The sequence below is a fragment of the Streptomyces sp. NPDC048664 genome (assembly GCF_040650555.1).
Classification (GTDB): Bacteria; Actinomycetota; Actinomycetes; order Streptomycetales; family Streptomycetaceae; genus Streptomyces.
This window is the reverse complement of sequence record NZ_JBEZHK010000028.1, coordinates 57,672-110,826: the sequence shown is the minus strand read 5'-3', so window position 1 is coordinate 110,826 and position 53,155 is coordinate 57,672. Positions and strand designations below refer to the sequence as shown.

Here is a 53,155-nt window from a genome sequence, read left to right as displayed (position 1 = left end):
CGCTCCCTCCGCCTCCCCCGCGCTGGGCGGGGGCCCCCCCCCCCCCCCCCCCCCCCCCCCCGACTCATGCCGTCAGCCGATGCCTCGCCATCCCTCGGGGTCCACGCCGCCGGGCACTACGGAGCCCTCGTCGTACGGCTGACGAGTGAAGACGAAGGACCCCAGGTCCAGATGGCTCACGGATCCGTCGAGGCGTCGTACGGCCCGTAGAGACTCTCCCGCGTAGTAGCCCTCAAGGCCTGTCCATGTCCCGTCACCGTTCGTCCTGAACCGGGAGCGCCGCCCGTTGCCCGACAAGGGCTCCAGTGAGACCAGGCCGTCCGCCGTGAGGCGCAGGGCGAAGCCGCTGGTCCCCCAGAACCACTGCCCCACCAACTCCATCACCGACGGCTCGACTTCACGCACGGGACGCCAGGGCTCGGGGATCCGCGGCTCGGCCTCGGCGACGATCCGGACGAGATCGGCGGCCACCGTGAACGGCAACGGGCCGGAGGTGCAGTTGGCCAGGACGACGGCCGCCGCATCGTCCTCGACGCTGAAGGTGAGGCAGGCGAGAAAGCCCGGCAGCGATCCTGTGTGCCCCACCAGGAGCCGTCCGTGCGAGCGCCGTGTCTCCAACCCCAGGCCGTACGCGTATCCCGTCGCCACATCGGCGGGTTCGGGAGGAGCCGCCGGAGTTCGCATCTCCCGCAGGGACGCAGCGCTCAGCACACGGTCGTCGCCCCGGACCAGGAAGGCCGCGAACCGCGCCAGATCCCCTGTGGTGGACCAGAGCTGACCCGCCGAAGCCATCCGGCCGAGGTCCTCCGCCGGTTCGGACAGCAGGACATCGGCCCAGGGGTGGACCGCCCAGCCCTGCGCGTACGGCGCCTGCGGATGCACACCCGTGCGCCCCAGCCCCAGAGGTTCGAGCACCTCCCGGTGCAGGACCTCCTCCCACGAGGCTCCGCGCTTCTCCTCCACGAGCGCGCCCAACAGGCTGTATCCGGGATTGGAGTAGTGGAACCGCCGGCCGACCGGATGCACCAGCGGCTGCTCGCCCAGCACGTCCTGGAGCCGAGGACGCAGCGAACCCGGCGTCCGCTCCCACCAGGGCCCGGGGGACTCGGCAGCCAACCCTCCCGTGTGGGAGAGCAGTTCGGCGATGGTCGCCTCCCCGGCCCCGGTGCCGGGAAGGTGCTGCTCCAACCGGTCCCCGAGATCCACCAGCCCCTCGTCACGCAACCGCAGCACGAGGACCGCGGTGAAGGTCTTGGTGATCGAGCCGATCCGGTACTGCACGTCCTGGTCCGGAGCGACGCCCTCCCCGCCACCGCGCGAGCCGTGCCACACCGCTTGTCCACCGCGGACGACCACCGCCGCCACCGACGGCGCCCGCCCGTGGGACTGCGCGACGGCGATGCGGTGCAGCAGGGCCCGGCGCGTTGCGGGGAGCAGTTCTTCTCGCGATGTCGTCATGCCGACAGTGTGGGCCCCGGGAGTCTCAGGTCTGGGCCATGTCCACGAAGCGGGAGTAGTGGCCCTGGAAGGCGACCGTGATGGTGGCCGTGGGGCCGTTACGGTGCTTGCCGACGATGATGTCCGCCTCGCCCGCGCGCGGCGACTCCTTCTCGTACGCGTCCTCGCGATGCAGCAGGATCACCATGTCGGCGTCCTGCTCGATCGAGCCGGACTCACGCAGGTCGGAGACCATGGGCTTCTTGTCGGTGCGCTGCTCGGGGCCTCGGTTGAGCTGCGAGAGGGCGATCACCGGCAGCTCCAGCTCCTTGGCCAGCAGCTTCAGGTTTCGCGACATGTCCGAGACCTCCTGCTGCCGGCTCTCGGAACGCTTCGAGCCGGACTGCATGAGCTGCAGATAGTCGATGATGACCAGCTTCAGATCATTGCGCTGCTTCAGGCGCCGGCACTTGGCGCGGATCTCCATCATCGACAGGTTCGGCGAGTCGTCGATGTAGAGAGGGGCAGCGGACACATCCGGCATCCGGCGCGCGAGCCGGGTCCAGTCCTCGTCCGTCATCGTGCCGGACCGCATGTGGTGCAGGGCCACGCGGGCCTCGGCGGACAGCAGACGCATGGCGATCTCGTTGCGGCCCATTTCCAGGGAGAAGATGACGCTCGGCAGGTTGTTCTTGATGGACGCCGCCCGGGCGAAGTCCAGGGCGAGCGTCGACTTACCCATGGCGGGTCGAGCCGCGATGATGATCATCTGGCCGGGGTGCAGGCCGTTGGTGAGCTGGTCGAGATCGGTGAAGCCGGTCGGCACTCCCGTCATCTCGCCCGACCGCGAACCGATCGCCTCGATCTCGTCGAGAGCACCCTCCATGATCTCGCTGAGGGGCAGATAGTCCTCCGCCGTGCGCTGTTCGGTGACCGCGAAGATCTCCGCCTGGGCGGTGTTGACGATCTCGTCGATGTCGCCGTCGGCCGCGTACCCCATCTGCGTGATGCGCGTCCCGGCCTCGACCAGACGGCGCAGGACCGCGCGCTCGTGCACGATCTGGGCGTAGTACTCGGCGTTCGCCGCGGTCGGGACCGTCTGCACCAGAGTGTGCAGGTAGGAGGCGCCGCCGACCTTGGTGATCTCACCGCGCTTGGTCAGCTCGGCGCCGACGGTGATGGGGTCGGCCGGCTCGCCCTTCGCATAGAGGTCGAGGATCGCCTGGTAGATCGTCTCGTGTGCGGGCCGATAGAAGTCGTGGCCCTTGAGCACCTCGACGACATCGGCGATCGCGTCCTTGGACAGGAGCATGCCGCCGAGAACGGACTGCTCGGCGTCCAGATCCTGGGGAGGGACACGCTCGAAGGCGGCTCCCCCGCCGTCCCAGCCGCCACCGTCCTGGCCCCGGTCGTGCTGCTCGTCACGGCCTCGACCGCCCTCGCGGCCCTGGCGGGAAGCGGGCACACGATCGCCGGGACCGCTGTCGGCCCACGGATCGTCCAAGGGCTCGGAAATGCTCACCGGGCCGCCTCCTCCCGTCCGCCCGCGCGGACCTCGCCGCCCCCTCATTTCTAGGGCACGGCACTGACAACTCATGCGGCCCGGCTCCGGTTCGGACCCGTCGGTTTCGCGCGTTTTCCAGGGGCGGAGGGCAGAGCGGGCGCCGGACCACGGTAGGCCCCTCAGGGGCGTCAGCCAATCTGGTTATCCACAGGCCATGTGGACGAGCACCCCTATGCTGTGGACAACTCCCCGAAACCTGTGCACGACACGGTGGACAGCCCTGTGAACAAGCCCTCAGCCTCTCCGGGGAAACGCTCCTGACCAGCACCTTTACCATCCACTGGCTGTGCAGAAGAAAAACTTTTCCCCTCGGGTCAAGATCCCCTCGAAGGGTGCACAGCCCCACACCGGAACCCGACGAAAGTAAGGGTCGTAGAGGCTTTGCATCTCTTACCTGTGGACGGTTACATTGTTGGCCATGACACAGGCTCCCGCGAGGCCCCTCGCCCCCCGCCGCCGGTACGACCGGGAGATCGTGGCACTCGCCGTGCCCGCCTTCGCCGCACTCGTCGCGGAGCCGCTGTTCGTGATGGCCGACAGCGCCATCGTCGGCCATCTCGGCACCTCGCAGTTGGCAGGCCTCGGCGTCTCCTCGGCGTTGCTCACCACCGCCGTGAGCGTCTTCGTCTTCCTCGCCTACGCCACCACGGCCGCGGTCGCCCGACGGGTCGGAGCGGGCGATCTCCGAGCAGCCCTCCGCCAGGGCATGGACGGCATCTGGCTGGCCCTGATCCTCGGGGCGGCCGTGATCGCCGTGGCCCTGCCCACGGCCCCCGGCATCGTCCATCTCTTCGGCGTCTCGGAGACCGCCGCCCCGTATGCGACGACATATCTGCGAATCTCGGTGCTGGGCATACCCGCCATGCTGGTCGTGCTCGCCTCCACCGGTGTGCTGCGCGGGCTGCAGGACACGAGAACTCCTCTGTACGTGGCCGTCTCCGGTTTCATCGCGAACGCCGCCCTCAACGCGGGCCTGGTCTACGGCGCCGGCCTCGGGATCGCCGGATCCGCCTGGGGCACCGTCATCGCCCAGTGCGGCATGGCCGCCGTCTATCTGTACGTGGTCGTCCGGGGAGCCCGCCGCCACGACGCCTCTCTGCGACCCGACCTCGCGGGCATCCGTGCCTGCGCGCGAGCAGGTGTTCCTCTGCTGGTCCGCACGTTGTCCCTGAGAGCGATGCTGATGATCGCCACCGCCGTGGCCGCACGGCTCGGCGACGCGGAGATCGCCGCCCACCAGATCGTCCTCTCGCTGTGGAGTCTGCTCTCGTTCGCGCTTGATGCCATCGCCATCGCGGGGCAGGCCATCATCGGACGTTGTCTGGGTGCGGACGACCCGCAGGGCGCCCGGGACGCATGCCGTCGGATGCTGTGGTGGGGCGGCGTCGTCGGGGTGGCCCTCGGCCTTCTGGTCTGGGCGAGCCGTCCCCTGTTCCTCCCCCTGTTCAGCAGTGATACCGCCGTCCACCATGCGGCGCTGCCGGCCTTGGTGCTCGTCGCCGTCGCGCAGCCCGTCTGCGGGGCGGTCTTCGTGCTGGACGGTGTACTGATGGGTGCCGGAGACGGCGCCTATCTCGCCCGGGCGATGCTGCTGACCCTGGCGATCTACGCACCGGTGGCCCTGCTCATCCCCACGACGGGTGGCGGGCTCACCGCCGTGTGGGCGGCGATGACGCTGATGATGGCCGTGCGGCTGCTCACCCTGTGGCTGCGGGCCCGTTCGGGACGATGGCTCGTGACGGGAGCGACGCGCTGAGCAGCGCCCCGGGACGGCCACGTTTCACGTGAAACGCGAATGGGGCCGCACCCCGGAGGATGCGGCCCCACCTATCGCTTCAGAGAGCACGCTCTCAGCCGGCGACAACCTCGACGCTGACCTTGGCGGCCACCTCGGGGTGCAGACGCACGGACGTCTCGTGAGCGCCCAGGGTCTTGATCGGCGCGCCCAGCTCGATACGGCGCTTGTCGACCTCGGGGCCACCGGAAGCCTTGATCGCCGAAGCGACGTCGGCCGGGGTGACGGAGCCGAAGAGACGGCCGGCGTCGCCGGAACGGACCACGAGGCGGACCTTGACGCCCTCGAGCTGAGCCTTGACCTGGTTGGCCTGCTCGATGGTCTGGATCTCGTGGATCTTGCGAGCACGACGGATCTGCTCGACGTCCTTCGCGCCACCCTTGGTCCAGCGGATAGCGAACTTCCGCGGGATCAGGTAGTTGCGAGCGTAACCGTCCTTGACGTCGACGACCTCGCCGGCGGCACCGAGGCCAGAGACCTCGTGGGTGAGGATGATCTTCATTTGTCGGTCACCCTTCCCTTATCGCGCGGTGGACGTGTAGGGCAGCAGCGCCATCTCACGGCTGTTCTTGACGGCCGTGGCGACGTCACGCTGGTGCTGCGTGCAGTTGCCGGTCACGCGGCGGGCACGGATCTTGCCGCGGTCGGAAATGAACTTCCGCAGCATGTTCGTGTCCTTGTAGTCCACGTACGTGACCTTGTCCTTGCAGAATGCGCAGACCTTCTTCTTCGGCTTGCGCACAGGCGGCTTCGCCATGGTGTATCTCCTGTGTGATCAAGAAGTTTGGGGTACGGCCCCGCCCTTGACCCGGCCAGGTCCGAGGACCTGGCCGAAGGCCTAGAAGGGGGGCTCGTCCGAGTAGCCGCCGCCACCGCCGGAGCCACCGCCCCAGCCGCCACCGCCGCCGCCCTGCTGGCCGCCGGCGGGAGAGCCGGACGCCCACGGGTCGTCGGCGGGAGCGCCGCCGCCCTGCTGGCCGCCACCGGAGCCACCGCCCCAGCCGCCGCCACCCTGGCCGCCACCGCCGCCGTAGCCACCCTGGCCACCGCGACCTGCGGCCGCCTTGGTGACCTTGGCCGTGGCACTGCGCAGGCTCGCGCCGACCTCGTCGACATCGAGCTCGTAGACCGTGCGCTTGACGCCCTCACGGTCCTCATAGGACCGCTGCTTCAGCCGGCCCTGCACGATGACGCGCATGCCTCGCTGAAGCGACTCGGCGACGTTCTCCGCCGCCTGGCGCCAGACCGAGCAGGTCAGGAACAGGCTCTCGCCGTCCTTCCACTCGTTCGTCTGACGGTCGAAGGTGCGGGGAGTGGACGCGACGCGGAACTTCGCGACCGCCGCACCGGACGGGGTGAAGCGCAGCTCGGGGTCGTCGACAAGATTGCCGACGACCGTGATGACGGTCTCGCCTGCCATGGGGAACCTCTCGGCGGGTTTGCTGCTGGCTGCTTGCTGCTACTCGGATCCCGGGATCAGCTGAGCGGAGCTCAGTGGGTCTCGGGACGGAGGACCTTGGTCCGGAGGACCGACTCGTTCAGGTTCATCTGGCGGTCGAGCTCCTTGACGACCGCAGGCTCGGCCTGCAGGTCGATGACCGAGTAGACGCCCTCGGGCTTCTTCTTGATCTCGTACGAGAGACGACGACGGCCCCAGGTGTCGACCTTCTCGACCTTTCCGCCGCCATCACGGACGACAGAAAGGAAGTTCTCGATCAGCGGGGAGACAGCACGCTCCTCGAGATCGGGGTCGAGGATGACCATCACCTCGTAGTGACGCATGTGGAACCCACCTCCTCTGGACTCAGCGGCCACGGTCGTTCCGTGGCAGGAGGGTTGTGATGCGTACGCAACGGTATCGGCCGCCACCGACAATCGGAGCCGGTCGGCGGTTGACCCGGCTCAGCCTGGGCAGACACCGGTGCAGACGGTACAGAGTACCCGCACAGGTGCTTCCGGTTGAAATCCGGCCGCGGAGCCCCACAATCTGTACACATCGGGTGTGTATGGCGCTACGATGCGCCGCCTTCCGCAGGAGGTGCCCTATGGCACAGGTATTGCGACCCAACACCACCGGTTCCTTGTTCGCCACGGACGGCAAGGCCCATCCCCTCCAGGACACACTTCTCGTGGTGACCCTGGTCCTCGGGATCACGGCCTTCATCACGGGCTTCTTCGACAGCCTGCATCTGCTCAGCTCCTGGACCGGCCTGGTGGGGATCTTCACCGGCGCATACGGGCAGTTCATCTCCATCACCACCCGTGAGCGCTTCGGTCTGATCCTGGGCCTCGGTGCCTCGGCCGTCGGCTTCTTCCTCGGCATGGCCCACGGCGGTCTGTTCGGCGGGCTCATCGGTTCCTGACCCGCCGGGCGCCGGTCGGCCCGCGGGGCCGTCGGGCGACCCGAGGGGCCCGCGGGGTCCATACGGCCATTCGAGGCGCTCACAGGGCGCAGTAGGCTTCGCGCGAGAGCCGGAGCCCCTGAACCCATGGGGACACCCCAGCCCGAGGAGCGCCCCGAATGAGCCTGACCCTGAGGACGATCAGCCGCGAGCAGCATCTGGCGTACATCCAGAGCCTGCCGGTGGCGAGCCACATGCAGGTTCCGGCCTGGGCCGACGTCAAGGCCGAGTGGCGTTCGGAGAGCCTCGGCTGGTTCGACAGGACGGGCGAGCTGGTGGGCGTGGGACTGGTGCTCTACCGCCAGCTGCCCAAGGTCAAGCGCTACCTCGCCTACCTGCCCGAAGGTCCGGTCATCAACTGGTTCGCGCCGAACCTGGAGGACTGGATCAAGCCGATGCTGGCCCACCTCAAGCAGCAGGGCGCCTTCTCCGTGAAGATGGGCCCGCCGGTCATCATCCGGCGCTGGGAGGCGGGCTCCATCAAGCAGGGCATCCAGAACCCGGATGTGAAGCGCCTGCGCGACATCGAGGCCGACTTCATCGAGCCGCGCGCCTTCGAGGTGGCCGACAAGCTCCGCCGCATGGGCTGGCAGCAGGGGGAGGACGGCGGCGCCGGATTCGGTGACGTGCAGCCCCGCTACGTCTTCCAGGTGCCGCTGGCGGGCCGCTCCCTGGAAGAGGTCCACAAGAACCTCAACCAGCTGTGGCGCCGCAACATCAAGAAGGCCGAGAAAGCCGGCGTCGAGGTGGTCCAGGGCGGCTACCACGACCTCGAGGAATGGCAGCGGCTGTACGAGATCACGGCGGTGCGCGACCACTTCCGGCCCCGCCCGCTGTCGTACTTCCAGCGCATGTGGACGGCCCTCAACACCGAGGACCCCAACCGCATGCGGCTCTACTTCGCCCGGCACAACGGGGTGAACCTGTCGGCGGCGACGATGCTGGTCGTCGGCGGCCATGTCTGGTACTCCTACGGCGCCTCGGACAACATCGGGCGGGAGGTGCGGCCCTCGAACGCCATGCAGTGGCGGATGCTGCGCGACGCCTACGCCCTCGGAGCCACCGTCTACGACCTGCGCGGCATCTCCGACTCGCTGGACGAGACCGACCACCTCTTCGGACTGATCCAGTTCAAGGTGGGCACGGGCGGCCAGGCCGCCGAGTACCTCGGCGAGTGGGACTTCCCGCTCAACAAGCTGCTCCACAAGGCCCTCGACATCTACATGTCGCGTCGCTGACACAGGCGCCGCGACACCATTCCCTCACGGGCCTCTGAGCCATCTCTCAGGCCTTTGACACACGGCAGCAACGAGAAAGGTTCCGGGACCGGCCATGGCGCTCACGCTCTACGTCGACACCGTGCGCTGGCGGGCACACCACAAGCACGTGCAGGAGCAGTTCCCGGGGCTCGTCCCCGTCTGCAAGGGCAACGGCTACGGCTTCGGCCATGAACGCCTCGCGGAGGAGGCGACACGGCTGGGCTCGGATGTGCTGGCCGTCGGCACGACGTACGAAGCGGCGCGGATCAAGGACTGGTTCGGCGGCGACCTGCTGGTGCTGACACCCTTCCGGCGCGGCGAGGAGCCCGTGCCGCTGCCCGACCGCGTCATCCGCTCGGTGTCGTCGGTGGACGGCGTGTACGGGCTCGTGGGCGCGCGGGTGGTCGTCGAGGTGATGTCCTCGATGAAGCGGCACGGTGTCAGCGAGCAGGATCTGCCGCATCTGCACGCGGCCATCGAGAACGTCCGGCTCGAGGGCTTCGCCCTTCATCTGCCGCTCGACCGCACCGACGGCTCCGACGCCGTCGAGGAGGTCATCGGCTGGATGGACCGGCTGCGCGCCGCCCGGCTGCCGCTGCACACCATGTTCGTCAGCCACCTCAAGGCCGAGGAACTGGTCCGACTGCAGCAGCAGTTCCCACAGACACGCTTCCGCGCCCGTATCGGCACCCGGCTGTGGCTGGGCGACCACGAGGCGACCGAGTACCGCGGGGCGGTCCTGGACGTCACCCGCGTCGCCAAGGGCGAGCGCTTCGGCTACCGGCAGCAGAAGGCGGCCTCCGACGGCTTCCTGGTCGTCGTGGCGGGCGGAACGTCCCATGGCGTGGGTCTGGAGGCCCCCAAGGCCCTGCACGGCGTCATGCCTCGTGCCAAGGGCGTCGCCCGGGCCGGCCTCGCCACGGTGAACCGGAATCTCTCGCCCTTCGTCTGGGAGGGCAAGCAGCGCTGGTTCGCCGAGCCCCCGCACATGCAGGTCTCGATCCTGTTCGTCCCGGCGGACTCCACGGAGCCCAAGGTCGGCGACGAACTGGTGGCTCATCTTCGGCACACCACCACCCAGTTCGACCGGATCCTGGACCGCTGAGCGGGGCGCTCAGCGCCCAAAGGCCGTACACGGGCTCCGTGTACGGCCTTTGTCGTGAACTCCCGGCACACGGCCTCTCAGGGCGCGCCATCACGTGTGGGCTGCGCGCCCTGGCTGCCCCACTCCACGAACGGGCCGCCGGAGTGCACCGCGTGCCGCCGTGGACGGGCGGCCTCGCCGAGCACGAAGGCATCGGGTGCGCCGTCCAGCACGCCGCCCGACGGATCGTCGTCACCGGCCCGGCGCACCGGATCCCGGTCAGGCATGAAGATGTCGCGTACGACGACGGCGCACAGGTAGAGCGTTCCCAGCAGGTGGACCGCGATGGCGACCTGGTACCCGTCCGTCGGCAGCCCCTTGTGGGCGTCACCGCTGGTCGTGTACGCGAGGTACATCCAGATCCCGAGGAAGTAACCCACCTCGCAGGCCTGCCAGATCAGGAAGTCGCGCCAGCGGGGGCGGGCCAGCGCGGCGAGCGGGATCAGCCACAGCACGTACTGCGGCGAGTAGACCTTGTTGGTGAGGATGAACGCCGCGACGATCAGGAAGGCGAGTTGGGCGAAACGCGGGCGGCGCGGGGCCGTGAGTGTCATCGCGGCGACACCCGCGCAGACGACCAGCATCAGCACCAGCGCGCTGGCGTTGGCGGTGTCCGTGCTGATCTCGATGTTCTGCCACCGCGAGATGAACAGGAAGACGGAGCCGAAGTCGATGGCGCGCTGCTGGCTGAAGCTGTAGAACTTCGACCAACCCTCGGGGGCGAGGAGCATCACCGGCAGATTGACGACGAGCCAGGCGCCCACGGCACCGAGCAGCGCGGTCCCGTACTCACGCCACCTGCCCGCCCGCCAGCACAGCACGAAGAGCGGTCCGAGCACGAGGAACGGGTAGAACTTGGCGGCCGTGGCGAGACCGACCAGCAGGCCGAAGGCCAGCGGGCGGCTGCGCGACCACATCAGCATCGCGCCGGCCAGCAGAGCCACGGCGAGCAGGTCCCAGTTGATGGTGGCGGTCAGGGCGAAGGCGGGTGCGAGGGCCACCAGCAGACCGTCCCAGGGGCGCCGGCGGTGCGTCCGCGCGGTGCACACGGCGATGACGACGGCGCACACCATCAGCATCGCGGCGTTGACCATCCAGTACATCTGCTCCTGGGCCTGGAGGGAGGCGCCCTGCGTCGGCCACGAGGCGAGCTGCATGAACACACCGGTGAGCACCGGGTATTCGAGGTAGCTCATGTCGCCGGGGAGCTTGTCGAAGTAGGGCACGCGCCCGTCGGCGAACCCACGGGCCTGGTAGAGGTGCGGGATGTCCGAGTAGCACGCGTGGGTGTACTGCGAACTCGCGCCGAAGAACCAGCCGCTGTCGTAGCAGGGCACCTTCTGCACCATGCCGAGGGCGAACATGCCGATCGCGACGAGCGCCACCACACGCACGGGAGTCCACCAGGACGTCCCGAGCAGCGCATGCCGTCCGATGGGGCCGCCGATCAGCTCGCTACCGGCGGCGGCGACCTCGTCCTCCCTGGTCGGCCTGACCGTGTCCGGCTCGAGGGCCGTCGCGCCTGTCGTCTCTCCACTGGGCATGGGGCTCATCCTGCCGTATCCGTCTGAGAAAACGTCGGGGCCGTCACATCCGAGGATGTGACGGCCCCTGCCGGTCAAGGTTTCACGTGAAACTCACCGTTTCACGTGAAACACGTTCCGTGACGGCTATCCGGTACCTCCCGGGCCGCCGATGAAGCCACCGCCGTTCCCGTTGTTCCCGTTGTCCCCGGGCGGGGTGCTCCCGGTCGGTGTTCCGCCGGTGTCACCGGCGTTGGTGCCTCCGTTGTTGTTGCCCCCGTTGACCCCACCGTTGTCCGTGCAGTTCCAATCGAACCTGCCGCAGGTGTCGCTCGGCGTCGGCGACGGCGAGACGGGCGACTGACTGGGTGTGGGAGTCGGCGACGGGCTCTGCGTCACGGTCTGCGACGGCGTGGGGACCGCCGTCGGGCTCGGGGTGTCGTTGACGACCTCGCCGATGGGCTGAGGTGTCGGGAACGGCTCCGGGCTCTCGTTCGCGAGGGCCTGCGCCATGTAGTCGTGCCAGATCTCGGCGGGGAACGAGGCGCCGTGGATCTTCTTCTGGCCGCCCGTGCCGTACATCTGGAGGAAGGTGCGGTTCTTGTTCGCCCCGTTGTCGTCCATGCGGTACATCCCGATGGAGGTCGCCAGCTGCGGGGTGTACCCGACGAACCACGCGGACTTGTTGCCGTCCGTCGTACCGGTCTTGCCGGCCACCTGGCGTCCGGGCAGCTTCGCCGCGGTACCGGTTCCCGCGTCGACCACGGTCTTGAGCACATCGGTCACGTTGTCGGCGACCTGCGCGGTGAAGGCCTGCTTGGTCTGCTTGACGTGCTGGAAGACCGTCCCGTTCTGGTCGCTGACCTTCTGGACCGAGTACGGATCGTTCTGCTGGCCGCTGGCCGCGAAGGTCGCGTAGGCGCCGGCCATGCGGATCGCGCTCGGCGAGGAGGTGCCGATGGAGAACGAGGGATAGTCGGCACTGGCCAGGCTGGACTTCAGGAGGCCCGCGTCCAGGGCCGACTGCTTGACCTTGTCCAGGCCGACGTCCATGCCGAGCTGGACGTAGGCGGTGTTGACCGAGAACTGCATCGCCTGGCGGAGGTCGATCTTGTAGTCAGGAGCGTTGCCGACCGACTCGTTGCCGTCGTTGGTCTGCAGCCACTCCTCACCCTTCTCGTTCTTCCAGGGGACCTTGTTGTACTCCTCGATCTTCAGCTTGTTCTGGCCGCTGTACAGGCTCTTCGGGGAGACGACGGTGCGCTCGTCCTGGGCCTGCTCCGGTCCAAGGCTCTTATTGCGCACGCCCCACTTCATCGCGGCCGCCAGCACCAGGGGCTTGAACGTCGAACCCACCTGCGCACCGGTCGCGTCGGCGTTGTCGGTGAAGTGCTTGGTCGCGTCCTCACCGCCGTAGATCGCCTTGATGGCACCCGAGCCGGGATCCACGGACGCGCCGCCGAACTGGACGTGGGTGTCCGTCCTGGGGCGCTCCTTGGGCTTGATGTTGGCCTGCTGGACCTTCTTGACCGCGCTCTCCAGCTGACCGACCTTCTTCTTGTCGAAGGTCGTGTAGATCTGCAGACCGCCCGTCTGCAGCTTCTGCTGGGTGATGCGTGTCTGAGCGCTGTGGGTGATCAGGTAGCTGTTGGCGAGGTCCACCAGGTAGCCGACCTGGCCGCCCAGCCGGGCGTTCGACCGCGGGTTCTGGGCATGGGGCAGGGTCGTGTACTTGGCCCGCTCCGAGGCGCTGAGGTGGCCGTACTGGACCATCTTGTCGAGGGTGTCCTGCATCTGCCGCTTGGCCCGGCGCGCGTTGGCGTCGGGGGTGGCGGCCGGGTCGATGGAGGTCGCGCCCGCGGGGTCGTAGTACGTGGCGCCCTTCAGTGTCGCGGCCAGAAAGGCGCACTCACCCGGGTTCAGCTTGATGGCGGGCTTGTTGAAGTAGGCGTGCGCGGCGGCCTCGATGCCGTAGGCGTTCCGCCCGTAGTAGGCGGAGTTCAGGTAGCCGGCCAGGATTTCGTCCTTGTTGACCGTGGCGCCCACCTTGATGGAGATGAAGATCTCCTTGAACTTCCGGGAGACGGTCTGCGACTGGTCGTCCAGCCTCGCGTTCTTCACGTACTGCTGGGTGATGGTGGAGCCACCCTGGGTCTGACCGCCCGTGGCCATGTTGAAGAAGGCGCGCGCGATGCCCTTGGGGTCGATGCCGCTGTCGGTGTAGAAGGTCTTGTTCTCCTGGGAGATCACGGCGTAGCGCATCGCCTGGGGGATCTGGGAGAGATTGACGATCTGGCGGTTCGTCTCACCGCCCGTGGCGACCATCTGGCTGCCGTCGGACCAGTAGTAGACGTTGTTCTGCGCCTTCGCGGTCTTGGCGATGTCCGGGACGGACACCATCGCGTAGCCGACACCGGCGACCGCCACCAGACTCCCGATGAAGCCGATGAACAGTCCGGAGACCAGCTTCCACGACGGCACCCACCGTGCGGCGCCGTACTTGCCGGCCCGCGGGTAGTCGATCAGACGCTTCTTCCCGGGAGTGGATGTCCGCCCCCTGCCGCGCCCCGGCCCGTTCGGGCCTCCGGGACCGCGTCCGGGGCCGTCGGGTGCTCTGCGCCGACCGCCCCCACTTCTCTGTGTCGCCCGCCGTGCCTCCGTGCGGCTGCCGTACGGACGTTCTTCACCCTCCGCTCCATAGGAGTCGGAAGGAGACCCGGTGGCGCCTCGCGGTGCCGCACGGCGGCCGGGAGACTCCGACTGACCGCGTCGGGCCGCGGCACGTCCGCCTCCCTGCGGCTGCGGCGGTTTGCGACGGTGCTCGCTCATCGAACGATTACTCCTCGGGCAGGCGCATCCTGGCGCGCCTGGAAACGGCGGCTGGTGTCCGGTCCCCCCAAAGTACGGATGCGGTCGTTCGTGCATTCACCCGTACTGCACCGAGGACGAGGACGTTCCCAGGCGCCCCTCGGTTCCCGGCGATGTGCATGCCGCACAGACTACGCACCGCCAAAACCTGCCTGACACCGAACTTCACCCCAAAAAGTGCAACTCGACACGCAGGAATCCCCGATGTGACCCCGTTCACCATGCCCCCTCTTGTCGCATCCCGGGGAGCGTTCTATCGTTCTGATGTATCGAGTCGATACATCAGCTTGAGATAAAGGCCGTGCGGACACGACAGCGACAGGGAGGAGGCGCACATGAGCCGGCGTTCCGGCATCCTTGAGTTCGCCGTCCTCGGCCTGCTCCGCGAGTCCCCGATGCACGGCTATGAGCTGCGCAAACGGCTCAATACATCACTGGGTGTATTCCGCGCGTTCAGCTACGGGACGCTCTACCCGTGCCTCAAGACGCTGGTCGCCAACGGCTGGTTGACAGAGGAGTCGGGTGGCACCCCCGAGGAGGCCCTCGCCGCTCCGCTCACGGGGCGCCGCGCCAAGATCGTCTACCGGTTGACGGCGCAAGGTAAGGAGCACTTCGAGGAACTGCTCTCGCAGACGGGTCCCGACGCATACGAGGACGAGCACTTCGCCGCTCGTTTCGCCTTCTTCGGACAGACGTCCCGCGACGTGCGCATGCGCGTCCTCGAGGGCCGCCGCAGCCGACTGGAGGAGCGCCTGGAAAAGATGCGTGCCTCACTGGCACGCACCCGGGAGCGCCTCGACGACTACACCCTGGAGCTCCAGCGCCACGGGATGGAGTCCGTGGAGCGCGAAGTGCGCTGGCTGAACGAGCTCATCGAGAGCGAGCGGGCAGGACGGGACCTCAAGGGCCCCGCCGCCGGCGGCTCCTCTCACCACAGCACATCAGGAGAGACGGGCGGCCTGCCCCGGCACCGGGACAGCACCCGGCCGGATCCGTCCGACGACACCACCACGTGAGGTCCAGTCGGGGCTTCACCTCGTACAAACAGGGAGCAACCGGAATGGGTTCGGTTCGCGTAGCCATCGTCGGCGTGGGCAACTGCGCCGCATCGCTGGTGCAGGGCGTCGAGTACTACAAGGACGCCGACCCGGCGTCCAAGGTCCCGGGCCTGATGCACGTCCAGTTCGGCGACTACCACGTCCGTGACGTGGAGTTCGTCGCCGCGTTCGACGTGGACGCCAAGAAGGTCGGCCTCGACCTGGCGGACGCCATCGGCGCCTCGGAGAACAACACCATCAAGATCTGCGACGTCCCGTCCACGGGTGTGACGGTCCAGCGCGGCCACACGCACGACGGTCTCGGCAAGTACTACCGAGCCACCATCGAGGAGTCCACCGAGGCCCCGGTCGACATCGTCCAGGTCCTCAAGGACAAGCAGGTCGACGTCCTCGTCTGCTACCTGCCCGTCGGCTCCGAGGCCGCGGCGAAGTTCTACGCCCAGTGCGCCATCGACGCCAAGGTCGCCTTCGTCAACGCCCTCCCGGTCTTCATCGCCGGCACCAAGGAGTGGGCCGACAAGTTCACCGAGGCGGGCGTCCCGATCGTCGGTGACGACATCAAGTCGCAGGTGGGCGCGACCATCACGCACCGCGTCATGGCGAAGCTGTTCGAGGACCGGGGCGTCATCCTGGACCGCACCATGCAGCTGAACGTCGGCGGCAACATGGACTTCAAGAACATGCTCGAGCGGGAGCGCCTGGAGTCCAAGAAGATCTCCAAGACGCAGGCCGTCACCTCCCAGATCCCCGACCGGGACCTCGGTGAGAAGAACGTCCACATCGGCCCGTCCGACTACGTGGCCTGGCTCGACGACCGCAAGTGGGCGTACGTCCGCCTCGAGGGCCGTGCCTTCGGTGACGTCCCGCTGAACCTGGAGTACAAGCTGGAGGTCTGGGACTCCCCGAACTCCGCGGGTGTCATCATCGACGCGGTCCGCGCCGCGAAGATCGCCAAGGACCGCGGAATCGGCGGCCCCATCCTGTCGGCGTCCTCGTACTTCATGAAGTCCCCGCCGGTCCAGTACTTCGACGACGAGGCCCGCGAGAACGTCGAGAAGTTCATCAAGGGCGAGGTCGAGCGCTAGGACCGCCCCGAGCGGCGAGCCCGCCGCCCTTCGTGAGTCCCCGGGCCATGTGCCCGGGGACTCATGTATGTGAGGCTGTGCCCATGCCCGTCGTGCGTGACCTGAGCGTCCTGCTGCGCTTCAGGAACTTCAGACGCCTGCTCGGCATCCGCCTGCTGTCCCAGGCAGCCGACGGCGTCTATCAGGTCGCGCTCGCCGCCTACGTGGTCTTCTCCCCGGAGAAGCAGGCCTCGGCCGCGGCGATCGCCTCCGCGATGGCCGCGCTCCTTCTGCCGTACTCCCTGGTCGGCCCCTTCGCCGGGGCCCTGCTGGACCGCTGGAGGCGCCGCCAGGTCTTCTTGTACGGAAACCTGTCGCGGGCCCTGCTGGCCTGTGTGACCGCCGCTCTGATGCTGGGGCACGCACCCGGCCGGCTCTTCTTCGCCTCGGCGCTGTGTGTCACGGCCGTCAACCGCTTCGTCCTCGCGGGCCTGTCCGCCGCGCTGCCCCGGGTGGTCGACGGCGAACGCCTGGTGATGGCCAACTCCCTCACCCCGACCGCCGGCACCCTGGCCGCCACCGCGGGCGGTCTGCTGGCCTTCGCCGTCCGCCTGGTGGTCGCGGACTCCGACGCCGCGGTGGCGCTGCTCGGCGCGACTCTGTACCTCGGCGCGGCCCTGACATCACTGAGCCTGGCACCCGAACTGCTGGGCCCCGACCGGCGGACGGCCTCTCCCCGGCTGGGAGCGGCTCTCGCCGGCACATTCCGGGACATGGTCGCGGGGGTGCGGCATCTCCTGACGCCACCGCGCCGGGAGGCCGCCCGGGCACTGGCCGCGATGACGCTGATGCGGTTCTGCTACGGCGCTCTGCTGGTGCTGCTGCTGATGCTGTGCCGCTCCACCCTGTCCTCGGGTTCGGACCAGGGACTCGCCCTGCTGGGGCTGGCGTTGGGCATGTCCGGAGCCGGGTTCTTCGCGGCTGCCGTACTGACCCCGTGGGCGGTGGGACGGCTCGGTCCCGGTGGCTGGATCGCCCTGTGCGCCGCGTCGGCCGCGGTACTGGAACCCGCGCTCGGCCTCCCGTTCGCCACCGTTCCTCTGCTGGCCGCCGCCTTCGTCCTGGGCCTCACCACGCAGGGCGCCAAGATCTCCACCGACACGATCGTCCAGAACACGGTGGAGGACGGTTTCCGCGGGCGGGTCTTCTCCGTCTACGACGTGCTCTTCAACGTCGCGTTCGTCGGTGCCGCGGCGGTCGCGGCGCTGATGCTGCCCCCTGACGGACGGTCCGTGGTGCTGGTGGTCACCGTCGCCTGCGTCTACTCGGCGGTTGCCCTCACTATGTACCGCTTTCGACGTCGGTAAGTGTCACATCAAAGCTACAGAGGCCTCCCAGGCTTCTGCGTTGTCAGCGGCTACCGATACCTTACGTGCGTCTTACGTCGCGCCACATGCGCCTCTTACGTCCCGAGGGGGGACCTCCACAGTGACCACTCCGCCGTCCCAGGGCCAGAACCCTTACGCTCAGCCGCCCACCGCGCCCCTGGGTCAGCAGCCCGGCCAGCCTGGAGTCCCGCCGCAGCAGTTCGGACAGGCCGGCATTCCGCCCCAGCAGTTCGGACAGCCCGGTGTTCCGCCGCAGGGCTTCGGTCAGCCCGGTGTTCCGCCGCAGGGCGGCGCTCCCTACGCGCCGTTCCCCAACCAGGGTGGCCCCGCCCCCGCCCCGGTGCCGCCGCAGAAGAAGAGCAAGAAGGCGCTGCGCGTCATCGGCAGCATCCTTGTCGTCGCCATCGTCCTGGTCGTGAAGTTCGGCATAGGTTTCGGCCTGCGCTGGTGGGCGGACGAGACCGACGCGGAAACCACCTCGGTGGGCTCGTGCATGCACAACGACGGCACGGAATCCAACGCGGACCTCAAGGAAGTCGACTGCTCCTCCAGCCAGGCGCAGTACAAGGTCGTCGAGAAGTTCGACGACACCAGCGACGACAGCAAGTGCCAGAACGTCCCTGACGCCACGATCTCCTACTACCAGTTGGAGGCCACCCACAAGGTGGTGCTCTGCCTGAAGGAGAACAAGTAGCGCGTCGGGCACTGAGCCCACGCCGACACACACACGACGAAGGGGCGATGTTTCACGTGAAACATCGCCCCCTCTTCTTCACCCCGGGGTCATGTTTCACGTGAAACATGACCCCGCTGTGCTGCCTCAGCCCTGGTCGGCCCACCACACCTTGAGTGCCGACACCGCCGCGTCACGGTCCATGGGCCCGTGTTCCAGACGCAGCTCCAACAGGTGCTTGTACGCCTTGCCGACGACCGGCCCGGGGCCGACGCCCAGAACATCCATGATGTCGTTGCCGTCCAGATCAGGGCGGATGGCGTCGAGCTCCTCCTGCTCCTGGAGCTGAGCGATGCGGTCCTCCAAGCCGTCGTAGGCACGGGACAGCGCGACGGCCTTCCGCTTGTTGCGGGTCGTGCAGTCGGACCGGGTCAGCTTGTGCAGCCGATCCAGAAGCGGGCCCGCGTCGCGGACATAGCGGCGCACCGCGGAGTCCGTCCATTCACCGGTTCCATAGCCATGGAAACGCAGGTGGAGCTCGACCAGGTGCGAGACGTCCTTCACCAGATCGTTGGAGTACTTGAGCGCGGCCATCCGCTTCTTGGTCATCTTGGCGCCGACCACCTCGTGGTGGTGGAAGGAGACCCTGCCGTCCTTCTCGAACCGCCGTGTCCGCGGCTTGCCGATGTCGTGCAGCAGCGCGGCAAGGCGGAGTGTGAGATCGGGCCCCTCCTTCTCCAGCCCCATCGCCTGCTCCAGCACGATCAGCGTGTGGTCGTAGACGTCCTTGTGCCGGTGGTGCTCGTCACGTTCCAGCCTCAGCGCCGGAAGCTCGGGCAGAACACGGTCGGCGAGCCCGGACTCGACCAGCAGCGTCAGACCCTTGCGCGGGCACTCGGAGAGGATCAGCTTGTTCAGCTCGTCCCGCACCCGCTCGGCGGACACGATCTCGATGCGCCCCGCCATGTCCTTCATGGCCGCGACGACCTCGGGAGCCACCTCGAAGTCCAGCTGAGCCGAGAATCGGGCCGCCCTCATCATCCGCAGGGGATCGTCCGAGAACGATTCCTCGGGGGTACCGGGGGTACGCAGGACCTTGGCCGCAAGGTCGTCGAGCCCACCGTACGGGTCGATGAACTCCTTCTCGGGCAGGGCCACGGCCATCGCGTTCACCGTGAAATCGCGCCGGACGAGATCGTCCTCGATGGAGTCGCCGTACGACACCTCGGGCTTGCGGGAGGTCCGGTCGTAGGACTCGGACCGGTAGGTCGTGACCTCGATCTGGAAGCGCTGCACAGCGTCCCCGACGCGGGCGTCCTTCTGCGCTCCGACCGTGCCGAAGGCGATACCGACATCCCAGGTGGCGTCCGCCCACGGCCTCACGATCTTCAGTACGTCCTCGGGACGCGCGTCGGTCGTGAAGTCCAGGTCGTTGCCGAGCCGCCCCAGAAGGGCATCCCGCACCGAACCTCCGACCAGGGCGAGGGAGAATCCGGCCTCGCGGAAGCGGCGGGCAAGGTCGTCGGCGACAGGGGACACCCGCAGCAGTTCACTCACCGCGCGGCGCTGCACCTGACTCAGGGGGCTGGCATTGTCTTCGTTGGCGTTCGGCACAGCAGAAAAGGGTACGTGGCGCGCGCCCCGGCGAGCGCCTCCCTTTCCGGAGTGCTGATCTTGGAGCGCGGGCTGGGGCACTTCTGTTCCGCGCACATCGTTACCATGCCTGGACGGAGATTCCGACGACCACTACGACCACTGACGACGAGGGACGGGCGAGCGCGTGGCCGACGAGGCAGACTTCCAGGGGATGAGTCCCTCACCTGCCCGCCGGTGGCTCCGGCGCACCGGAGCGCTGCTGGCGGGTGCACCCCTGCTGGCCGGCCTGCTGCAGCTACCCGCCGGTACGCCGGCCCATGCCGTCGCGAGAAGCGCTGGGAACGCCTCCCTGGCGAACGCCGGCGGCTCCTCGACGGTCAGTGTCTCGCTCGACTCCCTCACCCCCAGCGCGCCCACCGCCAGCGACACCCTGACCGTGTCCGGCACGGTCACCAACAACGGCAAGCAGGCCGTCACCGGCGCCCATGTGGGCCTGCGGGTGAGCCCCACACCGATGAGCAGCCGCTCGGCCATCGATCGTGCCGCGCAGCGCACCGGCTACCAGCCCGGTACCGACGGCACCGAGCTCGGCGGGAAGTACGTCGAGGAGTTCGACAAGCTCGCCGCGGGCGCCTCCCAGACCTTCAGCATCTCGGTACCCGTCAAGGACCTGGACCTCGGTGACGACGGGGTCTACCAGCTCGGCGTCTCGCTCTCCGGCCAGACCGCCGCGCAGCCGTACCCGCAGGTTCTCGGCATCCAGCGGACCTTCCTTCCCTGGCAGCCCGACGACGCCTCCACCAAGACGAAGACCACCTATCTGTGGCCGCTGATCTCCCGCGTGCACATGACCGCGGAGACGCTTCCCAACCAGCAGCAGACCCCTGTCTTCCAGAGCGACGACCTCGCCAAGGAGATCGCTCCTGGGGGCCGTCTCTCGCAGCTCCTCTCGCTGGGCAAGAACCTCGATGTCACCTGGGTGATCGACCCGGATCTGCTGGCGTCCGTGGATTCCATGGCGAGCGGCTACAGCGTCAAGGGCGACGGTGACAGCGTCACGACCGGCAAGAACCAGGCGGTCGCCAAGCAGTGGCTCGGCGAGCTGGAGAAGGCGGTCCAGAACAAGGAGGTCGTGGCCCTGCCCTTCGGGGACCCCGACCTGGCGTCGCTCGCGCACAACGGGAAGAACGTCACCGGCTCGCTCGGCCACCTCAAGGACGCCACCGACGTGGCGTCGAGCACGGTGGAGACCATCCTGCATGTGAAGCCGGACACGGACTTCGCCTGGCCCGTGAACGGGGCGATCGACCCCTCGATCGTCAAGGTCGCGACCTCCGCGGGCGCCGACAAGGTGATCGCCCGAAGCGACAGCCTTCGGGACGACCGTCTCTCCTACAACCCCACCGCCGCACGCCCGATCGGCTCGGGCACCACGGCCATGGTGGCGGACGACGGCCTGTCCACGGCCTTCCAGGACGACATGACCTCGGCGTCGAGGTCCACCCTCGCCGTGCAGGAGTTCCTGGCCCAGAGCCTGATGGTCGACCTGCAGGAGCCGGGCAAGGAGCGCAGCATCGTCGTCGCCCCGCAGCGGATGCCCTCCGCGAGCCAGGCCGCGTCGATGGCCGAGGCGCTGACAGAGCTCCAGGGCAGCCACTGGTCGCAGCCCGGGGACCTCTCGGACGCGGCCAAGGCCGCTCCGGACCCCGATGCCGCGACGAGTGTGCCGTCCACGTCCCGCTATCCGTCCTCGCTGCGCAGGGAGGAGCTGCCGCAGTCGGCGTTCCAGCAGATCGAGGACACGCAGGACAAGCTCGACGGCTTCAAGGTGATCCTCAACGAGCGCGCACGGGTCGTCACCCCCTTCGGCCGGGCCATAGACCGCGCCATGTCCACCTCCTGGCGTGGGCACCCCAACGGCGCAGCGGCCTTCCGGCAGGGCGTGACGTCGTACCTGGGGCTCCTCACCAGTCAGGTGCACCTGATCAAGAAGTCCGAGACAAAGCTCTCGGGCCGCAGTGCGACGATCCCCGTGACGGTGCAGAACAACCTCATGCAGGGCGTCGACCACCTGGTGCTGCGACTCACCTCACAGCAGCCGACCCGTCTGAAGGTCGGAAACGGCCCCTACTACGAGCAGCCCATCACGGTCTCGGGCGGCCACAGCCAGTCCGTGAAGTTCACCACCACCGCGAACGCGAACGGCAGGGCCTCGGTCGTCGCCCAGCTCTTCACGGAGGACGGCCAGCCGTACGGCACCCCCGTCACCTTCGACGTGAACGTCACCCAGATCACGCCCACGGTGATGCTGGTCATCGCCGGCGGTGTCCTGCTCCTCGTACTCGCCGGATTCCGCATGTACACCCAGCGCAAGAGGGTGGCCGCGCGGCAGGCCGAGGCGGAGCAGGAGAACGGTTCCGATGACGCGGACACCGTCTCGAACGATGAACACCTGAACGGGCCCACGGACGGCACCGTAGACACTGAGGACACGGTAGGTTCCGCGGGGACACCCGAACAGGAGTCGGACACCGGCACCGGGGCAGACGCCCCGGAGCAGCCGAGTGACCCGGCACCGGACACCGCACCGGAAAACACCGACCCGTCCGGGACGGGTGAGAGAGTGGACCGTTGAGCGATGTCGTGGCCGGTGAGCCTGGTGACAATGAGGTGGGGCAACCATGAACGCGCCGTACGACGGTGAGCGCGGCCCGGGCGGCTCGGGCTACCCCGAGGGCCCCCCGCCGCATGAGCACGCGGACCACGGGCAGCCCTCGCCGGACGCCTACCCTCAGGACGCCCACCACCAGGGCACCTACCCACAGGGCGCCTACCCGCAGGACCCGTACGTCCAGGACGCCTACCAGGCTCAGAACCCCACCGCCCAGGACCCGCTGGACCAGGTCCTCCACGACCGCGCCGCGTACCCGCCGCCCGCCCCTGGCGACCACCAGCGGCACTCCCTCTACGCGCAGCCGCAGGCGCCCCAGTACGCGCCGGACCCGCAGGTGTGGGCGCGGCCTCCCGCCCCGGAGCCGGAGGGGCCCTCACAGCGCCTGCCCTATGGCGACGACGCCCGCACGACGCAGTTCCTGGGCGTCGACGACCTGGTCACCCAGGCCGGTGAGGAGCGTCATGAGCCTGACGCCTTCGCGCATCTGTTCCGGGACCAGCAGCAGAGCGCCAGCCGGCCGTACCTGGAGCAGTCTGCCGCCGTCCCCGGTCCCGCCTACGCTCCGGCGCCCGGGCAGGGCCCCGCGGAGCCCTACCCGGGCCCTGTGCACGCCGCCCAGGCGTCCGCTCAGGAGCGGGCCTACGCCCCCGCTCCGGCAGCGGCGCCCGTGCCCCCGTCGGCGCCTTCGGACCTCCCCGAGGCGGCGCCCGCGCAGGCGAAGGGCGGGCGTGCCTCGGGCCTGCTGAAGTCCAGCGCCGTGATGGCGGCGGGCACGATGGTCTCCCGGCTCACCGGCTTCATCCGTTCGGCACTGATCGTCTCCGCACTGGGGGTGGGCCTGCTCGGCGACACCTTCCAGGTCGCCTACCAGCTGCCGACGATGATCTACATCCTGACCGTCGGAGGCGGTCTGAACTCCGTCTTCGTGCCGCAGCTCGTCCGCGCCATGAAGGAGGACGAGGACGGCGGCGAGGCGTTCGCGAACCGTCTGCTCACCCTGGTAATGGTGGCTCTGGGCGCGCTCACCGTGGTCACGGTGCTGGCCGCGCCGCTCCTGATCCGCCTGCTGTCCGACTCCGTCGCGAGCGATCCGGCGGCCAACGAGGTCGGCGTGACGTTCGTCCGCTACTTCCTGCCCTCGATCTTCTTCATGGGCATCCACGTGGTGATGGGGCAGATCCTCAACGCCCGCGGGAAGTTCGGTGCCATGATGTGGACCCCGGTCCTGAACAACATCGTGATCATCGTGACGCTCGGCATGTTCATCTGGGTGTACGGCAGCGCCGCGAGCTCCGGCATGAAGGTCACGAACATCCCGCCGGACGGCCAGCGCCTGCTCGGTGCCGGTGTTCTGCTCGGGCTCGTGGTCCAGGCCGTCGCGATGGTCCCGTATCTGCGGGAGACCGGGTTCCGGCTGCGGCTGCGCTTCGACTGGAAGGGCCACGGCCTCGGCAAGGCGGCCACCCTCGCCAAGTGGACCATCCTGTTCGTGCTCGCCAACCAGGCGGGCGCGATCGTGGTGTCCCAGATGTCGACGGCCGCGGGCAAGGCCTCGCCCGTCGACGGCACCGGCTTCGCCGCCTACGCCAACGCCCAGCTGATCTGGGGCCTCCCTCAGGCGATCATCACCGTCTCCCTGATGGCCGCCCTGCTGCCGCGCATCTCGCGTTCCGCCTCGGAGGGCGACGCGGGAGCCGTCCGTGACGACATCTCCCAGGGCCTGCGCACCACGGCCGTGGCGATCGTGCCGATCGCCTTCGGGTTCCTCTCGCTCGGCATCCCGATGTGCACCCTGATCTTCGGATCCTCCGGCACCGGCTCCGCCACCAACATGGGCTACATGCTGATGGCCTTCGGTCTCGGCCTGATCCCGTACTCCGTGCAGTACGTCGTCCTGCGCGCGTTCTACGCCTACGAGGACACCCGCACCCCCTTCTACAACACGGTCATCGTGGCCGCAGTGAACGCGGGCGCCTCGGCCGCCTGCTATCTGCTGCTCCCGGCCCGCTGGGCCGTGATCGGGATGGCCGCCTCGTACGGCCTCGCCTACGCGATCGGCGTCGGTGTCGCCTGGGGACGGCTGCGCAAGCGGCTGGGCGGGGATCTGGACGGTGCCCGGGTCCTGCGAACATACGCGCGACTCGGGATCGCCTCGGTGCCCGCCGTGCTGCTGAGCGGAGCCGTCTGCTACGAACTCGGCCACCTGCTGGGGCGAGGCGCCGGCAGCTCGTTCATCGCTCTGATCAGCGGAGGTGTCCTGCTGCTCGGCGTCTTCTACGTCGCCGCGCGGAAGATGCGCATCGAGGAACTCAACTCGATGGTCGGCATGGTGCGCGGGCGCCTGGGGCGCTGAGGCGGGGGTACGCGCACAACCATCGTCCGCCGCTGTGTGTCGTGCATAGCGGCCGACTATGGGCACAATTGGTTTCTGCGTCGGACAGCGCGCGCAACGGATGGGGAGGCAGGAACGACGGTGGCGGAACGGAGCACGGCTGCCGTCGACGTGGCAGACAACAGCGGTGACGAACCGCTGACCGCCAAGGCGGGCCAGTCCACGTCCGACGGGGTGACCCAGGACCGGAAGCGGAACACGGAAAGCGACGAGGTGCAGGGGAGTGCCGTAACGGAGCATCCCGACGCGACCTCGCCGCCCGAGTTGCACAGCGGCCACAAGCTCGCCAGACGCTACCGCCTGGAGGAGTGCCTCACCCGTCTGGACGGATTCAGCAGCTGGCGTGCGGTGGACGAGAAACTCCGCCGAGCCGTCGGCGTGCACCTCCTGCCGGCGGACCACGCCCGGGCACGTTCCGTGCTCGCCGCGGCGCGCTCCTCGGCTCTGCTCGGTGACCCCCGCTTCGTGCAGGTCCTGGACGCGGTGGAGGAGAACGACCTCGTCTACGTGGTGCACGAGTGGCTGCCCGACGCCGTCGAGCTGACCACCCTGCTGGCCTCCGGACCGTTGGAGGCGCACGACGCCTACCACATGGTGACGCAGGTCTCCCAGGCGATGGCGGCGGCCCACCGCGAGGGGCTCTCGCACCTGCGCCTGAACCCGGGCACCGTGCTGCGCACCTCCTCCGGCCAGTGGCGTATCCGGGGCCTCGCCGTGAATGCCGCGCTGCGGGGCATCAGCTCCGACAGCCCGCAGCGGACCGACACGGAGGCCCTCGGGGCCCTCCTGTACTCCGCCCTCACCCAGCGCTGGCCCTACGAGTCCGATGCCTACGGGCTGTCCGGTCTCCCCAAGGGCGTCGGCCTGATCGCTCCCGACCAGGTCCGCGCCGGCATCCACCGCGGTCTGTCCGAGCTGTCCATGCGGGCCCTGGTCAACGACGGAGCCACCGCCTCCCGTCACGAGGCCCCGTGCACGACGCCCGAGGAGCTGGTGAAGGCGGTCGGCGAGATGCCTCGCATCCGGCCGCCCGAGCCCGCATTCACGGCCCCGCCGGACTACCAGCGCACCACCTATCAGCAGGGCACCTACGGCCGCTCCGCGGCCGGCCCTGCCACACAGCCGGTCGCCGCCCCGCCGCCCCCGCTGCAGAGCCCCACCGGCAGGGCCCTGAAATGGGCCGTGTCGGCTCTGCTCATCGCGGCCCTGGGCCTGGGCAGCTGGCAGCTCGCCGAGGCCCTGATGGACAACGGCAAGCAGGAGAACACGAACCGCACCCACACGACGGACGGGAACGACAAGAACGGCGTCGCCCCGCAGCCCGCCGCGGCGATAAAGATCAAGGGTGCTACGGAGTACGTCGCCAAGGGCGATGCCCAGCACCCGGCTGACGTCGACAAGACGTTCGACCACAACCGCTCGACGTACTGGAAGACCAGCACCTTCCTGGACGGCCCGGCACTCGCGCCGTACAAGCCGGGCGTGGGCATCGTGTACGACCTCGGTTCGGCGCAGAAGCCCGCCACGGCCTCCATCGGGCTGCTCTACGGAGGCGACCACACCACGGTCGACCTCTACGCGGCTGACTCCCCGACACCGTCGTCGCTGGACTCGATGAAGAAGATCGGCACCGTGACGACGAGCGGCACCACCGCCACGGTGAAGATCATCAAGTCGGTGAAGACGCGGTACGTGCTGGTGTGGATCACAGCCATGCCGTACTCGGGCCCGGACCCGAGTGGATACACCGAGGGCGGCTACCGGCAGGCGATCACCGAGACCTCGTTCACGGGCTGAGCAAGCGTCGATGGGGAGGGGGCCCGATGGCGGATGAAGCCGGACACGGCGCTGCAAGCGATCAGGACCTCCTCGCCCGCCATGTCGCGGGCGACTCGGAAGCCTTCGGCGAGCTGGTGCGGCGGCATCGCGACCGACTGTGGGCCGTGGCGCTGCGAACGCTGGGAGACCGCGAGGAGGCCGCTGATGCCGTCCAGGACGCCCTTGTGTCCGCCTACCGGGCCGCCCACACGTTTCGCGGCCAGTCGGCCGTCACGACCTGGCTGCACCGGATCACGGTGAACGCCTGCCTGGACCGCGCCCGCAAGGCAGCGTCCAGGAAGACCTCTCCGGTCGACGACACGGAACGGCTGGAACAGCTCCTTGAGCCGCATGAATCGGCGGCCGCGCCGGCCGAGCGCAATGACCTCCGCCGGGAGGTGGTGGAGGCTCTGGGCACGCTTCCCACCGACCAGAGGGCCGCCCTCGTCCTCGTGGACATGCAGGGCTATCCGGTGGCGGAAGCCGCCCGCATCCTCGAGGTGCCGACCGGCACGGTGAAGAGCCGCTGCGCCCGGGGCAGAGCCAGACTGCTGCCGCTGCTCACCCATCTCCGCAAGGGACACGGCGGCGAGGACGGCAAGAAGTCGGCCGGCGGACGGAACCGGACACAGAAGCCATCCGTCCCACCCGCGGCAGGGCCATCCGAAACAAGGCCGCACGATCCGGGACCAAGCGATTCAGCTGCTGTGAAGGGCGGAGGTGGACGAGCGTGACCTCTGCGACCGACACAGCCGGACATCCGGATGTCGAGGAGCTCTCCGAGCTCACCGAAGGACTGCTTCCCGCATCCCGTACGACGGACGTGCGGCAGCATCTGGACGGCTGCACGCTCTGCTCGGACGTGTACGACTCCCTCAGGGAGATCCGCGAGGTCCTCGGCGCTCTTCCGGAGCCGGCACGCATGCCCGCCGACGTGGCGAGCCGCATCGACGCCGCCCTCGCCGCTGAGGCGCTCCTGGGCGCCGGGACCACGGACGAGAAAGCCCTCTCGGCGGCTTCCGCTCCCGCACGTGTTTCACGTGAAACACCGGCCTCGGCCGACCGTCCCTCGGGGCGCCCCCGGTCAGGCAGCGGACCGGGCCGAACCGTGCGCACCCGCCGACGCCGAGCGCCTCTTCTCCTGGGAACCCTGGTCGCGGCAGCGGCCCTGGGGCTGGGCGCGGTGCTGGTCCAGGTGTGGGGTCACCACGGCTCGGGCAGCCCCCCACAGGCTTCCGCCCCCCGTACGGATGCGAAACACACCTACTCGGTGGGCACGCTCCAGGGGCAGGTGACGGACCTGCTCGCGGCGAAGAAGACGGTCGGCGGCCAGACAGGCAGCGCCAAGCCCTGGGCCGCGCAGTCGGAACCCGGCACGGGGTCCTCGGGTATGCAATCGAACCAGACGTTCAAGGACGCCGGCGTCACCCTGCCGAGTTGCGTCGAGAAGGCTCTGCACACCAGTCAGGCCGTGCTCGCCGCCGACCAGGGGGTGTATCAGGGAAAGGCTGTCTACCTGGTGGTGACTCCCGACGCCTCCGACAGCTCCAAGGTCACGGCCTTCCTGGTCGACTCCGCCTGTGTGAAGCCGGCGTCGTCCTCTCCGGGCAAGGTCCTGCTGACCACCTCGTACAGCCGGCCCTGACGCCTCCGCGCTGTCGGGAGCCCCGCGGACTTCTGTCGGTGCGCCGCGCGACACCTGTGTGCGGTGACACGTCTCCGTGTGGCCGGGCATGGCGGGAATGCGGGCCCCTTAGGATCCGTTGGGTGGGGTGGAGTACAGAGACAGGCTCCACCGAGCAGTAGCAGTCTCCAGAGACGAGGAATCAAGCCGTGAGCGACGTCCGTAACGTGATCATCATCGGCTCCGGGCCCGCCGGCTACACAGCGGCGCTGTACACCGCGCGTGCGTCGCTCAAGCCGCTGGTGTTCGAGGGCGCCGTCACCGCCGGTGGCGCGTTGATGAACACCACCGAGGTCGAGAACTTCCCCGGCTTCCAGGACGGCATCATGGGCCCCGAGCTCATGGACAACATGAGGGCCCAGGCGGAGCGGTTCGGTGCCGAGCTGATCCCGGACGACATCGTCTCCGTCGACCTCAGCGGCGAGATCAAGACCGTCACCGACACCTCGGGCACGGTCCACCAGGCGAAGACGGTCATCGTCACCACCGGCTCCCAGCACCGCAAGCTGGGTCTGCCGAACGAGGACGCCCTCTCGGGCCGCGGTGTCTCCTGGTGTGCCACCTGTGACGGCTTCTTCTTCAAGGACCAGGACATCGCCGTCATCGGCGGTGGTGACACCGCGATGGAGGAGGCCACCTTCCTCTCGCGGTTCGCCAAGTCCGTGACCATCGTCCACCGCCGTGACACCCTGCGCGCCTCCAAGGCGATGCAGGATCGTGCCTTCGCCGACCCGAAGATCAAGTTCGTCTGGGACAGCGAGGTCGCCGAGATCAAGGGCAGCCCGAAGCTGGAGGGCCTCGCGCTGCGCAACCTGAAGACCGGCGAGCTCAGCGAGCTGCCGGTGACGGGTCTGTTCATCGCGATCGGCCACGACCCGCGCACCGAGCTCTTCAAGGGACAGCTCGACCTGGATGACGAGGGCTACCTCAAGGTCGACGCCCCCTCGACCCGGACCAACGTCACGGGCGTCTTCGGCGCCGGCGACGTCGTGGACCACACCTACCGCCAGGCGATCACCGCGGCGGGCACCGGTTGCTCCGCCGCTCTCGACGCCGAGCGCTTCCTCGCTGCCCTGGCTGACAGCGAGTAGCAGGCACCGTCGAGGCCGAGCAGGCCTCCACACGCCCCCCTTCCGCCCTGACCCGCACCGCACGACCGAGTTAAGGAGCCCGCCGTGGCCGGCACTCTGAAGAACGTGACCGACAGCACCTTCGAGCAGGACGTCCTCAAGAGCGACAAGCCTGTCCTGGTGGACTTCTGGGCCGCCTGGTGCGGTCCGTGCCGCCAGATCGCTCCGTCGCTGGAGGCCATCGCCGCCGAGTACGGCGACAAGATCGAGGTCGTCAAGCTCAACATCGACGAGAACCCGGCAACGGCCGCCAAGTACGGTGTGATGTCGATCCCGACCCTGAACGTCTACCACGGCGGCGAAGTCGCCAAGACGATCGTGGGCGCAAAGCCGAAGGCCGCGATCGTCCGCGACCTTGAGCACTTCATCGGCGAGTAGTCGACGACGCCGCTGAAGCGGCGATGTTTCACGTGAAACATCGAAGGGGCCAGCCCTCGGGGGCTGGCCCCTTCGCATTCCACTCTCACAACGGGCGCAGCGCCGGTTCCTTCTGTACGGCCCCCAGAAGGCGGTCCAGCGCCATCTCCACGTCTTCCTTCCACGACAGCGTCGTACGCAGCTCCAGCCTCAGCCGGGGGTGCCTCGGGTGCGGACGGACCGTCTTGAAGCCCACCGCCAGAAGGTGCTCGGCGGGCAGCAGACATGCCGGTTCCTTCCACCGAGCGTCGCCGAACACCTCGATCGCCTTGAAGCCCCGACGCAGCAGATCCTTGGCGACCGTCTGGACCATCACCCGACCGAGGCCCTGCCCCTGGTACCCGGGCATGATGAAGGCCGTGATCAACTGCACCGCGTCCGGCGCTATCGGGCTCGTGGGGAACGCTGTGGAGCGCGGGACATAGGCGGGGGGCGCGTACAGCACGAAGCCCACCGGGACGTCGTCCACGTAGACCACCCGGCCACAGGATCCCCAGTCCAGCAGCACGGCGGAGATCCAGGACTCCTTCTCCAACGCGGCGGTTCCGGCCGTTACCGCGGCCTCACCACTGACGGGGTCCAGTTCCCAGAAGACACACGCGCGGCAGCGGCTGGGAAGATCCGGGAGGTTGTCCAGCGTGAGCGGTACGAGCCGACGCCCCATGAAGGCTGTTCCTCGCTTCCTTCGCCCGCCGCGTCGCGGGCGGCTGTGAGAGTGCTCCGCTCCCTGAGCAGGCTGCCGACGAACCCGCCGACCGCTCCCAGACCCAGGCCCGCGGTCACCAGTCCGGTACGGCTCATGGCTCGCATGGCCCCTGCCTCCCGATGAAAGGTGCTGCCAGGTGGATGTGCCATACCCCAACGCATCGTATCCATGATGCGATTGCATCGATACCGACTGAAAGCAAAGAGCGGATCGTGTCCGGTACACACCGGACACGATCCGCTCCTTCTGGTCACCGACCGGGCGCCCCTCGGGCGGCCGTGGGGACTCAGTCCTCCGAGTCCTCGGCCTCTCCGTCCAGGAGGCTCCGCTGAAGAACGGAGCCCTCACCGGGGGCGAGTGAACCAAGGATGCGCTCCAGGTCCTCCATCGATGCGAACTCGACGGTGATCTTGCCCTTCTTCTGGCCGAGGTCGACCTTCACCCGGGTCTCGAAGCGATCCGAGAGCCTGGTCGCGAGGTCGCTCAGCGCCGGGGACACCCGAGTGCCGGCACGCGGTCCCTTGGACCGCGGGGCGCTCTTCGGATGCGATCCCATAAGAGTCACGATCTCTTCGACGGCCCGAACGGACAGCCCCTCGGCCACGATCCGGTGGGCCAGCCTGTCCTGCTCCTCCGAGTCATCGACGGACAGCAGAGCCCGCGCATGTCCCGCTGACAGCACGCCGGCGGCAACCCGGCGCTGGACCGCGGGAGACAGCTTCAGCAGCCGCAGGGTGTTGGACACCTGAGGGCGCGAGCGTCCGATGCGGTCCGCCAGCTGATCGTGAGTGCAGTTGAAGTCCCTGAGGAGCTGGTCGTAGGCGGCAGCCTCTTCCAGCGGGTTCAGCTGGGCCCGGTGAAGGTTCTCCAGCAGGGCGTCCAGAAGGAGCTTCTCATCGTCCGTGGCCCGCACGATCGCCGGAATGAACTCCAGGCCGGCCTCACGGCATGCACGCCAGCGGCGCTCACCCATGATCAGCTCGTAGCGCCCGGGATCCACCTGCCGCACCACGATGGGCTGGAGGAGACCGACCTCCTTGATGGAGGTGATCAGCTCGGACAGTGCGTCCTCGTCGAAGACGTCACGCGGCTGCCGGGGGTTCGGGGTGATGGAGTCCAGGGGAAGCTCGGCGAAGTGGGCACCGAGGGGAGGCTGGGGTGCCTCCGTGTCATCGCCCGCCGCGGGCTCCTCCGTTTCCGGTGAAACAGCGGGAAGTGTCGCCACCTTGGCCGCCGCGACACCGCGTTCGGCGGTCAGCGTCGCCCTCGACGGGGCGGAGGAGCCGGTTGCCGACCCGCTCGAAGCAGCCGCCTTCTCACCCGTCGGGGCAGCAGGGATCAGCGCGCCAAGGCCACGGCCCAACCCCCTCCGTCGCTCACTCACTGGATCCCCTCCACCATGCTCTGTTCCATCTGGGCGCCACTGTGGGCCTGCTGCGCGTCGTAGTGGATGCCCACACCCTTCAGCGCGATTTCACGCGCCGCCTCAAGATAGGAGAGTGCGCCACTCGATCCAGGATCGTAGGTCAACACCGTCTGCCCATAGCTAGGGGCCTCCGAGATACGGACGGAGCGAGGAATGCTCGTCCGGAGGACCTCGTCGCCGAAGTGGCTGCGCACCTCTTCCGCGACCTGGGACGCCAGACGCGTACGACCGTCGTACATGGTGAGCAGGATGGTCGACACATGCAGATGGGGATTGAGGTGCCCTCGCACCAGGTCGACATTGCGCAGGAGCTGGCCGAGCCCTTCGAGCGCGTAGTACTCGCACTGGATCGGGATGAGCACCTCCTCTCCTGCGACCATCGCATTGACCGTGAGCAACCCCAGCGAGGGGGGACAGTCGATGAGGACGTAGTCCAACGGCTGCTCATATGCCTGGATCGCCCGCTGCAGTCGGCTCTCCCGAGCCACCAGGGAGACCAGCTCGATCTCCGCACCGGCGAGATCGATCGTTGCCGGAGCACAGAAGAGGCCTTCGACGTCCGGGACCGGCTGGACGACCTCGGCGAGCGGCCTGCTCTCGACCAGCACGTCGTAGATGGACGGGACTTCGGCGTGATGGTCGATCCCCAGCGCCGTGGATGCGTTTCCCTGCGGATCGAGGTCGACCACCAGGACACGGGCACCGTGCAGAGCCAGAGACGCGGCGAGGTTGACCGTTGTCGTGGTCTTGCCGACGCCGCCCTTCTGGTTGGCGACCACCATGACACGGGTCTGCTCGGGGCGCGGCAAGCCTTCACCGGCGCGACCCAGCGCCTCTACAGCAAGCTGGGCGGCGCGACCGATGGGAGTGTCGTCCATCGGGGGCGGTGTTTCACGTGAAACATCCTCCCCCATCGATTCGGTACGGGGACCGGGGACCGGATCGGTCATCGGTCCCGCGATGTTGGCGTCGGACCGCAAGGATTCACTCTCCTCGACTTCTGGCTCGCGATGAACAGAGCCTCCCATGCCTGTGGGGTGGTGAACCAGTGAGGTCTGCTCTTCTGTGGAGAAATCCACCTCTGTGGACAACTCCGTCCCCTTACTGGGCGGCGAAGTGCCATGGATGGACGGACCCCGGGGGGATCCAAGGGGCTTACGCTCTCGGGGTTCGGCCGCGACCCGGCCTCGACTGATGATGCCGTGGAGCAGTGAGCGACGTTTCACGTGAAACACGATGCACACCGGCCAGGGCCAGATCCCCGCGACACTCCGAGATGTACCGGTTTGCCGGCCGCCGCGGCGTAAGCCCGGCCAGGGCCGAGGTCCACGGGGTCACCCCGCGACGGGTCACCGTCGGCGACGGACCCGTCCCGTGCGGGCCGCCTTCGCGCGCTTGGCCGCGAAACGCACGCCGCCCGGGCTCTCCCCGACCTCCACCCGCACCACCGTCGACAGCGGCTCCACCACTCCCTCGCCGACATGCAGGACCGACGTCTCCACCGCGCCCAGCTTGGCCAGAGCGGTGGCAGCGCTCTTCAGCTCTTCTTCCGCCGTGTCCCCCTTGAGCGCCAGCATCTCCCCATAGGGACGCAGCAGCGGGATTCCCCAGGTGGCCAGGCGGTCCAGTGGTGCAACGGCGCGCGCGGTCACGACATGCACCGGAGGGAGCTTGCCCATGACCTCCTCCGCACGACCCCGGATGACGGTCACATGATCGAGGCCCAGCAGTTCGACGACTTCGGTGAGGAAGTTGGTGCGCCTCAACAGCGGCTCCAACAGTGTGATCTTGATGTCGTCCCGGACGAGCGCGAGCGGGATTCCGGGCAGTCCGGCCCCGGAGCCGACATCGCACACGGTCACTCCCTCGGGCACGACCTCCGAGAGCACCGCGCAGTTCAAGAGGTGCCGCTCCCACAGCCGGGGTACCTCTCGCGGGCCGATCAGACCTCTCTGCACACCCGCCTCGGCGAGCAGTTCCGCATAGCGGACCGCATCCTCGAAGCGATCGCCGAACACCTCACGTGCCTGCTCGGGCGCAGGGGGAAGCGCTGCTGCCTCCGTCACGGGGGACCGTCCTTCCGTACCGCATGAGCGCACTGGGCGCAGACCACCAGGACTTGACTACCAGGCTGACAAAGTCCGGCCCCGTCTGCGCTACAGACGGGGCCGGAAAAGCGTTCTGACCGGATCAGGCGGGCAGCACGACGACAAAGCGCTGCGGCTCTTCGCCCTCGGACTCGCTGTTCAGTCCCGCGGCCTTGACCGCGTCGTGCACCACCTTGCGCTCGAACGGCGTCATCGGGTCGAGCTTCACGGGCTCACCGGTGCTCTTCGCCTCGGCCGCCGCCTTGGCGCCGATCTCGGAGAGTTCCGCGCGCTTCTTGGCGCGGAAGCCGCCGATGTCCAGCATCAGCCGGCTCCGTTCGCCGGACTCCCGGTGCACCGCCAGGCGCGTGAGCTCCTGGAGCGCCTCCATCACCTCGCCGTCCCGTCCGACCAGCTTCTGCAGATCGCGGCTGCCGCCGTCACTGATGATCGAAACGGATGCGCGGTCGGCCTCGACGTCCATGTCGATGTCGCCGTCGAGATCGGCGATGTCGAGCAGACCCTCGAGGTAGTCCGCCGCGATCTCGCCTTCCTGCTCCAGGCGGCTCAGGGTGTCTGCGCCCTCGGCAGCGGCGGAGGTGGTGCCTTCCGTCACGGGATGGACTCCTTCTTACTTCGTGGACGCTTACTTCTTGGACGGGGACTTGGGCCGCTGCGGGCCCTTGCGGCCGGACTGGGCCTTGCTGCGCGCGCCGTTGCCGGTCTGAGGCGCCGACTTCTTTGCCTCGCCGGCCGAGGTGCCGCTCTCCCGCTCGGCGTCCTCGGGCTTCGCGTCCTCAAGGTCGTCGGACTTGCTCAGCGACGTGGACAGCGCCGACTCGCCGGCGGCCTTGGCCGTGCCCGACTGGCGCTGGGACTTGCTCTGGCGCTTGGGCTGCTGGCGCTTGGGGGCCGTCTCGGTGATCGTCGTACCGTCCTCGGCGGTGACCGCGGCCGCCGCCTCGCTCTTCAGCACGACGCCGTCGGGCTGGGCCGCGAGACCCGCCTTGCTCAGGCTGTTGATGAACTTGCGCTCGAACTCGTTGCGGTCACGGCCCTTGGCGACGATGGCCTTGACGATGGCCTTCTCGCTCCGCTTGCGGATCTTGCCGTGGTGCGTGACGTGCTTGGTCAGACGCTCCAGGTAGGCGGCCTGAGCCTTGGAACCCGGGGTCGGGTTGTTGTGGATCACGTACATCTGCTGGCCCATGGTCCACACGTTGGTGGTCAGCCAGTAGATGAGGACACCGACCGGGAACCTGATGCCGAGGAAGGCGAACATGAGCGGGAAGACGTACATCAGCATCTTCTGCTGCTGCATGAACGGCGTCTTCACCGTGGTGTCGACGTTCTTCGTCATCAGCTGGCGCTGCGTGTAGAACTGCGACGCGGACATCAGGACGATCATGATCGCCGTGACGACCCGGACGTCGGTCAGCGTGGCGCCGAGGTTCTGGACCGTGTCAGCGCTGTCGAGGAACTTCGCGGCCAGCGGGGCGCCGAAGACATGGGCCTTCTGGGCACTGGCGAGCAGCGGCTCGTTGATGACACCGATGGTCTTGTTCGACGCGATGCCGTTGAGCACGTGGTACAGGGCGAAGAAGAACGGGGACTGCGCCAGGATGGGAAGGCACGAGGAGAGCGGGTTGGTGCCCGCGTCCTTGTACAGCTTCATCATCTCTTCGGACTGGCGCTGCTTGTCGTTCTTGTAGCGCTCCTGGATCTTCTTCATCTCGGGCTGGAGCGTCTGCATGGCCCGGGTCGCCTTGATCTGCTTCACGAAGAGCGGGATCAGGCAGATACGGATCAGGATCACCAGGGACACGATGGACAGGCCCCAGGCCCAGCCCGTGTTGGGACCGAAAATCGCCCCGTACACCGTGTGGAACTGGACGATGACCCAGGAGACGGGTGTGGTGATGAAGCTGAAGAGGCTGGCAATCGTGTCCACTAATCATGCTCCTTGGGCATGGGACGGGGTCTCTGCGGCCGGGCTCGAGGAGGGGTTCTCCCCGATGGCCGGTTCGGCGGCGGAGGGCCCGCCCTTGCGTGCACGCCAGGCGTCACGCAGCATTTCGTGCCACCGCGGGCGCTTGCGGGGTGGGACATGGTCCACACCACCGAGCGACCACGGATTGCACCGCAGGATGCGCCAGGCGGTGAGTGCCGTTCCCTTGATCGCACCGTGCCGGTCTATGGCCGTGTATCCATAGTGGGAGCACGACGGGTAGTACTTGCAGACCGGTCCGAGCAGTGGACTGATCGTCCACTGGTAGATCTTGATCAGAGCCAGCAGCGGGTACTTCATCGCGCGCCCCCTCCTCCCAGTAGCCGTTGTAGGGCGGCATCCAGGTCTCGGGCCAGCTGTGCTTGGTCGGCGTCACCCGCACCGGGCAGCGCTCGTACGACTACCAGGCTACCGGGGGACAACAGGGCCACTCGATCACGCATCAGATGGCGAAGCCTTCGCTTCACCTTGTTGCGTACGACCGCTCCGCCCACGGCTTTGCTCACGACGAAACCCGCACGCGTCGAGGGAGCGCTCTCCCCAGGCGCGTGCGGGTCCGTGGCACCGCTACGAAGATGGACGACGAGAAGCGGGCGTCCAGCCCGACGTCCTCGGCGTACCGCGGTCGCGAAGTCCTCGCGCCGCCTCAGCCGATGCTCGGTAGGCAGCACGTCATGACCTGTAGGCGATCAGGCGGACAGGCGGGCGCGACCCTTGCTGCGGCGGGACGCCAGAATGGCGCGGCCGGCACGGGTGCGCATCCGCAGCCGGAAGCCGTGGGTCTTCGCGCGACGACGGTTGTTCGGCTGGAAGGTGCGCTTGCTCACTCGGGGGCTCCAGTAATGATTCGATGGTTCGCGGGGTGTCGCCTGGCTGTCACCGTGCGCCCACGAGTAGCTCGCAACGCCCGAGTGCACCGCTTCCCGATCACCGAAATGTGCCCTGGTCCGAGCACTGCTTTGCGATCTGTGCCCATCGGAGGCAGGCGGCAGCAGCCATCGACAACTCGACCTGGTTACGGTACGCGGGGCTGCGCCATCCGGTCAAACCAACGAACCGGGGGAGACACTTGTCCACAGGCTGGGGACAACAACTTGAACCCTACCCGCCGCCCTGACTACCGTGGCTGAACTCCGATTCGTTCCGTTGTCCCGGCCGATCCGATGGACATCCCGACTTCCCGCGACCACACGTTCGTGGGACCTGTGAGAGAGCGTGCCCTGTGGCTGACGTACCCGCCGATCTTGCCGCAGTGTGGCCGCGAGTACTCGAGCAGCTTCTCGGCGAGGGGCGGGGTGCGGGTGTCGAAGCCAAGGACGAGCACTGGATCAAGCGCTGCCAGCCGCTCGCCCTGGTGGCGGACACGGCGCTCCTCGCGGTGCCGAACGAGTTCGCCAAGGGCGTCCTGGAGGGCCGGCTCGCGCCGGTCGTCAGCGACACCCTGAGCCGGGAGTGCGGCCGTCCCATCCGCATCGCGATCACCGTCGACGAATCGGCGGGGGAGCCCGCGGCCCCGGCGGCCCAGCCCCGCTACGAGGAGCCGGAGCCCCCCGCCCACCAGAGCCGTGACACGCACCAGAGCCGCGACCCGTACAACGGCCAGGGCGGCTACGAGGGATACGGCCGCCACCGTCCCGAGGACCACCGCGGCGGGCACTCCGAGCAGCTCCCCGGCGGACCGGGCGACCAGATGCCCACCGCGCGGCCGGCCTACCCCGGTGAGTACCAGCGGCCCGAGCCCGGTGCCTGGCCGCGCCCGGGGCAGGACGACTACGGCTGGCAGCAGCAGCGTCTGGGCTTCCCCGAACGCGACCCCTACGCCTCGCCCGCCCCCGACTACCGCACGCAGTCGCTGGACCGGCCTCCCTACGAGCAGCAGCGCCCGGACTACGACAAGCAGCGTTCCGAGTACGAGGGCGGCGGGCGTAGCGACTACGAGGCGGGGCGCTCCGACTACGACGGGACACGGTCGGACTACGACACGGGTCGCTCCGACTACGACAAGCCGCGTCCCGACCGGCGCGAGCCGCAGGACTCCTCGCCCGGCAACGGCCATGTGCACCGGGGCGGTCCGGTGGGACAGGGACCCGTCAGCGGTGCCCCGGGCCCGCTGGCCGCGCAGCCGGCACCGGCCACCAGGCCGGGCGAGCCCACGGCTCGCCTGAACCCGAAGTACCTCTTCGACACGTTCGTCATCGGCGCCTCGAACCGCTTCGCGCACGCGGCCGCGGTCGCCGTCGCCGAGGCCCCCGCGAAGGCGTACAACCCCCTGTTCATCTACGGGGAGTCGGGGCTCGGCAAGACGCACCTGCTGCACGCGATCGGGCACTACGCGCGCAGCCTCTACCCGGGCACGCGCGTGCGCTACGTGAGCTCCGAGGAGTTCACCAACGAGTTCATCAACTCCATCCGCGACGGCAAGGCGGACGCGTTCCGCAAGCGCTACCGCGACATGGACATCCTGCTGGTCGACGACATCCAGTTCCTGGCGCAGAAGGAGTCGACGCAGGAGGAGTTCTTCCACACCTTCAACACGCTGCACAACGCGAACAAGCAGATCGTGCTCTCCTCGGACCGGCCGCCCAAGCAGTTGGTCACCCTGGAGGACCGGCTGCGCAACCGCTTCGAGTGGGGCCTGATCACCGACGTCCAGCCGCCCGAGCTGGAGACGAGGATCGCGATCCTGCGCAAGAAGGCGGTGCAGGAGCAGCTCAACGCCCCGCCGGAGGTACTGGAGTTCATCGCCTCCCGGATCTCGCGCAACATCCGCGAACTGGAGGGCGCGCTGATCCGGGTGACGGCGTTCGCCTCGCTCAACCGGCAGCCGGTGGACCTCGGTCTGACGGAGATCGTCCTCAAGGACCTGATCCCCGGCGGCGAGGACTCGGCTCCCGAGATCACGGCGAGCGCCATCATGGCGGCCACCGCCACCTACTTCGGGCTGACCGTGGAGGACCTGTGCGGCACCTCGCGCGGCCGCGCCCTGGTGACCGCCCGCCAGATCGCGATGTACCTGTGCCGTGAGCTGACGGACCTGTCGCTGCCGAAGATCGGCGCGCAGTTCGGCGGGCGCGACCACACGACGGTGATGCACGCCGACCGGAAGATCCGCGCGCTGATGGCCGAGCGGCGCTCCATCTACAACCAGGTGACCGAGCTGACGAACCGCATCAAGAACGGCTGACGCCGCACAGCGCACGACGCCTGAGGGCGCCCCGGGAACTCTCCCGAGGGCGCCCTCGGCCGTTCCCGGCTCTCGGCTCTCGGCTCCCGGCTCCCGGCTCCCGGCTCCCGACTCCCGACTCCCGGAGACGTTCTCCCGTCCCAGGCCTCCTCGCGGGGGCCCGTCGGGGGTCCCAGGCTCAGGAGGGCGAGACCCCCGACGGCACCTCGCCCGACATCCGGTGTTCGAATACCTGCCGGGTTACGGCCACTCTCCACAGATGTGCCGACTTTCTTCCGTCCACATCCTGGGGACCGCCGAGTTGTCCAGATCCTGTCCACAGGTCGCGTCGTGGATGAACTGTCCGCCCAGCTCAGCGGGTTGTGGATTCGTGGATGAACGGTCTCCACAGCCTGTGGACAAAGAAGAGATCCACAGGCTGTGCACGAAGTTGTCCACCGACAACCCACAGGCTGAGCCCGGTTGTCCCCAGTGTCCCGGACCTTCTCCACATGTCTGTCCACTGTTCGGCAACGAGACGCGGCCTCTCACCGGCCCGAGTGAAAGCCGTCACACCAAGATGCGGGATTGCCCTGTGGGAAAGGTGGGTAAAGCTGGGGACGGCCCTGGGGAGAAGTCGCCCGAAGCTGTGCACGGGGTGTGCAGAACTTTCTGTTCTCCACAGATTCCCTGAGTTGTCCACGGGCTCCACCCACAGGACCGGTGGACAAAATATGGGCCCTGACCTGCGGAAACAAGGTTATCCACGGTATCCACAGGCCCTACTACTACTCCCAACTAGAGTTAGCTGGGATCTCGTTTCGAAGTGGGCCCTGTGCACAACTTGCTCTCCGGCTCCCGACTGCCGCTCGTCATGACTTGACCCCGAGAGGCACCTACTGTCAGTGCCGTGCGTCAGACTGGTCCCCGGTGTCCTGCCCCTCACCGGGGACCACGACACCGAGTCAGACGACGAAGGCCAGGCAGGGCGAGAACGCCGGCAACAGCAGGAGGCGGCTTACGGTGAAGATCCGGGTGGAACGCGACGTACTCGCGGAGGCAGTGGCCTGGGCGGCGCGCAGCCTTCCGGCCCGGCCGCCGGCGCCTGTCCTCGCCGGTCTGCTGCTGAAGGCCGAGGAAGGGCAGCTGAGCCTGTCCGGCTTCGACTACGAGGTCTCAGCGCGTGTCTCGGTGGACGCCGAGGTCGACGAGGAGGGCACGGTCCTCGTCTCCGGCCGGCTGCTCGCCGACATCTGCCGCGCCCTCCCCAACCGCCCGGTGGAGATCTCCACAGACGGTGTACGGGCGACGGTGGTCTGCGGCTCCTCCCGGTTCACACTCCACACCCTCCCTGTGGAGGAGTACCCGGCCCTCCCCCAGATGCCGAACGCGACGGGCACGGTCCCCGGCGAGGTCTTCTCCTCCGCCGTCCAGCAGGTCGCCATCGCCGCGGGCCGGGACGACACGCTGCCCGTGCTCACCGGTGTGCGGATCGAGATCGAGGGCGACACGGTCACCCTGGCCTCCACCGACCGCTACCGCTTCGCCGTCCGCGAGTTCCTGTGGAAGCCGGAGAACCCGGACGCCTCCGCCGTCGCCCTGGTGCCCGCCAAGACCCTGCTGGACACCGCCAAGGCACTCACCAGCGGCGACAGCGTCATCCTGGCGCTGTCCGGCTCCGGCTCGGGCGAGGGCCTGATCGGCTTCGAGGGCGCCGGACGACGGACGACGACGCGTCTGCTGGAGGGCGACCTCCCGAAGTACCGCACGCTGTTCCCGACGGAGTTCAACTCGGTCGCCACCATCGAGACCGCCCCCTTCGTGGAGGCCGTCAAGCGCGTGGCCCTGGTCGCCGAGCGCAACACCCCGGTGCGCCTGAGCTTCGAGCAGGGTGTGCTGATCCTGGAGGCCGGCTCCAGCGACGACGCACAGGCTGTGGAAAGGGTCGACGCGAACCTGGAGGGCGACGACATCTCGATCGCCTTCAACCCGACCTTCCTGCTGGACGGTCTGAGCGCGATCGACTCCCCGGTCGCCCAGCTGTCCTTCACGACGTCCACGAAGCCCGCCCTGCTCAGCGGCAAGCCGGCCATGGACGCCGAGGCGGACGAGGCGTACAAGTACCTGATCATGCCGGTGCGGCTGAGCGGCTGAGCGGCTTCGGACCACGGGCCCTGGCGGCGAGCCGGGGCCCACGTCTGAGCGGGTATGCCCACAGATGTGCGTGAGCGTCCGGGTCTAGGCTCGGACACGGGTACGAAAGTGCCCTCATGTCGCGTCGCACCCTAAGGAAGCACCTGATGGAGCTCGGTCTCGTCGGCCTCGGCAAGATGGGCGGCAACATGCGCGAGCGGATACGCCGCGCGGGCCACACCGTCGTCGGATACGACCGCAACCCGGACCTCGCCGATGTCCACAGCCTCGAAGAGCTTGTGGGCAAGCTCGCGGCACCGCGGGTGGTGTGGGTGATGGTCCCGGCCGGCGCCCCGACCCAGTCCACGATCGACACGCTCGCCGAGCTCCTGGAGCCCGGCGACGTCGTGGTGGACGGCGGAAACTCGCGCTGGACCGACGACGAGAAGCACGCCGCGGAGCTGGCCGCCAAGGGCATCGGCTTCGTGGACTGCGGTGTCTCGGGCGGTGTCTGGGGCCTGAGCAACGGCTACGCGCTGATGTACGGCGGCGACGCCGGGGACGTCGCCAAGGTGCAGCCGGTCTTCGACGCCCTCAAGCCCGAGGGCGACTTCGGCGCCGTGCACGCGGGCAAGGTCGGCGCGGGCCACTTCGCGAAAATGGTCCACAACGGCATCGAGTACGCCATGATGCAGGCCTACGCCGAGGGCTGGGAGCTGCTGGAGAAGGTCGACTCCGTGGAGAACGTCCGCGAGGTCTTCCGCTCCTGGCAGGAGGGCACGGTCATCCGTTCCTGGCTGCTCGACCTCGCGGTCAACGCCCTCGACGAGGACCAGCACCTCGACAGGCTGCGCGGCGTCGCGGCCGACTCCGGCGAGGGCCGCTGGACCGTGGAGGCGGCCATCGACAACGCCGTGCCGCTGCCCGCCATCACCGCGTCGCTCTTCGCCCGCTTCAGCTCACGGCAGGACGACTCGCCGCAGATGAAGATGATCGCCGCGCTGCGCAACCAGTTCGGCGGCCACGCGGTGGAGAAGAAGTGATCCGCGCGGACGCCGTCCACAGCCAGAAGAAGTAGTCCACAGGACCGCCGCCCGCGGTCCACAGCCTGAGGGAGGCCGGCGAACGACCATGCACGTCACGCATCTTTCGCTGGCCGACTTCCGCTCGTACGCCCGGGCCGAGGTCCCGCTCGACCCGGGCGTCACCGCGTTCGTCGGCCCCAACGGACAGGGCAAGACGAACCTGGTCGAGGCCGTCGGCTACCTGGCCACGCTCGGCAGCCACCGGGTCTCCTCCGACGCCCCCCTGGTCCGCATGGGCGCCGAGCGCGCGGTCGTCCGCGCACAGGTCCGACAGGGCGACCGGCAGCAGCTGATCGAGCTGGAGCTGAACCCCGGAAAGGCCAACCGCGCCCGCATCAACCGATCCTCGCAGGTCAGGCCGAGGGACGTGCTCGGCATCGTGCGGACCGTGCTGTTCGCGCCGGAAGACCTCACCCTGGTCAAGGGCGACCCCGGCGAACGGCGCCGCTTCCTGGACGAGCTGATCACCGCGCGCGCCCCCCGCATGGCGTCGGTCCGCTCCGACTACGACCGGGTCCTCAAGCAGCGCAACACCCTGCTCAAGTCGGCCGCGCTGGCCCGCCGGCACGGCGGGCGCACCATGGACCTGTCGACGCTCGACATCTGGGACCAGCATCTCGCCCGCGCCGGCGCCGAGTTGCTCGCCCAGCGGCTCGACCTGATCGCCGCCCTCCAGCCGCTCGCCGACAAGGCCTACGAGCAGCTGGCACCCGGCGGCGGCCCCGTCACCCTGGAGTACAGGTCGTCCGCCCCCGGCGAGGGCCACACCCGCGAGGCCCTCCACGAGCAGCTGATGGAGGCGCTCGCCGCGTCCCGCAAGCAGGAGATCGAGCGCGGCGTCACCCTCGTGGGACCCCACCGGGACGATCTGCTGCTGAGCCTCGGCAGGCTGCCCGCCAAGGGATACGCGTCCCACGGCGAGTCCTGGTCGTACGCGCTGGCGCTGCGCCTGGCGTCGTACGACCTGCTGCGCGCGGAGGGCAACGAGCCGGTGCTCGTCCTGGACGACGTCTTCGCCGAGCTGGACACCCGCCGCCGCGAACGCCTGGCCGAACTGGTGGCGCCGGGCGAGCAGGTCCTGGTGACCGCCGCGGTCGAGGACGACGTGCCGCATGTCCTGACGGGGACGCGGTACGCCGTGTCCGACGGCGCCGTGGAGCGCGCGTGAGCACCGACCGGCCCGCACCCGGGTCCGAACGGGCCAAGACCCCCGAGCCGTCGGGCGTGGACCTCGCGCGCGTGGCCCTCAGGGCCGCGAAGGAGCAGGCACGCGCGCGCGGGGACGCGGCACAGCAGAAGAAGCAGGCGCGGCGGGGCGGTCTGCGCTCCGGCGCCCGTGCCGACGGCCGTGACCCCATGGCGCTCGGCGCGGCCATCAACCGGCTGATCACCGAGCGCGGCTGGGAGACCCCCGCCGCCGTGGGCGGGGTGATGGGCCGCTGGCCCCAGATCGTCGGCGACAGCCTCGCGGGGCACTGCGTGCCCGAGCGGTACGACGAGGACGAGCGCGTCCTGACCGTGCGATGCGACTCCACGGCCTGGGCCACACAGCTGCGGCTGCTGGCGCCGCAGCTGGTCGCGCGGCTCAACGAGGACCTCGGCCACGGCACCGTCCGGCTGATCAAGGTCCAGGGCCCCGGCGGCCCGCCCCAGCGCTACGGCCCCTTGCGCGCCCCCGGCAGCACGGGACCCGGTGACACCTACGGGTGACGTCCGTCACGTCACGAGGCCTCGGAGCACGGCTCCGATGGCCTGTTCGGCGTACCCGCGTGCGGTTGTGAACGCGGGCCCGACTCCCCAGTAGCCAAGGGTTGACAGTCGAAAGCGCTGAATGCCTCTTAGAGCCTCTTGGAGCCCCGTTCCATATATGGGGAGTCGGGTGAGACCGGTTGAGGGCGGCACATGCGGACTCAGGCGCCCGCAAACCCCCATCACTGTCGGCGCTACCGGTAGACTGGGAGACAATCCCGCCCCAGGACTGGGGACCGTCCGGGAAAAGCTGAGCAACGCTGATTTCAAGGCTTACCAACGCAACATGCCGCAGCCGCTCCGGCGACCTCCCATAGCGGGGGTACCCCCAGAGCCTGGCTCGTGCTGTGCCAGAAAGGGCGCTTCGTGGCCGATTCCGGCAACCCCAACGAGAACATCCCGTCCACCGACGCCGGCCTCAGCGGCGTGGACACCGCAGCGAGTGGCGAGGTCGGCGCGGCGTCGTACGACGCGAGCGCCATCACTGTCCTTGAGGGTCTGGACGCGGTACGCAAGCGACCCGGCATGTACATCGGCTCGACCGGTGAGCGCGGTCTGCACCACCTGGTGTACGAGGTCGTCGACAACTCCGTCGACGAGGCGCTGGCCGGGCACGCGGACACCATCGACGTGACGATCCTGGCCGACGGCGGGGTTCGCGTCGTGGACAACGGCCGCGGCATCCCGGTGGGCATCGTGCCCTCCGAGGGGAAGCCGGCCCTCGAGGTCGTGCTGACCGTGCTGCACGCGGGCGGCAAGTTCGGCGGCGGCGGCTACGCGGTCTCCGGCGGTCTGCACGGTGTCGGCGTCTCCGTGGTGAACGCCCTGTCCAGCAAGGTGTCGGTCGAGGTCAGGACCGACGGTCACCGCTGGACGCAGGACTACAAGTTGGGTGTCCCCACGGCCCCGCTGGCTCAGCACGAGGCGACGGACGAGACGGGCACGACGGTCACGTTCTGGGCCGACGCGGACATCTTCGAGACCACCGAGTACTCCTTCGAGACGCTCTCGCGGCGCTTCCAGGAGATGGCGTTCCTCAACAAGGGCCTGACGATCCGGCTCACCGACGAGCGCGACTCGGCGAAGGCCACGGCCAAGGCGGACGAGGCGGGCGCGGACGAGACCCCCGAGGTCAAGACCGTCACGTACCACTACGAGGGCGGCATCGTCGACTTCGTGAAGTACCTCAACTCCCGCAAGGGAGAGGCGGTGCACCCCTCCGTGATCGGCCTGGAGGCCGAGGACCGGGACAAGAGCCTGTCCCTCGAAGTCGCGATGCAGTGGAACAGCGGCTACAGCGAGGGCGTGTACTCCTTCGCCAACATCATCCACACCCACGAGGGCGGCACGCACGAGGAGGGCTTCCGCGCGGCGCTGACCTCGCTCATCAACAAGTACGCGCGCGACAAGAAGCTGCTGCGCGAGAAGGACGACAACCTCACCGGTGACGACATCCGCGAGGGCCTGACCGCGATCATCTCGGTCAAGCTGAGCGAGCCGCAGTTCGAGGGCCAGACCAAGACCAAGCTCGGCAACACCGAGGCGAAGACCTTCGTCCAGAGGGCGGTCTACGAGCACCTCAACGACTGGCTCGACCGCAACCCGAACGAGGCCACGGACATCATCCGCAAGGGCATCCAGGCGGCCACCGCGCGCGTGGCGGCCCGCAAGGCCCGCGACCTCACCCGCCGCAAGGGCCTGCTGGAGACGGCGTCGCTGCCGGGCAAGCTGTCCGACTGCCAGTCGAACGACCCCACCAAGTGCGAGATCTTCATCGTCGAGGGTGACTCCGCCGGCGGCTCGGCCAAGTCCGGCCGCAACCCGCAGTACCAGGCGATCCTCCCGATCCGCGGCAAGATCCTCAACGTCGAGAAGGCGCGGATCGACAAGATCCTGCAGAACCAGGAGATCCAGGCGCTGATCTCCGCCTTCGGCACCGGTGTGCACGAGGACTTCGACATCTCCAAGCTCCGCTATCACAAGATCATCCTGATGGCGGACGCCGACGTCGACGGCCAGCACATCAACACCCTGCTGCTGACGTTCCTGTTCCGCTTCATGCGGCCGCTGGTCGAGGCCGGGCACGTGTTCCTCTCCCGCCCGCCGCTGTACAAGATCAAGTGGGGTCGGGACGACTTCGAGTACGCGTACTCCGACCGCGAGCGCGACGCCCTGATCGACCTCGGCCGCCGGAGCGGCAAGCGGATCAAGGACGACTCCGTGCAGCGCTTCAAGGGCCTGGGCGAGATGAACGCCGAGGAACTGCGCGTCACCACCATGGACATCGACCACCGTGTCCTCGGCCAGGTGACCCTCGACGACGCGGCCCAGGCCGACGACCTCTTCTCGGTCCTGATGGGCGAGGACGTCGAGGCACGCCGCGCGTTCATCCAGCGCAACGCCAAGGACGTCCGCTTCCTCGACATCTGAGTCGGTCTCAGCTGACCGCACCAGGAAGGATCTTCACCAGCAATGGCCGACGAGAACACTCCCGTGACGCCTGTGACGCCCGAAGAAGGCGATGACACCACCCTGCGGATCGAGCCCGTCGGGCTCGAGACGGAGATGCAGCGCTCGTATCTCGACTACGCGATGTCCGTCATCGTCTCGCGTGCGCTGCCCGACGTGCGGGACGGCCTCAAGCCCGTGCACCGCCGTGTCCTGTACGCGATGTACGACGGCGGCTACCGCCCCGAGAAGGGCTTCTACAAGTGCGCCCGCGTCGTCGGCGACGTCATGGGCAACTACCACCCGCACGGCGACTCCTCCATCTACGACGCGCTGGTCCGCCTCGCGCAGCCGTGGTCCATGCGGATGCCGCTGGTCGACTCCAACGGCAACTTCGGCTCCCCGGGCAACGACCCCGCCGCCGCCATGCGCTACACCGAGTGCAAGATGGCGCCGCTGTCCATGGAGATGGTCCGCGACATCGACGAGGACACCGTCGACTTCACGGACAACTACGACGGCCGCTCCCAGGAGCCGACGGTCCTCCCGTCCCGCTTCCCGAACCTGCTGATCAACGGCTCGGCCGGCATCGCGGTCGGCATGGCGACCAACATCCCGCCGCACAACCTGCGCGAGGTCGCGTCGGGCGCCCAGTGGTACCTGGAGAACCCGGAGGCCTCCCACGAGGAGCTGCTCGACGCCCTCATCGAGCGCATCAAGGGCCCCGACTTCCCGACCGGCGCCCTGGTCGTCGGCCGCAAGGGCATCGAGGAGGCGTACCGCACGGGCCGCGGCTCGATCACCATGCGCGCGGTGGTCGAGGTCGAGGAGATCCAGAACCGCCAGTGCCTGGTCGTCACGGAGCTGCCGTACCAGGTCAACCCGGACAACCTGGCGCAGAAGATCGCCGACCTGGTGAAGGACGGCAAGATCGGCGGCATCGCCGACGTCCGCGACGAGACCTCCTCCCGCACGGGACAGCGCCTGGTCATCGTGCTCAAGCGGGACGCGGTCGCCAAGGTCGTCCTGAACAACCTGTACAAGCACACCGACCTGCAGACGAACTTCGGCGCCAACATGCTGGCGCTGGTCGACGGCGTCCCGCGCACCCTGTCCCTGGACGCGTTCATCCGCCACTGGGTGACGCACCAGATCGAGGTCGTCGTCCGCCGTACGCGCTTCAGGCTGCGCAAGGCCGAGGAGCGGGCGCACATCCTGCGCGGCCTGCTGAAGGCCCTGGACGCCATCGACGAGGTCATCGCGCTCATCCGGCGCAGCGACACCGTCGAGATCGCGCGCGAGGGCCTGATCAGCCTTCTGGAGATCGACGAGATCCAGGCGAACGCCATCCTGGAGATGCAGCTGCGCCGCCTCGCGGCCCTGGAGCGGCAGAAGATCGTCCAGGAGCACGACGAGCTGCAGGCGCGGATCCGCGAGTACAACGCGATCCTCGCCTCGCCGGAGCGGCAGCGCGGCATCATCAGCGAGGAGCTCGCCGCGATCGTCGAGAAGTTCGGCGACGACCGCCGCAGCCAGCTCGTCCCCTTCGACGGCGACATGTCCATCGAGGACCTCATCGCCGAGGAGGACATCGTCGTCACGGTCTCCCGGGGCGGCTATGTCAAGCGCACGAAGACCGACGACTACCGGGCCCAGAAGCGCGGCGGCAAGGGGGTGCGCGGCACGAAGCTGAAGGAGGACGACATCGTCGACCACTTCTTCGTGTCGACCACGCACCACTGGCTGCTGTTCTTCACCAACAAGGGCCGCGTCTACCGGGCGAAGGCGTACGAGCTGCCCGACGCCGGCCGGGACGCCCGCGGCCAGCACGTCGCCAACCTGCTCGCCTTCCAGCCGGACGAGGCCATCGCCGAGATCCTCGCCATCCGCGACTACGAGGCGGCGCCGTACCTGGTGCTCGCCACCAAGGGCGGACTGGTCAAGAAGACGCCCCTGAAGGACTACGACTCGCCGCGCTCCGGTGGCGTCATCGCGATCAACCTCCGCGAGATGGAGGACGGGTCGGACGACGAGCTGATCGGCGCCGAGCTGGTCTCGCCCGACGACGATCTCCTGCTGATCAGCAGGAAGGCGCAGTCCATCCGCTTCACGGCGACCGACGACTCGCTGCGCCCGATGGGCCGTGCCACCTCGGGTGTCAAGGGCATGAGTTTCCGCGAGGGCGACGAACTTCTCTCGATGAATGTTGTACGGCCGGGCACGTTCGTGTTCACTGCCACCGACGGCGGGTACGCGAAGCGGACCGTCGTCGACGAGTACCGCGTCCAGGGACGCGGCGGTCTCGGCATCAAGGCGGCCAAGATCGTCGAGGACCGCGGCTCGCTCGTCGGCGCGCTGGTGGTCGAGGAGACGGATGAGATCCTCGCCATCACGCTGTCCGGCGGTGTGATCCGCACGCGGGTCAACGAGGTCAGGGAGACGGGCCGTGACACCATGGGCGTCCAACTGATCAACCTGGGCAAGCGCGATGCCGTGGTCGGTATCGCCCGTAACGCCGAGGCGGGGCGCGAGGCGGAGGAGGTCGACGGCGATGAGCCCGTGGACGAGACCGCCGAGGGCACCACGGCCACCGGCACGGACGAGGGTGAGGCGCCCTCGGCCGAGTAGCACGAGGAGTGAGTCAGCGTGAGCGGAGCCACGGGCGCCGGACCGGCCGGCACGGAATCGGACGGCATCGGCCGTGGCTCCGCCACCGGCTCGGAGCACTCCCCTGAGGCGCAGGGATCCCCGGGAGGGACCGTGACGGACACCCGTGGCCCGAAGAACGGGCAGCAGGCGGCAGGCTCCCGTCCCGCGGCCACCGGGGACGAGCCGGCCGCCTCCCCGCTGCCGGGCGAGCGCCAGGCCCCGCCGCGGCCCGCGGACCCCTACCACCCGCCGCAGGCGTACCCGGCGCAGCCCCCGGCGGGCGCGGTACGCCGCCCGCGGACCGGCGCGAGCACCGCCCCCCGGGTCCGCAAGGCCCGGCTGCGGGTGGCGAAGGCGGACCCGTGGTCCGTGATGAAGGTCAGCTTCCTGCTGTCCATCGCGCTCGGTGTCTGCACGATCGTGGCGTCGGCGGTGCTGTGGATGGTCATGAACGCGATGGGCGTCTTCTCCACGGTCGGCGGCACGATCTCGGAGGCCACGGGGTCGAACGAGTCCAACGGCTTCGACCTCCAGTCCTTCCTGTCCCTGCCGCACGTCCTGATGTTCACGACCGTCATCGCGGTCATCGACGTGGTCCTGGCGACCGCCCTGGCCACGCTCGGGGCGTTCATCTACAACATCTCCGCGGGCTTCGTGGGCGGCGTCGAGCTGACCCTGGCCGAGGACGAGTAGCGCCCGCCGGTGGGGCTCCCGGTATCGATTTTGGGACTCCCCACCTCGTGCGCTAATCTTCAGGGGTCAGCGCGCGGGACACACACCGCAGAGCGCGGCGGGGCTATAGCTCAGTTGGTTAGAGCGCATCCCTGATAAGGATGAGGCCACAGGTTCAAATCCTGTTAGCCCCACCAGTGGAAAACCCCCGGTCCATCACGGCCGGGGGTTTTTGACATCCGCGATCGACACCAGTGGCAGCCTGTACGGTGAGCGCCGCAGGCCTCGGTCAAGGGGTTGAGGGGGGCGCCATGTCTGCGTGGGTCGCTCTGGGGGCCGGCTGCTTCGGTGTGGTCGTGGGTCTGTTGACCCTGATCGGTCGGGCAGGCCCTCCGCACGCGCGGTCGCGGTGGTCCGGGTGGGGCCGGACGGCGATGGGGGGCGGCTTCGTCATGGACGGCGGAGCCAGGGTTCTCGGCGTCCCCTCCGGAGTGGGGTTGGTCGTCTCCGCCATGGCCCTGGGGCTCGTCGTGCTCGGTGCGGTGCTTCAGATCCGGGCGGGAGCGTACGCCAGGGCTCGTCATGTCGGCGGCGGGGACTGAGCAGTTCGCCCAGTGGCGTCAGGTGTCGGCGTCGGTCAGCCAGGTGCGCCAGACGTGGCGGGTGTTCGGGGTTTCGGGGTGGTCCAGGAGCCACAGGACGTAGCTCGCGTGACGGCGCGCCTCGGGGGCGTCCGAGCGCTGGGCCCGGTGGAGCCTGGCGCGGAGGTCGGCGCCGTCCACCGCTCGGGCCACGCGGACGTACTCCCGGTCCTTGCACCGGTAGGGCCGCCGGACCGCCAGCTCGACCAGGTCGATCAGCCTGGCTCTCAGCCGGTGGTCGTGGTCGGTGGCGGCCAGGGCGCGGATCAGGGACTCCTTCGTGCCCCAGGCCTTGGCGTGCCGCGTCCACTCCTCGGGAAAGCGCGCCTCCCACTCCAGGAAGAGCAGGGCGAGGGGCAGCCGCGGCCAGGTGCCGATCCCCCCGCGGTCGTAGCCGTCCCCGCTCCACAGCGCCCCTGGCAGGCAGCGCCCGGAGGCCCTGTGGCAGGCCCGCATCCGGGCCGTGAACCGCAGCCTGCGGAACGGGCCTGACCGCAGCCGGTCGATCGAGGCCCACCGCTCCTCGCGGGCCCTGTCCTGGCGGGCGTGGGCGGCGGCGCGTTCGGCGGGGTCGGGTGAGACGAGGCCCTGGGCCCAGGCCAGGACCTCCGTCCACTCGTGGTCGCCGCCCGGTCCCGCCGCTCTTGTCATGGGAGGGATCATCCCGTGCGCGGCGCGCGGTCACCAGGGAATTGGCTCCGTTCAGCGGCCCATCGCCGTGCGGGCCGCCCTCCAGGTCGACGCCGCCAGGGGAGCCGGAGCAGCCGTCGCGGTCAGGTGGCGGACGGGGCCCGTCGCACCGATCAGCGCGTGACGGGGTGGGGCCGCCGGCAACTCCTGGGACTCCGGGCCGCCGTGGGCGACGCCGAGGGCCCGGCACCTGGAGGGCAGGTGCCGGGCCGTTCGGCTGGGAGCGGTGTACGCGGAATCGCCCCTGGTGGATCCGGGTGTGCCCCGGGTGGGGCACGGTGGTGCTGAGAAGAAGAGGGGTCCTGCGGGTCCTGCTGGTTCTGCTCGGAGAGTCAGTGGAGTCAGTGGGCGAGCCGTGCGCCCGGTTCGAGGTGCGGGGCCGTCGGGTCGGCGCGGGGCCTGAGGGCGGAGCGGGCGAGGGGGGTCGAGGGGGCCGCGGGTGCCGGGATGCCCGGTGCGGGCTGGTGCGAGCGGGCCGCCGGGGAGGAGCCGTGCGCCTCGGCGCTGATGCGTTGTCGCATCGTGGGGGGCAGTGCCCGATCGTGGGCCCAGGTCCTTCGTGACTGCGTCGGGAGGGTCACCGTCGTGCGAGGGGGGCCGTCGCGCTCCGGAGGGGGCGGCCCGCCGGCCAGCTCCGGCTCCGGGGCCGGCTCGGGCTTCGGCTCGGGTCGGCCGCTGTTGCGCTCCGGATCCGGCTGGGTTACCTGCGTGCCGGCGGTCGTGGTGATGAGTCCGAGCGCGGTGCACAGGGCCAGGAAGGCGGTGACGACCGCGTTCCAGAGCGTCGAGACCTTGTTCAGGGCCATATCCCCTCACATTCGGGTCGGGCGATTTGCGTACTTTCCTCATGATGTGTAAGGAGGCGCGGAAGTGGTGGACCGACGCCCGTGGCGCCGCGATCTTCGGATGAACACCACTCGTATGGACGCAAGAGGTCCGGAAAGTTGCGAAACCGGGGCGCGAGCGGCAGATGTCACTTTCCGTGAGGGGTGATCGCCTCATGGTGACGATGTCGGTCACCCTTCGTACTGCGTTGTCACAGAGCCGAGTTGAGGTCCGACGCAGGTCACCGATCGATATCGATCGGTGTGTATAGTCGGGCGCCAGAGGTCCCCTACGTCAACGAAAGACGAGGTCGCGCGGTGAAGAAGCTTCTCCTGGTCGCACTGGCCGCCATCGGCGGGCTCCTCGTGTACCGCCAGATCCAGGCGGATCGCGCCGAGCAGGATCTGTGGACGGAGGCGACCGACTCCGTGCCCGCGGGTTCGTGAGAGTCCCGTAGAAACAGATTCGGAGCAAGCCCCGGCCGCCGACGCGGTCGGGGTTTTGTGTTGCACGGGGGTGCGCGAGGCCGGTGCGGGGCTCACGCGGGCATCGTTTCGGCCGCTTGTACGGAAATCGCGGGTACGGGCGGGGTGCGCGAGGCAGGATGGCCGTCCGGTCCGGGCTGCGGGTGACGGCGAGGGGGCGCGTGATGGGCAGGCGCACGGGGGCGCGCTGGCGGGCGCCCGGATCCGCCCGCACACCGGGGCGCACGGCTCTGGTCCTGTGCGTGACCGCGGCGCTCACGGCACTGACCGCGCTCACGGCGGCCGCCGGAGGAGTCCCGGCGCGTCCGGCACCGGCCGCGCCGCCGCCGTACGCCTTCGACCGCGACGCGCGCACGGTCCAGGGCTCCCCGGGCACCACCGGCGCGGCGCGCCTGGACGCCGGGCACTCCTATCGCAGCTCGCTGCCCGCCGAGGGCAGGCGCTACTACCGCCTGGAGCTCGACTCCGCCGTGAACGCCTACGCCTCCGTGACGGCCGTGCC

46 protein-coding genes and 1 tRNA gene (1 of these 47 running past the window's edge) are annotated in these 53,155 nt (G+C 68.8%); 27 read left to right on the top strand and 20 right to left on the bottom strand.

Annotation, left to right across the window (positions count from 1 at the left end):
- Positions 1–72 precede the first annotated feature (72 nt).
- Together AB0C59_RS26765 and dnaB are read right to left on the bottom strand one after the other, a co-directional pair.
- Positions 73–1,458 (bottom strand): serine hydrolase domain-containing protein, encoded by a 1,386-nt coding sequence (locus AB0C59_RS26765; RefSeq protein ID WP_363008889.1) that lies wholly within the window; start codon positions 1,456–1,458, stop codon positions 73–75.
- 25 nt (positions 1,459–1,483) lie between these two features.
- Positions 1,484–2,959 (bottom strand): replicative DNA helicase, encoded by a 1,476-nt coding sequence (gene dnaB / locus AB0C59_RS26760; RefSeq protein WP_363008887.1) that lies wholly within the window; start codon positions 2,957–2,959, stop codon positions 1,484–1,486.
- A 460-nt stretch (positions 2,960–3,419) separates the two neighbouring features.
- On the opposite strand from dnaB, the gene AB0C59_RS26755 reads away from it, so the two are divergent.
- Positions 3,420–4,757, top strand: a complete 1,338-nt coding sequence (locus tag AB0C59_RS26755) for an MATE family efflux transporter (RefSeq protein WP_363008885.1) — start codon at positions 3,420–3,422, stop codon at positions 4,755–4,757.
- 94 nt (positions 4,758–4,851) lie between these two features.
- On the opposite strand, the gene rplI is transcribed toward AB0C59_RS26755, so the two are convergent.
- From rplI to rpsF, 4 genes are all read right to left on the bottom strand, one after another.
- Complete coding sequence (gene rplI / locus AB0C59_RS26750; RefSeq protein WP_363008883.1) at positions 4,852–5,298, bottom strand: 50S ribosomal protein L9; 447 nt, start codon at positions 5,296–5,298, stop codon at positions 4,852–4,854.
- A gap of 18 nt (positions 5,299–5,316) precedes the next feature.
- On the bottom strand, positions 5,317–5,553 hold the full coding sequence (gene rpsR, locus AB0C59_RS26745) for a 30S ribosomal protein S18 (protein ID WP_003949403.1): 237 nt from the start codon (positions 5,551–5,553) through the stop codon (positions 5,317–5,319).
- Between the two features lie 81 nt (positions 5,554–5,634).
- Positions 5,635–6,216, bottom strand: a complete 582-nt coding sequence (locus AB0C59_RS26740; protein WP_363008881.1) for a single-stranded DNA-binding protein — start codon at positions 6,214–6,216, stop codon at positions 5,635–5,637.
- A gap of 71 nt (positions 6,217–6,287) precedes the next feature.
- Positions 6,288–6,578 (bottom strand): 30S ribosomal protein S6, encoded by a 291-nt coding sequence (rpsF, locus tag AB0C59_RS26735; protein WP_030180853.1) that lies wholly within the window; start codon positions 6,576–6,578, stop codon positions 6,288–6,290.
- Positions 6,579–6,841: 263 nt separating this feature from the next.
- Between rpsF and AB0C59_RS26730 the strand changes: the two genes are divergently transcribed.
- The 3 genes from AB0C59_RS26730 to AB0C59_RS26720 all read left to right on the top strand — a co-directional run bounded on the left by AB0C59_RS26730 (position 6,842) and on the right by AB0C59_RS26720 (position 9,562).
- The gene (locus AB0C59_RS26730) at positions 6,842–7,159 is read left to right on the top strand and encodes a hypothetical protein (RefSeq protein ID WP_363008879.1); all 318 of its coding nucleotides are present in this window, start codon (positions 6,842–6,844) and stop codon (positions 7,157–7,159) included.
- A 158-nt stretch (positions 7,160–7,317) separates the two neighbouring features.
- Entirely contained in the window at positions 7,318–8,436 is a 1,119-nt protein-coding gene (femX, locus tag AB0C59_RS26725; protein ID WP_363008877.1) for a peptidoglycan bridge formation glycyltransferase FemX, read from the top strand.
- A gap of 94 nt (positions 8,437–8,530) precedes the next feature.
- Positions 8,531–9,562 carry an alanine racemase gene (locus tag AB0C59_RS26720; RefSeq protein WP_363008875.1) on the top strand — a complete coding sequence of 344 codons (1,032 nt, stop codon included), beginning with the start codon at positions 8,531–8,533 and terminating at the stop codon, positions 9,560–9,562.
- Between the two features lie 77 nt (positions 9,563–9,639).
- Here AB0C59_RS26720 and AB0C59_RS26715 read toward each other — a convergent pair whose 3' ends face one another.
- Together AB0C59_RS26715 and AB0C59_RS26710 are read right to left on the bottom strand one after the other, a co-directional pair.
- Positions 9,640–11,154, bottom strand: coding sequence for a glycosyltransferase 87 family protein (locus AB0C59_RS26715; protein WP_363008873.1), 1,515 nt, complete (start codon positions 11,152–11,154; stop codon positions 9,640–9,642).
- A gap of 117 nt (positions 11,155–11,271) precedes the next feature.
- A complete protein-coding gene (locus AB0C59_RS26710; protein ID WP_363008871.1) occupies positions 11,272–13,953 on the bottom strand; it encodes a transglycosylase domain-containing protein in 2,682 nt (893 codons plus the stop codon).
- 374 nt (positions 13,954–14,327) lie between these two features.
- On the opposite strand from AB0C59_RS26710, the gene AB0C59_RS26705 reads away from it, so the two are divergent.
- The 4 genes from AB0C59_RS26705 (at position 14,328) to AB0C59_RS26690 (ending at position 18,196) form a co-directional block, all read left to right on the top strand.
- Positions 14,328–15,008, top strand: coding sequence for a helix-turn-helix transcriptional regulator (locus tag AB0C59_RS26705; protein ID WP_363008869.1), 681 nt, complete (start codon positions 14,328–14,330; stop codon positions 15,006–15,008).
- A 44-nt stretch (positions 15,009–15,052) separates the two neighbouring features.
- Entirely contained in the window at positions 15,053–16,135 is a 1,083-nt protein-coding gene (locus AB0C59_RS26700) for an inositol-3-phosphate synthase (protein WP_363008867.1), read from the top strand.
- Positions 16,136–16,218: 83 nt separating this feature from the next.
- Positions 16,219–17,481 carry an MFS transporter gene (locus tag AB0C59_RS26695; protein ID WP_363008865.1) on the top strand — a complete coding sequence of 421 codons (1,263 nt, stop codon included), beginning with the start codon at positions 16,219–16,221 and terminating at the stop codon, positions 17,479–17,481.
- Between the two features lie 121 nt (positions 17,482–17,602).
- Positions 17,603–18,196 (top strand): hypothetical protein, encoded by a 594-nt coding sequence (locus AB0C59_RS26690; RefSeq protein WP_363008863.1) that lies wholly within the window; start codon positions 17,603–17,605, stop codon positions 18,194–18,196.
- 126 nt (positions 18,197–18,322) lie between these two features.
- Here the strand turns inward: AB0C59_RS26690 and AB0C59_RS26685 are convergent, their stop codons facing one another.
- Positions 18,323–19,789, bottom strand: a complete 1,467-nt coding sequence (locus AB0C59_RS26685; RefSeq protein WP_363008861.1) for a CCA tRNA nucleotidyltransferase — start codon at positions 19,787–19,789, stop codon at positions 18,323–18,325.
- Positions 19,790–19,955: 166 nt separating this feature from the next.
- Between AB0C59_RS26685 and AB0C59_RS26680 the strand changes: the two genes are divergently transcribed.
- From AB0C59_RS26680 to trxA, 7 genes are all read left to right on the top strand, one after another.
- A complete protein-coding gene (locus AB0C59_RS26680; protein ID WP_363008859.1) occupies positions 19,956–22,406 on the top strand; it encodes a DUF6049 family protein in 2,451 nt (816 codons plus the stop codon).
- Between the two features lie 46 nt (positions 22,407–22,452).
- Positions 22,453–24,798 carry a murein biosynthesis integral membrane protein MurJ gene (gene murJ, locus AB0C59_RS26675; protein WP_363008857.1) on the top strand — a complete coding sequence of 782 codons (2,346 nt, stop codon included), beginning with the start codon at positions 22,453–22,455 and terminating at the stop codon, positions 24,796–24,798.
- 120 nt (positions 24,799–24,918) lie between these two features.
- A complete protein-coding gene (locus AB0C59_RS26670) occupies positions 24,919–26,634 on the top strand; it encodes a serine/threonine protein kinase (protein WP_363008855.1) in 1,716 nt (571 codons plus the stop codon).
- A 26-nt stretch (positions 26,635–26,660) separates the two neighbouring features.
- Positions 26,661–27,389 (top strand): RNA polymerase sigma factor SigM, encoded by a 729-nt coding sequence (sigM, locus tag AB0C59_RS26665; protein WP_363008853.1) that lies wholly within the window; start codon positions 26,661–26,663, stop codon positions 27,387–27,389.
- Positions 27,386–28,300, top strand: a complete 915-nt coding sequence (locus AB0C59_RS26660) for a hypothetical protein (protein WP_363008851.1) — start codon at positions 27,386–27,388, stop codon at positions 28,298–28,300. Before sigM ends, AB0C59_RS26660 begins: the two co-directional genes overlap by 4 nt.
- A gap of 188 nt (positions 28,301–28,488) precedes the next feature.
- Entirely contained in the window at positions 28,489–29,430 is a 942-nt protein-coding gene (gene trxB / locus AB0C59_RS26655; RefSeq protein ID WP_363008849.1) for a thioredoxin-disulfide reductase, read from the top strand.
- A gap of 84 nt (positions 29,431–29,514) precedes the next feature.
- Entirely contained in the window at positions 29,515–29,847 is a 333-nt protein-coding gene (gene trxA, locus AB0C59_RS26650; protein ID WP_363008847.1) for a thioredoxin, read from the top strand.
- Between the two features lie 85 nt (positions 29,848–29,932).
- Here trxA and AB0C59_RS26645 read toward each other — a convergent pair whose 3' ends face one another.
- The 9 genes from AB0C59_RS26645 to rpmH form a co-directional block, all read right to left on the bottom strand.
- The gene (locus tag AB0C59_RS26645; RefSeq protein ID WP_363008846.1) at positions 29,933–30,550 is read right to left on the bottom strand and encodes a GNAT family N-acetyltransferase; all 618 of its coding nucleotides are present in this window, start codon (positions 30,548–30,550) and stop codon (positions 29,933–29,935) included.
- Between the two features lie 328 nt (positions 30,551–30,878).
- Entirely contained in the window at positions 30,879–31,976 is a 1,098-nt protein-coding gene (locus AB0C59_RS26640; protein ID WP_363008844.1) for a ParB/RepB/Spo0J family partition protein, read from the bottom strand.
- The gene (locus AB0C59_RS26635; RefSeq protein WP_363008891.1) at positions 31,973–33,046 is read right to left on the bottom strand and encodes a ParA family protein; all 1,074 of its coding nucleotides are present in this window, start codon (positions 33,044–33,046) and stop codon (positions 31,973–31,975) included. The genes AB0C59_RS26640 and AB0C59_RS26635 overlap by 4 nt, the downstream gene beginning before the upstream one ends.
- Before the next feature lie 321 nt (positions 33,047–33,367).
- Positions 33,368–34,084 (bottom strand): 16S rRNA (guanine(527)-N(7))-methyltransferase RsmG, encoded by a 717-nt coding sequence (gene rsmG / locus AB0C59_RS26630; protein WP_363008842.1) that lies wholly within the window; start codon positions 34,082–34,084, stop codon positions 33,368–33,370.
- 124 nt (positions 34,085–34,208) lie between these two features.
- Entirely contained in the window at positions 34,209–34,721 is a 513-nt protein-coding gene (locus tag AB0C59_RS26625) for a R3H domain-containing nucleic acid-binding protein (RefSeq protein WP_363008840.1), read from the bottom strand.
- A gap of 30 nt (positions 34,722–34,751) precedes the next feature.
- A complete protein-coding gene (yidC, locus tag AB0C59_RS26620) occupies positions 34,752–36,056 on the bottom strand; it encodes a membrane protein insertase YidC (RefSeq protein ID WP_363008838.1) in 1,305 nt (434 codons plus the stop codon).
- Between the two features lie 3 nt (positions 36,057–36,059).
- Positions 36,060–36,413, bottom strand: coding sequence for a membrane protein insertion efficiency factor YidD (gene yidD, locus AB0C59_RS26615; protein ID WP_363008836.1), 354 nt, complete (start codon positions 36,411–36,413; stop codon positions 36,060–36,062).
- A complete protein-coding gene (gene rnpA / locus AB0C59_RS26610) occupies positions 36,410–36,784 on the bottom strand; it encodes a ribonuclease P protein component (protein ID WP_363008834.1) in 375 nt (124 codons plus the stop codon). The genes yidD and rnpA overlap by 4 nt, the downstream gene beginning before the upstream one ends.
- Before the next feature lie 18 nt (positions 36,785–36,802).
- Positions 36,803–36,940 (bottom strand): 50S ribosomal protein L34, encoded by a 138-nt coding sequence (gene rpmH / locus AB0C59_RS26605; protein WP_003956500.1) that lies wholly within the window; start codon positions 36,938–36,940, stop codon positions 36,803–36,805.
- A 395-nt stretch (positions 36,941–37,335) separates the two neighbouring features.
- Here rpmH and dnaA point away from each other — a divergent pair, with 395 nt between their 5' ends.
- The 10 genes from dnaA to AB0C59_RS26555 all read left to right on the top strand — a co-directional run bounded on the left by dnaA (position 37,336) and on the right by AB0C59_RS26555 (position 50,614).
- The gene (gene dnaA / locus AB0C59_RS26600; RefSeq protein WP_363008831.1) at positions 37,336–39,297 is read left to right on the top strand and encodes a chromosomal replication initiator protein DnaA; all 1,962 of its coding nucleotides are present in this window, start codon (positions 37,336–37,338) and stop codon (positions 39,295–39,297) included.
- A gap of 1,002 nt (positions 39,298–40,299) precedes the next feature.
- Positions 40,300–41,430 (top strand): DNA polymerase III subunit beta, encoded by a 1,131-nt coding sequence (gene dnaN / locus AB0C59_RS26595; protein ID WP_363008829.1) that lies wholly within the window; start codon positions 40,300–40,302, stop codon positions 41,428–41,430.
- 146 nt (positions 41,431–41,576) lie between these two features.
- Positions 41,577–42,452, top strand: coding sequence for a phosphogluconate dehydrogenase (NAD(+)-dependent, decarboxylating) (gene gnd / locus AB0C59_RS26590; RefSeq protein ID WP_363008827.1), 876 nt, complete (start codon positions 41,577–41,579; stop codon positions 42,450–42,452).
- An 88-nt stretch (positions 42,453–42,540) separates the two neighbouring features.
- Positions 42,541–43,662 (top strand): DNA replication/repair protein RecF, encoded by a 1,122-nt coding sequence (recF, locus tag AB0C59_RS26585; RefSeq protein WP_363008825.1) that lies wholly within the window; start codon positions 42,541–42,543, stop codon positions 43,660–43,662.
- Positions 43,659–44,204, top strand: a complete 546-nt coding sequence (locus AB0C59_RS26580; protein WP_363008823.1) for a DciA family protein — start codon at positions 43,659–43,661, stop codon at positions 44,202–44,204. Before recF ends, AB0C59_RS26580 begins: the two co-directional genes overlap by 4 nt.
- Positions 44,205–44,585: 381 nt before the next feature.
- A complete protein-coding gene (gene gyrB / locus AB0C59_RS26575; RefSeq protein ID WP_363008821.1) occupies positions 44,586–46,673 on the top strand; it encodes a DNA topoisomerase (ATP-hydrolyzing) subunit B in 2,088 nt (695 codons plus the stop codon).
- Positions 46,674–46,715: 42 nt separating this feature from the next.
- On the top strand, positions 46,716–49,319 hold the full coding sequence (gyrA, locus tag AB0C59_RS26570; protein ID WP_363008819.1) for a DNA gyrase subunit A: 2,604 nt from the start codon (positions 46,716–46,718) through the stop codon (positions 49,317–49,319).
- Positions 49,320–49,337: 18 nt separating this feature from the next.
- Positions 49,338–50,033, top strand: a complete 696-nt coding sequence (locus AB0C59_RS26565; protein ID WP_363008817.1) for a DUF3566 domain-containing protein — start codon at positions 49,338–49,340, stop codon at positions 50,031–50,033.
- Positions 50,034–50,132: 99 nt separating this feature from the next.
- A tRNA-Ile gene (locus AB0C59_RS26560) sits at positions 50,133–50,209 on the top strand.
- Positions 50,210–50,323: 114 nt separating this feature from the next.
- Positions 50,324–50,614, top strand: a complete 291-nt coding sequence (locus AB0C59_RS26555; protein ID WP_363008815.1) for a hypothetical protein — start codon at positions 50,324–50,326, stop codon at positions 50,612–50,614.
- 18 nt (positions 50,615–50,632) lie between these two features.
- On the opposite strand, the gene AB0C59_RS26550 is transcribed toward AB0C59_RS26555, so the two are convergent.
- Positions 50,633–51,304 (bottom strand): hypothetical protein, encoded by a 672-nt coding sequence (locus AB0C59_RS26550; RefSeq protein ID WP_363008813.1) that lies wholly within the window; start codon positions 51,302–51,304, stop codon positions 50,633–50,635.
- A 380-nt stretch (positions 51,305–51,684) separates the two neighbouring features.
- Entirely contained in the window at positions 51,685–52,149 is a 465-nt protein-coding gene (locus AB0C59_RS26545; protein ID WP_363008811.1) for a DUF6344 domain-containing protein, read from the bottom strand.
- A gap of 336 nt (positions 52,150–52,485) precedes the next feature.
- Here AB0C59_RS26545 and AB0C59_RS26540 point away from each other — a divergent pair, with 336 nt between their 5' ends.
- Positions 52,486–52,614, top strand: coding sequence for a DLW-39 family protein (locus AB0C59_RS26540; protein ID WP_010467770.1), 129 nt, complete (start codon positions 52,486–52,488; stop codon positions 52,612–52,614).
- Positions 52,615–52,817: 203 nt separating this feature from the next.
- A protein-coding gene (locus AB0C59_RS26535; protein WP_363008808.1) for a hypothetical protein crosses the window boundary here: on the top strand, positions 52,818–53,155 show its 5' end (the start). 1,144 nt of this gene lie beyond the right edge of the window; 338 of the gene's 1,482 nt are visible here — the first part of the coding sequence; the start codon lies at positions 52,818–52,820; the stop codon falls past the right edge of the window.

What these genes read in the sequence shown, in the direction of transcription:
- AB0C59_RS26765 (WP_363008889.1), bottom strand. Translation starts at nt 1,458, where the DNA reads ATGACGACATCGCGAGAAGAACTGCTCCCCGCAACGCGCCGGGCCCTG.
- AB0C59_RS26730 (WP_363008879.1), top strand. Translation starts at nt 6,842, where the DNA reads ATGGCACAGGTATTGCGACCCAACACCACCGGTTCCTTGTTCGCCACG.
- AB0C59_RS26645 (WP_363008846.1), bottom strand. Translation starts at nt 30,550, where the DNA reads ATGGGGCGTCGGCTCGTACCGCTCACGCTGGACAACCTCCCGGATCTT.
- AB0C59_RS26710 (WP_363008871.1), bottom strand. Translation starts at nt 13,953, where the DNA reads ATGAGCGAGCACCGTCGCAAACCGCCGCAGCCGCAGGGAGGCGGACGT.
- rpsR (WP_003949403.1), bottom strand. Translation starts at nt 5,553, where the DNA reads ATGGCGAAGCCGCCTGTGCGCAAGCCGAAGAAGAAGGTCTGCGCATTC.
- AB0C59_RS26700 (WP_363008867.1), top strand. Translation starts at nt 15,053, where the DNA reads ATGGGTTCGGTTCGCGTAGCCATCGTCGGCGTGGGCAACTGCGCCGCA.
- AB0C59_RS26715 (WP_363008873.1), bottom strand. Translation starts at nt 11,154, where the DNA reads ATGAGCCCCATGCCCAGTGGAGAGACGACAGGCGCGACGGCCCTCGAG.
- AB0C59_RS26695 (WP_363008865.1), top strand. Translation starts at nt 16,219, where the DNA reads ATGCCCGTCGTGCGTGACCTGAGCGTCCTGCTGCGCTTCAGGAACTTC.
- AB0C59_RS26555 (WP_363008815.1), top strand. Translation starts at nt 50,324, where the DNA reads ATGTCTGCGTGGGTCGCTCTGGGGGCCGGCTGCTTCGGTGTGGTCGTG.
- gnd (WP_363008827.1), top strand. Translation starts at nt 41,577, where the DNA reads ATGGAGCTCGGTCTCGTCGGCCTCGGCAAGATGGGCGGCAACATGCGC.
- gyrA (WP_363008819.1), top strand. Translation starts at nt 46,716, where the DNA reads ATGGCCGACGAGAACACTCCCGTGACGCCTGTGACGCCCGAAGAAGGC.
- murJ (WP_363008857.1), top strand. Translation starts at nt 22,453, where the DNA reads ATGAACGCGCCGTACGACGGTGAGCGCGGCCCGGGCGGCTCGGGCTAC.
- AB0C59_RS26720 (WP_363008875.1), top strand. Translation starts at nt 8,531, where the DNA reads ATGGCGCTCACGCTCTACGTCGACACCGTGCGCTGGCGGGCACACCAC.
- AB0C59_RS26635 (WP_363008891.1), bottom strand. Translation starts at nt 33,046, where the DNA reads ATGGGAGGCTCTGTTCATCGCGAGCCAGAAGTCGAGGAGAGTGAATCC.
- AB0C59_RS26705 (WP_363008869.1), top strand. Translation starts at nt 14,328, where the DNA reads ATGAGCCGGCGTTCCGGCATCCTTGAGTTCGCCGTCCTCGGCCTGCTC.
- sigM (WP_363008853.1), top strand. Translation starts at nt 26,661, where the DNA reads ATGGCGGATGAAGCCGGACACGGCGCTGCAAGCGATCAGGACCTCCTC.
- AB0C59_RS26740 (WP_363008881.1), bottom strand. Translation starts at nt 6,216, where the DNA reads ATGGCAGGCGAGACCGTCATCACGGTCGTCGGCAATCTTGTCGACGAC.
- rplI (WP_363008883.1), bottom strand. Translation starts at nt 5,298, where the DNA reads ATGAAGATCATCCTCACCCACGAGGTCTCTGGCCTCGGTGCCGCCGGC.
- rpsF (WP_030180853.1), bottom strand. Translation starts at nt 6,578, where the DNA reads ATGCGTCACTACGAGGTGATGGTCATCCTCGACCCCGATCTCGAGGAG.
- AB0C59_RS26550 (WP_363008813.1), bottom strand. Translation starts at nt 51,304, where the DNA reads ATGACAAGAGCGGCGGGACCGGGCGGCGACCACGAGTGGACGGAGGTC.
- AB0C59_RS26545 (WP_363008811.1), bottom strand. Translation starts at nt 52,149, where the DNA reads ATGGCCCTGAACAAGGTCTCGACGCTCTGGAACGCGGTCGTCACCGCC.
- femX (WP_363008877.1), top strand. Translation starts at nt 7,318, where the DNA reads ATGAGCCTGACCCTGAGGACGATCAGCCGCGAGCAGCATCTGGCGTAC.
- AB0C59_RS26755 (WP_363008885.1), top strand. Translation starts at nt 3,420, where the DNA reads ATGACACAGGCTCCCGCGAGGCCCCTCGCCCCCCGCCGCCGGTACGAC.
- yidD (WP_363008836.1), bottom strand. Translation starts at nt 36,413, where the DNA reads ATGAAGTACCCGCTGCTGGCTCTGATCAAGATCTACCAGTGGACGATC.
- recF (WP_363008825.1), top strand. Translation starts at nt 42,541, where the DNA reads ATGCACGTCACGCATCTTTCGCTGGCCGACTTCCGCTCGTACGCCCGG.